Annotated in this window: 51 protein-coding genes (1 of these 51 only partly in view); 37 read left to right on the forward strand and 14 right to left on the reverse strand. The window is 73.9% G+C overall.

Annotated features, from left to right (window positions below; genetic code table 11):
* The first annotated feature begins 129 nt into the window (after positions 1–129).
* The 8 genes from AC0VX6_RS12370 to AC0VX6_RS12405 all read left to right on the forward strand — a co-directional run bounded on the left by AC0VX6_RS12370 (position 130) and on the right by AC0VX6_RS12405 (position 7,129).
* Positions 130–363 (forward strand): hypothetical protein, encoded by a 234-nt coding sequence (locus AC0VX6_RS12370; RefSeq protein ID WP_475468721.1) that lies wholly within the window; start codon positions 130–132, stop codon positions 361–363.
* Between the two features lie 330 nt (positions 364–693).
* Positions 694–3,534 carry a DUF4040 family protein gene (locus AC0VX6_RS12375; RefSeq protein ID WP_475468723.1) on the forward strand — a complete coding sequence of 947 codons (2,841 nt, stop codon included), beginning with the start codon at positions 694–696 and terminating at the stop codon, positions 3,532–3,534.
* Positions 3,531–3,839 carry a sodium:proton antiporter gene (locus AC0VX6_RS12380; RefSeq protein ID WP_274977667.1) on the forward strand — a complete coding sequence of 103 codons (309 nt, stop codon included), beginning with the start codon at positions 3,531–3,533 and terminating at the stop codon, positions 3,837–3,839. The genes AC0VX6_RS12375 and AC0VX6_RS12380 overlap by 4 nt, the downstream gene beginning before the upstream one ends.
* The gene (locus tag AC0VX6_RS12385; protein WP_475468725.1) at positions 3,836–5,353 is read left to right on the forward strand and encodes a monovalent cation/H+ antiporter subunit D family protein; all 1,518 of its coding nucleotides are present in this window, start codon (positions 3,836–3,838) and stop codon (positions 5,351–5,353) included. Before AC0VX6_RS12380 ends, AC0VX6_RS12385 begins: the two co-directional genes overlap by 4 nt.
* On the forward strand, positions 5,350–5,727 hold the full coding sequence (locus AC0VX6_RS12390; RefSeq protein WP_475468726.1) for a Na+/H+ antiporter subunit E: 378 nt from the start codon (positions 5,350–5,352) through the stop codon (positions 5,725–5,727). The genes AC0VX6_RS12385 and AC0VX6_RS12390 overlap by 4 nt, the downstream gene beginning before the upstream one ends.
* Complete coding sequence (locus AC0VX6_RS12395; RefSeq protein WP_248770173.1) at positions 5,724–5,981, forward strand: MrpF/PhaF family protein; 258 nt, start codon at positions 5,724–5,726, stop codon at positions 5,979–5,981. Before AC0VX6_RS12390 ends, AC0VX6_RS12395 begins: the two co-directional genes overlap by 4 nt.
* Positions 5,978–6,328 (forward strand): cation:proton antiporter, encoded by a 351-nt coding sequence (locus tag AC0VX6_RS12400; RefSeq protein ID WP_475468729.1) that lies wholly within the window; start codon positions 5,978–5,980, stop codon positions 6,326–6,328. The genes AC0VX6_RS12395 and AC0VX6_RS12400 overlap by 4 nt, the downstream gene beginning before the upstream one ends.
* A gap of 57 nt (positions 6,329–6,385) precedes the next feature.
* On the forward strand, positions 6,386–7,129 hold the full coding sequence (locus AC0VX6_RS12405) for a GIDE domain-containing protein (RefSeq protein ID WP_475468731.1): 744 nt from the start codon (positions 6,386–6,388) through the stop codon (positions 7,127–7,129).
* Between the two features lie 208 nt (positions 7,130–7,337).
* Here AC0VX6_RS12405 and AC0VX6_RS12410 read toward each other — a convergent pair whose 3' ends face one another.
* Positions 7,338–7,721 carry a winged helix-turn-helix transcriptional regulator gene (locus AC0VX6_RS12410; protein WP_013152803.1) on the reverse strand — a complete coding sequence of 128 codons (384 nt, stop codon included), beginning with the start codon at positions 7,719–7,721 and terminating at the stop codon, positions 7,338–7,340.
* An 83-nt stretch (positions 7,722–7,804) separates the two neighbouring features.
* On the opposite strand from AC0VX6_RS12410, the gene AC0VX6_RS12415 reads away from it, so the two are divergent.
* Positions 7,805–8,215 carry a RidA family protein gene (locus AC0VX6_RS12415; RefSeq protein ID WP_475468733.1) on the forward strand — a complete coding sequence of 137 codons (411 nt, stop codon included), beginning with the start codon at positions 7,805–7,807 and terminating at the stop codon, positions 8,213–8,215.
* 352 nt (positions 8,216–8,567) lie between these two features.
* A complete protein-coding gene (locus tag AC0VX6_RS12420) occupies positions 8,568–9,431 on the forward strand; it encodes a SigB/SigF/SigG family RNA polymerase sigma factor (RefSeq protein WP_475468735.1) in 864 nt (287 codons plus the stop codon).
* A 232-nt stretch (positions 9,432–9,663) separates the two neighbouring features.
* Here the strand turns inward: AC0VX6_RS12420 and AC0VX6_RS12425 are convergent, their stop codons facing one another.
* Positions 9,664–10,806 (reverse strand): serine hydrolase domain-containing protein, encoded by a 1,143-nt coding sequence (locus AC0VX6_RS12425; protein WP_475468737.1) that lies wholly within the window; start codon positions 10,804–10,806, stop codon positions 9,664–9,666.
* A gap of 475 nt (positions 10,807–11,281) precedes the next feature.
* Positions 11,282–12,460, reverse strand: coding sequence for a phosphatidylserine decarboxylase (locus AC0VX6_RS12430; RefSeq protein WP_475468738.1), 1,179 nt, complete (start codon positions 12,458–12,460; stop codon positions 11,282–11,284).
* A gap of 697 nt (positions 12,461–13,157) precedes the next feature.
* Between AC0VX6_RS12430 and hemC the strand changes: the two genes are divergently transcribed.
* Entirely contained in the window at positions 13,158–14,090 is a 933-nt protein-coding gene (hemC, locus tag AC0VX6_RS12435) for a hydroxymethylbilane synthase (RefSeq protein WP_274977676.1), read from the forward strand.
* A 67-nt stretch (positions 14,091–14,157) separates the two neighbouring features.
* On the opposite strand, the gene AC0VX6_RS12440 is transcribed toward hemC, so the two are convergent.
* Entirely contained in the window at positions 14,158–16,014 is a 1,857-nt protein-coding gene (locus tag AC0VX6_RS12440) for an alkyl/aryl-sulfatase (RefSeq protein ID WP_475468741.1), read from the reverse strand.
* 434 nt (positions 16,015–16,448) lie between these two features.
* On the opposite strand from AC0VX6_RS12440, the gene AC0VX6_RS12445 reads away from it, so the two are divergent.
* The 5 genes from AC0VX6_RS12445 to AC0VX6_RS12465 all read left to right on the forward strand — a co-directional run bounded on the left by AC0VX6_RS12445 (position 16,449) and on the right by AC0VX6_RS12465 (position 20,511).
* A complete protein-coding gene (locus AC0VX6_RS12445; RefSeq protein ID WP_274977678.1) occupies positions 16,449–16,799 on the forward strand; it encodes a ribosomal protein L7/L12 in 351 nt (116 codons plus the stop codon).
* Between the two features lie 97 nt (positions 16,800–16,896).
* Positions 16,897–17,490: a hypothetical protein gene (locus AC0VX6_RS12450; RefSeq protein WP_274977679.1), complete on the forward strand. Its 594-nt coding sequence runs from the start codon at positions 16,897–16,899 to the stop codon at positions 17,488–17,490.
* Positions 17,491–17,954: 464 nt separating this feature from the next.
* Positions 17,955–18,584, forward strand: coding sequence for an SCO family protein (locus tag AC0VX6_RS12455; protein WP_274977680.1), 630 nt, complete (start codon positions 17,955–17,957; stop codon positions 18,582–18,584).
* Entirely contained in the window at positions 18,581–19,840 is a 1,260-nt protein-coding gene (locus AC0VX6_RS12460; protein WP_475468743.1) for a Dyp-type peroxidase, read from the forward strand. The genes AC0VX6_RS12455 and AC0VX6_RS12460 overlap by 4 nt, the downstream gene beginning before the upstream one ends.
* Before the next feature lie 104 nt (positions 19,841–19,944).
* Positions 19,945–20,511: a copper chaperone PCu(A)C gene (locus AC0VX6_RS12465; protein WP_475468745.1), complete on the forward strand. Its 567-nt coding sequence runs from the start codon at positions 19,945–19,947 to the stop codon at positions 20,509–20,511.
* A gap of 103 nt (positions 20,512–20,614) precedes the next feature.
* On the opposite strand, the gene AC0VX6_RS12470 is transcribed toward AC0VX6_RS12465, so the two are convergent.
* Both AC0VX6_RS12470 and AC0VX6_RS12475 read right to left on the reverse strand, forming a co-directional pair.
* Entirely contained in the window at positions 20,615–22,081 is a 1,467-nt protein-coding gene (locus tag AC0VX6_RS12470) for a PepSY-associated TM helix domain-containing protein (RefSeq protein ID WP_475468746.1), read from the reverse strand.
* Positions 22,082–22,371: 290 nt separating this feature from the next.
* Positions 22,372–23,583, reverse strand: coding sequence for an MFS transporter (locus AC0VX6_RS12475; protein WP_475468748.1), 1,212 nt, complete (start codon positions 23,581–23,583; stop codon positions 22,372–22,374).
* Positions 23,584–23,671: 88 nt separating this feature from the next.
* On the opposite strand from AC0VX6_RS12475, the gene AC0VX6_RS12480 reads away from it, so the two are divergent.
* Positions 23,672–24,268: a helix-turn-helix domain-containing protein gene (locus AC0VX6_RS12480; RefSeq protein WP_274977685.1), complete on the forward strand. Its 597-nt coding sequence runs from the start codon at positions 23,672–23,674 to the stop codon at positions 24,266–24,268.
* 85 nt (positions 24,269–24,353) lie between these two features.
* On the opposite strand, the gene AC0VX6_RS12485 is transcribed toward AC0VX6_RS12480, so the two are convergent.
* Both AC0VX6_RS12485 and AC0VX6_RS12490 read right to left on the reverse strand, forming a co-directional pair.
* Complete coding sequence (locus tag AC0VX6_RS12485; protein ID WP_475468749.1) at positions 24,354–25,430, reverse strand: class I mannose-6-phosphate isomerase; 1,077 nt, start codon at positions 25,428–25,430, stop codon at positions 24,354–24,356.
* A complete protein-coding gene (locus AC0VX6_RS12490) occupies positions 25,427–26,266 on the reverse strand; it encodes an SDR family oxidoreductase (RefSeq protein WP_274977687.1) in 840 nt (279 codons plus the stop codon). Before AC0VX6_RS12490 ends, AC0VX6_RS12485 begins: the two co-directional genes overlap by 4 nt.
* A gap of 411 nt (positions 26,267–26,677) precedes the next feature.
* On the opposite strand from AC0VX6_RS12490, the gene AC0VX6_RS12495 reads away from it, so the two are divergent.
* The 5 genes from AC0VX6_RS12495 (at position 26,678) to AC0VX6_RS12515 (ending at position 30,049) form a co-directional block, all read left to right on the forward strand.
* Positions 26,678–26,983 carry a hypothetical protein gene (locus AC0VX6_RS12495; RefSeq protein WP_274977688.1) on the forward strand — a complete coding sequence of 102 codons (306 nt, stop codon included), beginning with the start codon at positions 26,678–26,680 and terminating at the stop codon, positions 26,981–26,983.
* A 169-nt stretch (positions 26,984–27,152) separates the two neighbouring features.
* Entirely contained in the window at positions 27,153–27,704 is a 552-nt protein-coding gene (locus tag AC0VX6_RS12500) for a PadR family transcriptional regulator (RefSeq protein WP_475468751.1), read from the forward strand.
* A complete protein-coding gene (locus tag AC0VX6_RS12505; RefSeq protein ID WP_475468752.1) occupies positions 27,670–28,326 on the forward strand; it encodes a GyrI-like domain-containing protein in 657 nt (218 codons plus the stop codon). The genes AC0VX6_RS12500 and AC0VX6_RS12505 overlap by 35 nt, the downstream gene beginning before the upstream one ends.
* A 120-nt stretch (positions 28,327–28,446) precedes the next feature.
* Positions 28,447–29,046, forward strand: coding sequence for a DUF7691 family protein (locus AC0VX6_RS12510; protein WP_475468754.1), 600 nt, complete (start codon positions 28,447–28,449; stop codon positions 29,044–29,046).
* An 85-nt stretch (positions 29,047–29,131) separates the two neighbouring features.
* On the forward strand, positions 29,132–30,049 hold the full coding sequence (locus tag AC0VX6_RS12515; RefSeq protein ID WP_475468756.1) for a helix-turn-helix transcriptional regulator: 918 nt from the start codon (positions 29,132–29,134) through the stop codon (positions 30,047–30,049).
* A 145-nt stretch (positions 30,050–30,194) separates the two neighbouring features.
* Here AC0VX6_RS12515 and AC0VX6_RS12520 read toward each other — a convergent pair whose 3' ends face one another.
* Positions 30,195–31,217: a zinc-dependent alcohol dehydrogenase family protein gene (locus AC0VX6_RS12520; protein WP_274977693.1), complete on the reverse strand. Its 1,023-nt coding sequence runs from the start codon at positions 31,215–31,217 to the stop codon at positions 30,195–30,197.
* A gap of 492 nt (positions 31,218–31,709) precedes the next feature.
* Between AC0VX6_RS12520 and AC0VX6_RS12525 the strand changes: the two genes are divergently transcribed.
* The 8 genes from AC0VX6_RS12525 to AC0VX6_RS12560 all read left to right on the forward strand — a co-directional run bounded on the left by AC0VX6_RS12525 (position 31,710) and on the right by AC0VX6_RS12560 (position 40,179).
* Positions 31,710–32,075, forward strand: coding sequence for an ArsR/SmtB family transcription factor (locus AC0VX6_RS12525; protein ID WP_212640156.1), 366 nt, complete (start codon positions 31,710–31,712; stop codon positions 32,073–32,075).
* A 3-nt stretch (positions 32,076–32,078) separates the two neighbouring features.
* On the forward strand, positions 32,079–34,244 hold the full coding sequence (locus tag AC0VX6_RS12530) for a heavy metal translocating P-type ATPase (protein ID WP_475468757.1): 2,166 nt from the start codon (positions 32,079–32,081) through the stop codon (positions 34,242–34,244).
* A gap of 78 nt (positions 34,245–34,322) precedes the next feature.
* The gene (locus AC0VX6_RS12535) at positions 34,323–35,087 is read left to right on the forward strand and encodes a GntR family transcriptional regulator (RefSeq protein ID WP_475468759.1); all 765 of its coding nucleotides are present in this window, start codon (positions 34,323–34,325) and stop codon (positions 35,085–35,087) included.
* A complete protein-coding gene (locus AC0VX6_RS12540; RefSeq protein WP_475468761.1) occupies positions 35,084–36,337 on the forward strand; it encodes an MFS transporter in 1,254 nt (417 codons plus the stop codon). The genes AC0VX6_RS12535 and AC0VX6_RS12540 overlap by 4 nt, the downstream gene beginning before the upstream one ends.
* Positions 36,338–36,683: 346 nt before the next feature.
* Positions 36,684–37,520 (forward strand): S1 family peptidase, encoded by an 837-nt coding sequence (locus AC0VX6_RS12545; RefSeq protein WP_475468763.1) that lies wholly within the window; start codon positions 36,684–36,686, stop codon positions 37,518–37,520.
* 189 nt (positions 37,521–37,709) lie between these two features.
* Positions 37,710–37,880, forward strand: coding sequence for a hypothetical protein (locus AC0VX6_RS12550; RefSeq protein ID WP_475468765.1), 171 nt, complete (start codon positions 37,710–37,712; stop codon positions 37,878–37,880).
* A gap of 245 nt (positions 37,881–38,125) precedes the next feature.
* Positions 38,126–39,502 carry a UDP-N-acetylmuramoyl-tripeptide--D-alanyl-D-alanine ligase gene (locus AC0VX6_RS12555; RefSeq protein ID WP_475468766.1) on the forward strand — a complete coding sequence of 459 codons (1,377 nt, stop codon included), beginning with the start codon at positions 38,126–38,128 and terminating at the stop codon, positions 39,500–39,502.
* A 98-nt stretch (positions 39,503–39,600) separates the two neighbouring features.
* Positions 39,601–40,179: a DapH/DapD/GlmU-related protein gene (locus AC0VX6_RS12560; protein ID WP_475468768.1), complete on the forward strand. Its 579-nt coding sequence runs from the start codon at positions 39,601–39,603 to the stop codon at positions 40,177–40,179.
* Positions 40,180–40,190: 11 nt separating this feature from the next.
* On the opposite strand, the gene AC0VX6_RS12565 is transcribed toward AC0VX6_RS12560, so the two are convergent.
* Positions 40,191–40,577: a pyridoxamine 5'-phosphate oxidase family protein gene (locus AC0VX6_RS12565; protein WP_019607553.1), complete on the reverse strand. Its 387-nt coding sequence runs from the start codon at positions 40,575–40,577 to the stop codon at positions 40,191–40,193.
* Positions 40,578–40,856: 279 nt separating this feature from the next.
* Here AC0VX6_RS12565 and AC0VX6_RS12570 point away from each other — a divergent pair, with 279 nt between their 5' ends.
* On the forward strand, positions 40,857–43,400 hold the full coding sequence (locus tag AC0VX6_RS12570; RefSeq protein ID WP_475468770.1) for a tetratricopeptide repeat protein: 2,544 nt from the start codon (positions 40,857–40,859) through the stop codon (positions 43,398–43,400).
* A gap of 46 nt (positions 43,401–43,446) precedes the next feature.
* On the opposite strand, the gene AC0VX6_RS12575 is transcribed toward AC0VX6_RS12570, so the two are convergent.
* The gene (locus AC0VX6_RS12575) at positions 43,447–44,529 is read right to left on the reverse strand and encodes a tartrate dehydrogenase (RefSeq protein ID WP_274977701.1); all 1,083 of its coding nucleotides are present in this window, start codon (positions 44,527–44,529) and stop codon (positions 43,447–43,449) included.
* A 91-nt stretch (positions 44,530–44,620) separates the two neighbouring features.
* The gene (locus AC0VX6_RS12580) at positions 44,621–45,628 is read right to left on the reverse strand and encodes a LysR family transcriptional regulator (RefSeq protein WP_475468772.1); all 1,008 of its coding nucleotides are present in this window, start codon (positions 45,626–45,628) and stop codon (positions 44,621–44,623) included.
* A gap of 115 nt (positions 45,629–45,743) precedes the next feature.
* Here AC0VX6_RS12580 and AC0VX6_RS12585 point away from each other — a divergent pair, with 115 nt between their 5' ends.
* A complete protein-coding gene (locus AC0VX6_RS12585; protein ID WP_274977703.1) occupies positions 45,744–47,384 on the forward strand; it encodes an SLC13 family permease in 1,641 nt (546 codons plus the stop codon).
* Positions 47,385–47,576: 192 nt separating this feature from the next.
* Here the strand turns inward: AC0VX6_RS12585 and AC0VX6_RS12590 are convergent, their stop codons facing one another.
* Positions 47,577–48,170: a mycothiol-dependent nitroreductase Rv2466c family protein gene (locus tag AC0VX6_RS12590; RefSeq protein WP_475468774.1), complete on the reverse strand. Its 594-nt coding sequence runs from the start codon at positions 48,168–48,170 to the stop codon at positions 47,577–47,579.
* Positions 48,171–48,193: 23 nt separating this feature from the next.
* Complete coding sequence (locus tag AC0VX6_RS12595; protein ID WP_475468776.1) at positions 48,194–49,213, reverse strand: LacI family DNA-binding transcriptional regulator; 1,020 nt, start codon at positions 49,211–49,213, stop codon at positions 48,194–48,196.
* Between the two features lie 322 nt (positions 49,214–49,535).
* On the opposite strand from AC0VX6_RS12595, the gene AC0VX6_RS12600 reads away from it, so the two are divergent.
* The 5 genes from AC0VX6_RS12600 to AC0VX6_RS12620 form a co-directional block, all read left to right on the forward strand.
* Entirely contained in the window at positions 49,536–51,899 is a 2,364-nt protein-coding gene (locus AC0VX6_RS12600) for an AbfB domain-containing protein (protein WP_475468778.1), read from the forward strand.
* A 304-nt stretch (positions 51,900–52,203) separates the two neighbouring features.
* Positions 52,204–53,316, forward strand: a complete 1,113-nt coding sequence (locus AC0VX6_RS12605; RefSeq protein ID WP_274977707.1) for an ABC transporter substrate-binding protein — start codon at positions 52,204–52,206, stop codon at positions 53,314–53,316.
* Positions 53,306–55,045 carry a sugar ABC transporter ATP-binding protein gene (locus AC0VX6_RS12610; protein ID WP_274977708.1) on the forward strand — a complete coding sequence of 580 codons (1,740 nt, stop codon included), beginning with the start codon at positions 53,306–53,308 and terminating at the stop codon, positions 55,043–55,045. The genes AC0VX6_RS12605 and AC0VX6_RS12610 overlap by 11 nt, the downstream gene beginning before the upstream one ends.
* On the forward strand, positions 55,042–56,004 hold the full coding sequence (locus tag AC0VX6_RS12615) for an ABC transporter permease (protein WP_475468781.1): 963 nt from the start codon (positions 55,042–55,044) through the stop codon (positions 56,002–56,004). Before AC0VX6_RS12610 ends, AC0VX6_RS12615 begins: the two co-directional genes overlap by 4 nt.
* Positions 56,001–56,614, forward strand: partial view of an ABC transporter permease gene (locus AC0VX6_RS12620; RefSeq protein WP_475468783.1) — the 5' portion only. It continues 520 nt past the right edge of the window; only the first 614 of its 1,134 coding nucleotides appear in the window; its start codon is at positions 56,001–56,003; the stop codon falls past the right edge of the window. Before AC0VX6_RS12615 ends, AC0VX6_RS12620 begins: the two co-directional genes overlap by 4 nt.

Raw genomic sequence — 56,614 nt, forward strand, 5'->3', positions numbered from 1 at the left:
GTCGAAACCAGAACATACTGAGATCCTGTTCACATCCAGTGCGCGGCGTCCTCGTCTGGCCCGCCTGAAGCAGCAGCTGGTACGGTGGCAGCCGCTGTGACCAGACAAGGCGTGAGGGGAGGTGCTGTGATGTCCCGGACAGCGGCCACGGCGCCCCCGCCGCGTCGTCACACGCCCGTCCTCCTCGAAGGCGCCCACTTCCGCGCCCTGGACGTCCACGCCCGCGTCGGCCGTTCGCGCTTCGCCGAACGACACAAGCTGCCCGTGCGTAACCCCCGCCCCCTGGGCACCAACGGCTACTCCACCTCGTGGGGTACCAACGCCCACGGCGAACTCAGCTCCTGCCCGCCCGGACGCAGCTGACCCTCCCGCCTCGGTCGAGGCGTCTTCTCTTCTCCGCATGACGGTCGCCCCGTGTCCGCGCGCCGTCGGTCACCGGCCTGCCCAAAGCGCCGGTGTCTGACGTCATCGCCCGCGGTCCTCTTCGGCTACCGGTCCGCCCAAGGCACCGGTAACCGACGTCAGTGCCCGCGGTCCTCTTCGGGTTCCGTCCTGCGCGAGGCACCTTTCGCGTGCCCTCTTCCACCTTTTTTCGCTGAACGCCGACCGTGCCGCGCCCCCGTGCGCCACGGCCGTCCCCGGCGTGTGCCCGCATGCCCGGGGACCGGCGCGCAACCGTGAAAGGACAGCGGCGTGCTGCTGCTCCTCCTTGCCGTACTCACCGTCACCACACTGCTCGTCCCGCTGCTGGAACGCCCGCTGGGCCGCGCCGCGGGGTGGCCCATCGCCCTGGTACTGGCCCTGGCGGCCCTGTGGGTCGGCGCCCAGGGGCCCGCCCTGTGGAACCACGACCGGGTCCCGGAGGCGTCCCTGCCCTGGATGCCCGCCCTCGGCGTGGGGCTGCACCTGCGCATGGACGGCCTGGCCTGGCTGTTCTGCGTGCTCGTACTCGGCGTGGGCGCCCTGGTCACGGCCTACTCCACCCGCTACTTCCCGCCCGGGCGCAGGACCGGCTTCTACGTCCTGATGAGCGCCTTCGCCCTGTCGATGACCGGTCTGGTCCTGGCCGACGACGTGGTCCTGCTCTTCGTCTTCTGGGAGCTGACCACGATCTGCTCCTTCTACCTGATCGGCCTGTCCGGCCCGGGTGCCTCACGGCCGGCGGTGCGCACGTTCCTGCTCACCGCCATGGGTGGTCTGGCACTGCTGACCGCGGTGGTGCTGCTGTGGGTGCGCACCGGAACCACCCGCCTCAGCGCGATCCTGGGCGACCCGTCCTGGACCCAGGACACCGCCTTCACCGGCACCGTGGCGGTGCTCGTCATCGTCGCGGTGTTCACCAAGTCGGCCCAGTTCCCCTTCCACTACTGGCTGCCCGACGCCATGGCCGCGAGCACCCCGGTGAGCGCCTACCTGCACGCGGCGGCGATGGTCAAGGCGGGCGTCTACCTGGCGATGCGCTTCTCCCCGGCCTTCACCGACACACCGCTGTGGGGCGCCACCCTGATCGTCACCGGTCTGGCCACCGCCGTGATCGGCGCCGTGCTGGCCCTGCGACGGCACGACCTGAAGGAACTCACCGCCTACTCCACGGTCAGCCAACTCGGCTTCCTCATCGCCGTCATCGGTGTGGGGACCCCGCAGGCGCTCGTCGCCGCCGCCGTGCACACCGCGGCCCACGCCCTGTTCAAGTCGGCGCTGTTCATGTCGGTGGGCGTGATCGACCACCAGACCGGAACCCGGGACCTGCGCGAACTCGGCGGTCTGCGCCGGACGATGCCCGTCACCGCGTCGGTGAGCGCGCTCGCCGCCCTGTCCATGGCCGGGGTCCCCCCTCTCCTGGGATTCGTCAGCAAGGAGAACCTCTTCGAGGCGCTTCTGCAGGCGCCCGGGCCCGCCTGGGCCGGTCCGGCCGCCGGGGCCGTCGCGGTCGCCGCGGCTTCGTTGACCTTCGCCTACGCCTTCCGGTTCGTGTACCTGGCCTTCGGCGGGAGCGGCAGGGGCCGTCCCGACCGGGAGCCGCCCCGGGAGGCGGGCGCGCTCCTGCTGGCCGCCCCCGTGGTCACCGCGGCGGCGGGCCTGGTCCTGGGACTGGGGGTGGCAGCGCTCAACCCGGCCGTCTCCCGGGCGGCCGGCGACGCGGTCCTCGCCCCCGCGGACTCCCACCTGGCGCTGTGGCACGGACTCAACCCCGCCCTGGGGATGTCGGCCGCCGCCCTGCTCCTGGGCGCCCTCCTGACCCGGGCCTCCCGCTCCGGGGAGAGGCTCGCCGGGCTCCGCCTCCTCCCCGTCCGGGGCACAGGCGTCTTCGAGCGCGTGCACGCGGCGGTCATCACCCTGGGAAAGCGGGTGGGCGACCCGACCCGCACCGACGCGCCCACCCGCCACCTGGCCGTGCCGTTCGTCATGCTCATCGTGCTCGCCGCCGTGGTCTCCTCCCTCGGGCTGGACTACGGGCTCGCGCCCGCTCCCACCTCGCGCGCGCTGGACTGGCTCCTGGTGGCGCTGGTGGCGGTCGCGGTGCTCGCCTCGGTGGTGACCCGCTCGCGGATGGCCGCCCTGGCCCTGGTCGGGGTCGCCGGGTTCGCCACCGCGCTGTGGTTCGTCTTCCTGGGCGCCGTCGACGTGGCGCTGACCCAGTTGCTGGTGGAGACCCTGACGGTGGTCGTGGCGGTCCTGGTGCTGCGCCGACTTCCCCGCGAGTTCCACCGGGTCCGCCGTTCACGCACCGCCCTCACCGCGGTGGTCGCCCTGGCCGCGGGAACCGCGGCGGGGCTGGGCGCCTACCTGCTCACCGGCCGCAGGGAGCCCTCCGGGGTCAGCGACTACCTGCTCTCCAACGCGCCCGGGGACACCGGAGGCACCAACGTGGTCAACACGATCCTGGTCGACTACCGGGCCCTGGACACACTGGGCGAACTCACCGTCCTGGGGGTGGCCGGCCTGATCATCATCGCCGTCCTGCGGTCCTCCGGTCTCATCGCGAACGGCGAGGCCTCCTCCCGCGTGGCCGGGACCAACCCGGTCTGGAACGCCGACGACAACACCGTCATCATGCGCACCGTGGCGCGCTGGCTGATCCCGCTGCTGGTGCTGTGGTCGCTCTACCTCCTGCTGCGTGGCCACAACGCCCCGGGCGGCGGCTTCATCGCCGGACTGGTCGGCGGTTCGGCCTTCGCCCTGGCCTACCTGACCGCGCCCAGCGCCTCGGCGGCCCGCATCCGCCTGGCCTACCCGGCCTTCATCGCCGCGGGCGTCCTCACCGCCGCGGCCACCGGGCTGCTCGGCTACGCCGACGGGTCCTTCCTGCGGCCCCTGCACGCCGAGATCCCCCTGCCCTGGGGCGGTTACTACCACTTCACCAGCGCGCTCGTCTTCGACGTGGGGGTCTACCTGGTCGTGGTCGGCGTGCTGCTGACCGCGCTCAACCAGCTGGGGCTGCCCCGGAGCGGCCGTGAGAGCCCCCCGGAGCCCGACGCGCACCGCACACCCGACCCCGTCCAGCACGGTCCGGCCACCGGAGGTACCCGATGACCCTGGCCATCACGATCGGCGTCCTGACCGCCGGAGCCGTCTACCTGATCCTGCAACGCGGCATGGTCCGCGTCGTCCTGGGCTTCGTCCTGCTCAGCCACGGGGCCAACCTCCTGCTGCTGTCGGCGGGCGGAGCCTCCCGCCGGGGCGAACCCCTGCTGGGACGGGACACCGGCGCCGCCATGGCCGACCCCCTGCCCCAGGCGTTCGTGCTCACGGCGATCGTCATCGCCTTCTCCATCACCATCTACATGCTCGCCCTCGCCGCGACCGGTGGGAGCGACGACACCGAGGACGCCTCATGAACCCCGTTCTCCTGCCCGTGCTGGTCGCGGTCCCCCTCCTGGGCGCCGCGCTGCTCGTCCTGCCCCTCGCGCGTGCGGCGGCCCGCGCCCTGTTCCTGGGGACCAGCGCCTTCGCCCTCGCCGCCGGTGCCGTCCTGCTCTGGGCCACCCGGGAGGGACAGGTGCACGCCCACCAGGTGGGCCTGTGGCCCGCCGGGGTGGCCGTCCCCTTCGCCGCCGACACCTTCAGCGCGCTGATGGTCACCACGACCGCCCTGTTGGTGCTGGTGTGCTCGGCCTTCGCCGTGGCCACCGGCGAGGCCGACCGGCGCTTCTTCCCGTCCCTGGTCCTGGTGCTGTCCGCCGGGGTGTACGGGGCCCTCCTCACGGGGGACCTGTTCAACCTCTTCGTGTTCGTCGAGGTGATGCTGCTGCCCTCCTACGGGCTGATGGCCATCGCCGGGACCCTGCGCGGCCTGCGGGGCGGACGGACCTACGTCGCGGTCAACCTGTTGACCTCGACCGTGTTCCTGGCCGGTGTCGCCCTGGTCTACGGCGCGGCCGGAACCGTGCAGCTCGGCGAACTCGCGGGCGCCGCCCAGGAGTCACCCGTGGTCGCGGTCGCCATGGGCGTGGTGCTGCTGGCCATGTCGGTCAAGGCCGCCGTCGTGCCGGTGCACGGATGGCTGGCACGCACCTACACCGCGCCCTCCCCGGCGGTGACCGCCCTGTTCTCCGGCCTGCACACCAAGGTCGCCGTCTACGCGATCTACCGCCTCTACGCGGTGGTCTTCGGCGGAGAGTCCTCGCTGCTGTGGGTGGGCCTGGTGCTGTTCGGCGCGACCATGCTGGTCGGGGTCCTGGGCGCGGTGGGGGAGAACACCACCCGCTCGATCCTGGTCTTCCACATGGTCAGCCAGATCGGCTACATCCTCCTCGGCGTGGCCCTGTTCACCGAACTGGGACTGATGGCGGGCATCTTCTACCTCGTTCACCACATGGTGGTGAAGGCGTCCCTGTTCCTGTCCACCGGCGCGATCGAGCACGTCCACGGCACCGGCGCACTCGACCGGCTGGGAGGCCTGGCCCGCCGGGAACCGCTGCTGGCCCTGGCCTTCCTGGGTGCGGCCCTGTCCCTGGCCGGGCTGCCCCCCTTCTCCGGGTTCGTCGCCAAACTCACCCTGGTCGCCGCCGCCTTCGCCGACGGCCAGTGGGCGGTCGCCGCCCTCGCCGTCGCCGTCAGCCTCATCACCCTGATGTCGATGCTCAAGATCTGGGGCTCGGTGTTCTGGGGCCCCGTCCCGGACTCCGGCCCCGAGCCCGGGGGCGGACGGCCGGTCGAGGGGGCCGCGACGGCCACCGCGGCCCCGGCCGCCACGAGGATGCGCGCGGGCCTGGTGCTGCCCGCGGTGGCGCTGACCGGCGTCACCCTGTGCGTCGGCCTGGGCGCCCAGTTCCTGCTCGACCTGAGCGCCCTGGCCGCGGCCCACCTGCTGGACACCTCCACCTACGTCGAGGCGGTGACGAACCGATGACCCCTCTCCTGCGCCGGGCCCTGCGGATCGCGTGGTTCCCGTTCTTCTACGGCTCCCGGGTGGTGACCTCCACGCTCCGGGTCGCCTGGGACATCGTCACCCCCGGCAGCGCCTCCGTGCCCGCCCTGATCGAGGTCCCGTTGCGCTGCCGTACCGACCTGGAGATCACGGCCGTCGCCAACATGGTCTCCCTGACCCCCGGAACGGTGACCGTGGCCACCCGCACCGACCCGCCCACCCTGTGGGTGCACGGCATGTACACCGCTGACGAGTCGGCCTTCCTCGACGACATCCACCAGATGGAGGACTACCTGTTGGGCCTGACACGTACCGGACGGACGAAGGCCGCGCCCCGGGGGGAGGAGACCCGATGAACCCCGTCGACATCGCGCTGCTGCTGCTCGGCGCGTCCATGGCGGTCGCCGCCTACCGGATCCTCAAGGGCCCCGACACGGGGGACAGGGCGGCCGGGGCCGACGTGGTCCTCTTCGGTTTCGTCGGCCTCGTGGTCGTCCTCGGCCTTCGCGTCGACTCCGACCTGGTGGTCGACATCGTGCTCGTGTGCGCCCTCGTGGGGTTCCTCTCCGCCCTGTCCCTGGCCCGACTGATCTCCGGAGGCAAACGATGACCCCGTTCGAGACGCTCGCCGTGGCCTGTGTGATCGCCGGCGCGTCCGTCTTCGCGGTGGGAGCCCTCGGCCTCGTGCGCCTGCGCGACTTCTACGCCCGCCTGCACGGGGTGTCGGTCTCGGCCGGTCTGGGGACGGCCCTGCTCCTGCTCGGCCTGCTGCTGTGGTTCCCCTCGGTGGAGAACGCGCTCAAGATCGGCCTGGCGCTGCTCGTGCAGTTGGCCACCGCGGCGGTGGGCGGCAACGCCCTGGCCCGGTCGGGATACCTGGCGGGAACACCCCTTTCCGCCGCCACCCGGCACGACGCCCTCGCCGACGCGGACACGGACCGTTCGGAGGAGGGCTGAGCCCGCGTCGTGCCGGTGGCCCGCCGCCACGGCCACCGGCACGAGGAGGTGGCGACCATGGATGACATGTTCGTCGGCGGATCGCGGACCGCGTTCCAGTTCCTGGCCCTGCTGGCCACCGTGCTCAGCGCCCTCCTGCTCTCCCGGGAGCTGCGCACGCGCGCACGGTCCCACAGGATGCGCGGTTCCCGGACGCCTCCGCTGCGGGACCTGCCCCGCTCCGGCACCCCGGTCCTGGTCGACGGGAACGCCGTGCCGGGGCCCTCGGGACCGCTGGTCGCCCCCTACTCCGGGACCAGGTGCGTGTGGTACCGGACCGAGGTGTGGGACCACCGCCCCGCCGAGGACTCCCACCACGAACGCCTGCGCGTGACCCTGGTCCACACGGAGCAGAGCGAGGCGCCCTTCCGGCTCCGGGACAGGACGGGGAGCGCGTGGTGCCACCCCCGCGGGGCCGTCACGGACAAGGTCGACCTCACCCACGACTCCTTCGTGGTGGACCCCCTGGCGGAGGGCGCTTTCGGCAGGACGGAGGCGAGGCGGGAGCTGCGGCCCGAGCACGCGCATTCGAGCGCCGGCCGCTCCTACCGGGAGTGGGCCGTCGCGCCCGGGACCCGCCTCCTGGTCAACGGAACCGCCTACGAGTGGAACGGGGAGACCCTCGTCGCGAGCTCCTGCGACGGGTACCTGCTGCTCTCGACGCGCACCGCCCCGCAGTTGTACGACGCCCACCTGACGAGGCAGGTCCTCGCCGGAGCCGCCTTCCTCGGATCGCTCGCGCTCACCCTGTGGCTCTCGTGACGGTTCACGCCGGGTTCTCGGAGGCGGTCGGCCAGCCCACGGGCGAAGGCGCTGCCGACCGCCGTCCGGACCCGCGCGGCGGCGCCCTGCGCCGTCGAGCCGCCGGAACCCGCGCTCCGGAACCGGACACTTCTGGAGCAGGCACTTTCGAGGCGGACACTTCCGGGCCCGGCACAGGACCCGACCGGGGCTCCGGCCGCCCCGGGCGTCAACCGCCGTCCTGTTCGAGGTCGAAGCGCTCGCGTGCCCGCTCGATCTCGGGCGTGTGCGCCGAGATCCAGTCGAGCAGCACGTCCACCGGGTGCCGGAGGGTCTTGCCCAGCGGGGTGATCCGGTACTCGACGGCGACCGGCCGCGAGCCGACCACCGCGCGGTGCACGATGCCGTTGCGTTCGAGGCGGCGCAGGGTCGCGGTGAGCGACTTCTGGGTCACCGAGGGGATCGCGCGGCGCAGTTCGTTGAAGCGCGAGGGGCGCTCGCAGAGCACGTTGAGCACCTCCATGGACCACTTGTCCAGGATCTGGTTGAGGAGCTCGCGGTGCGGCGCGGTGATCCCGATGTCGTCGTGGGCTGCCTGCCCGGTATCCGTCATGACACCTGGTTTCGTTGCAGTTTCTTTCTGATACCAGGTATCAACATTAGACCAAGTCGGCACCAGTAGCGAGGACACAGGCAATGGCCGTTCAGCGTTTCACCCCCGAGGGCATGATGCAGCCCACCCCGTACCACCACGTCGCGGTCGGCACCGGTACGCGCCACGTGCACGTCAGCGGACAGGTCGCCCGCCGCGCCGACGCGACCCCGGTGGCCCCGGGCGACCTCGCCGGGCAGGTGGCCCAGGTGCTGCGCAACACCGCGGTCGGCTTGGCCGGGGCGGGAGCGACGTTCGACGACGTCCTGCGGCTGACCTTCTACGTCACGGCGTGGGAGCCCGGCAAGATCGACGCCTTCATGGCGGGGGTCGCCGAGGTCGCCGAGGAGGTCGGCCTCCCGACGCCGCTGCCGCCCTCGTCGCTCATCGGCGTGGACTACCTCTTCGAACCCGACGTGCTCGTCGAGGTCGAGGCGACGGCCGTCCTCGACTGACGGCGGTTCACCGGCCGCGGCGGGCGGAGGACGTGACGCCCTCCCCGTGCGTCGGGTAGGAAGGGGGCGGCCGCCGGTTCGTGGACGCGGGGGCGCGGCCCACGGGCGCGGCGGCCTCGCGCCCGCCTTGTTCGGGCTGGTGGAGGCGCTCTGACGTAGATATTTGTCGTGCGACAACAAAAAATCCGCTCTGCGGCTTTTGAAGTTGTTTCTGAGGGAACGGTAGTGGTCGCACCGGCGCCGCCCGCCGGGCCGCGGCACCCGAACCGCGGTCGCCGGCGGGGCAGCGCACCGGTGTCTGCCGAGGCAGACAGACAGGAGCACACAGGACCAGAGCACCGGGGGTTTCCTCTTGTCCACCACGTTGAACAAGAACACCGTGTCGCAGACCGACACCGACCACACGACCCTCATCCCCAGGACGCGCACGTCCTCCCCGGGGAAGGAGATCCCGGTCGAGGAACTCCTCGCCGAACTCCACGGCCTGGACGGCGACGACCCGCGCGCGGTCAGACTGCGCGAGCAGGTCGTGGTCCGCTACCAGCCGCTGGTCAACAAGCTCGCCCGCCGCTACAACGGCCGGGGGGAACCGCTGGAGGACCTCAAGCAGACCGCCATGGTCGGCTTGGTCAAGGCCATCCACGGCTACCAGCCCGATCGCGGCAAGCCCTTCATCTCCTACCTCATGCCCACGGTCACCGGTGAGATCAAGCGGCACTTCCGCGACCACACCTGGGCGATCCGCGTCCCCAGGCGCCACCAGGAGAACCGGATCAAGCTGCGCCAGGTGCTCAACACCTTCCAGCAGACCCACGCGCGCGTCCCCACCAACGCCGAGATCGCCAAGGAGATGGGGCTGGACGAGGAGGAGGTCGTCGAGCTCGTCCAGGCCTCGGAGTCCTACCGCTCCCTCTCGCTGGACGCCCCCGACTCCTCCGACTCCGACGGCCAGGAGGGCTCCCGGCTGGAGGACCACCTGGGCAGCGAGGACGAGGGCCTGGAGCGGGTCGTGCAGCGCGAGTCGCTCAAGCCCGCCCTGGCCCGCCTGCCCGAGCGCGAGCGCGAGATCCTCAAGCTGCGCTTCTTCGGCGACCACACCCAGACCGAGATCGCCGACCGCATGGGCTACTCCCAGATGCACGTCTCCCGGCTGCTGAAGAACACCCTGGAGCAGCTGCGCGAGGACGTGGGCGAGCGCGGACCCGCCCGGGGCTGAGGACCCCGAACGCTTTCCGGAGGGCGCCACGGGGGCCGCCCTCCGGAAAGCGGGCCGTCCCGCTCCGGTCGGCCCTGCGGCGGGTGCGGCGGGACCAGGAAACCCGTGAGGCATTCGAGCGGCCCGCGCGGGCGCGGCTCCGGAGGCAGGTCCGTCGATCGCCGCCGCCCGGGCGACGTGGCCGTCCGGACGGAGCGGGAGTCCGTCCTCAGCGGTCGCGGCTCCGAGGTGCTCAGCCCGTCGGCTGCGCCGCCCCGGCGTCCTGCTCGGCCGCCTCGTCCTCCGCCTCGGTCCGCCCGCCGCCGAACACCTCCCCGACGAGCCGCCGCGTCGTCTCCTGGAACGTCTGCGCCAGGGACAGCCCGGCGTCGTCCACGTAGGTCAGTGAGGCGGTCAGGGTGCTGCCGCCGTCGGCCGTGGCGTACATCAGCGCCGCCGAGCCCGCGATGCCGCCGTTGTGGTGGAAGAGGGTCCGGCCGTCGGTCTCCTGGACGAACACCCCCAGGCCGTAGCCGACCTTCTCCTCCGGAGTGCGCATCTGCGCCAGCAGCTCGGGCGGCAGGAGCCTGCCGCCCATCAGCGCGGAGAAGTACGTGTGCAGGTCCCGGGTGGTCGAGACCATGTCACCGCCGCTGGAGATCCAGGAGGGGTTCTGCCGGGTGACGTCGACCGTCCTCTCCCGGCCCTCCTCCTCGTACCGGTAGTAGGCGTGGGCGTGCGGCTCGGGGACCTCCGTCTGGGTGGTCGGCACCACGGTGCCCGTCAGCCCGAGCGGGCCCAGGATCAGCCGCCGCGTCTCCTCGGCGAGCGAGCGGCCGGTGACCCGCTCGACCAGCAGCCGGGCCAGCACGTAGTTGGTGTTGGCGTAGCTCCAGCCCGTCCCCGGCTCGAACCGGGACGGCTCGGACAGGGCCAGCCGCACCAGCTCCTCCGGCGGGTAGGTCCGGAACCGGTCCTCCACCCACTCCCGGCCCGACCAGGTGATCCCCGGCGCGAAGGTTCCGTCCTCGTGGACCTCGCCGGTGTGGTTGAACACCCCGCTGGTGTGCTGGAGCAGCATCCGCACCGTGATCCGCCGGTCCAGCCCGAACTCGGGCAGGTGGTCGGCCACCCGGTCCTCCAGTCCGATCCCGCCCTCGGCCACCAGCATGAGCACCGTGGTCGCGACGAAGTTCTTGGTGGCGCTGCCGATCCGGAAGTGCCCCTCGGTCGGCGGCAGCTCCGGCTCGCCCAACCTGCGCGCCCCGGCGCTGCCGACCCATTCGCCGCGCTCGTCGTGTACGCGCAGTTGCATTCCGACGAAGCCGGAGTCGACGGTCTCCTGCATGATCTTGTGCAGTTCCGGACGGTCCTGCTCGGTGGGGGCGAGGGACATGGTGGTGTGCTCCTTCGAAGCGGTGACGCGGTGGGAGTGGGGGAGGGGCCTCAGCGTGGGGGCGTGGATACCGGGTTCGGTGGTGCCGTTGTCCTTGAGGGCGTTCGGCGCTGGCGCGGCGCGATGTTTCTGACGGTGGAAAAGCTACGTTGCGTTCATTTTTGCGGCAATGGAAATTCCATGCGGAATCCCCGCATGCGCAGGTAAACGCCGGGAAATTATTGCAATGGTTTGGAATCTAATGCGATGAACTCCATGCGGTGCATTGCAATGGCTGGAAATCGAACGCTACGGTCGCCCGTCCCCGGCGATCACGCGCGAGGCGGTGCGCGACGGGGGGCGATGCGCCGCGCCCGGACCGCCCTTCGGCCTGCGCGGGCGCCGTCCGTGTGCCGACGCGGCCCGGCCGAACCTCCCGGCTCAGCCGCGGCCGTCCCGTGCGGGGCACAGGACGGCCGGGCCCGGCCGGGGGCGCTCAGAACCCGAGGCGCCGGGAGGGCGTGCGCCAGGAGCCGGCGAAGACCGCCGCCGACGTCTCCGGGTTTTCGAAGTTCCCGATGCGCTGCCCCTGGAGGAGTTGGAGCGCGGGGAACCTACCCTTCTCGAACAGGAGGATGTTCAGCGAACCGCCGTACTTGAAACATCCGATCTCCTCCCCCTTGGCCACGTCGACGGGTTCCTCGGGGGTCACCTTGGCGAATTTCGACCTGAACTCGACGGAGGCGATCGAGTTCAGCCCCACGGGGACCATTCCGACCAGACCGTTGTCGTCCTCGCCCGTGGCGATGACGAGATAACCCCGGCGGAAGTACTCGAACATGCTGTAGTCGTACCCGTATCCGACGTTGCCCTTGTTGAGCAGTTCGGGGAAGTTGCGCATTCCGTAGTAGACGCCGCCGACGTCGTCACGCGATTCCAGCACGCGCCCCCTGACGGGGGAGTGGTAGCGGTGGTACGACTTGGGCAGCAGGATGCAGGACACCGCCGTGCCGCCGACGAACCTGCTGGCGTAGTCGGAGCCGTCGAGCAGCTGTCCGACGTTCATGGTGACCGTCTTGACCGGGATCCGCGTCTCCTCGGTCAGTTCGTCGACGATCATGTTGATGACGCAGTCGGCCGGCGCGACCACCACGGATTCGTCGTCGGGGGCGTCGATCGGTCGCTTTCCCTGTTTGACCTCACGGACGAAGAACTCGTTGAAGTTCTTGTAGCCGCCGGCCGGGACGACGTAGTCGTCCATCCTGCGCCCGAGCTCCCTCATCCACTCCTCCGCCAGGCCGAGGGAGGCCTCGGAGTCCATGTAACGCCCCTGCAACTCCGTGAAGAGGGCGGTCATCCGGCATCCGGGGCCGGAGGTGACGAAGACCATGCCGTAGTCGTTCTCGTAGTTGATCCAGCTGAACTTCTCGATGTAGTTCAGCCCGCTGGAGACACCCGGCCGCCACTGGTCCCATTCGCGGAAGAAGTCGCACAGGTCGTTGATCGTCCTTTCGCGCCAGTCGTAGCGGACCTCCTCCGGCGCGTTCTCGGGGATCGGTTTCACGTGCCTGATCGCGGCGTCGTACATGGTGGCGAAGCCCTCGAAATCCTCCCTGTACCAACTCTCGACCAGTTCGACGAATTCTTCGATGTCCTGGATCTGGTCCTGTGTCAATGCTCCCCCTCTGTCGTTTCTGCCGGGCTTGCACGACTTCGGCGCGGTGGTCGGCGGTCAGCAGTCGGACGCGTTTTCCGCCGGATGTGGAGAGCGGTCGAACTGGCGCGGTCCCCGTTCGAAGCGCCGACCTTCGCCCGCGACGCGAAGCGTATGCGCGCCATCGGGGGTTCCCGGGGCGCGCGAGGCCGTAACCACGGAGTGGCTTTCTGCTTTTCCCACGGCAGGATTGGTGATCGCTATTCCTTTTTGGGGCGGCGATGCGAGGGGTTTGTCCGTGTGCTTTCGGCTGGGTTCCGTCCGGATTTACCGCCTGTCCGCGCCGGGGGGTTCCGCGCCGGTCGGCGCGGTACGCGCCGGTACGACCCGCCGCGGGTGGGGCGCCCGCCGCCCCGGTGCCGACCGGCCGCGGGAGCGTCCCCTTGCGTCGGCCAGCCCCATCCCGCCTCTGCCGACCAGTCCCGCCGGAACGGGAATCGCGAAACGGCCCCGGGCCCGCCGGTGTCCGTGGTTGCATGGCGTGCGTACCCGCCTCAACCGTCCCCGGACACGGAAGGGCCCGCGTGAACACACCGCCGACCATCCCGCGGCAGGAGCGGGACCGCGGCACCGCGGACGTGCGCGCCCTCGCGCGCCGAGGCGGCGGCTGCGGCCTGCCCCCGGAGCACACGGCGCCTCCCGGAGCGGGGCGGGGCCGATGACGCGGACGGTGCGGGTGGGCTCGCGCGGCAGCCGCCTGGCCAGGGCCATGGTCGCCGAACTCCTGGACCGGCTGCGCGCCGCCCACCCCGAGGTGGTGTGGACGCAGCACACCGTCATGACCGCGGGCGACCTGGACCGCACCACCGCCCTGGGCGAGCTGTCCGCTTCGGGTGCCGGGGTGTTCGCCTCCCGGGTGGAGGCCGCCCTGCTGGCAGGGGAGGTCGACGTGGCGGTCCACTCCCTCAAGGACCTGCCCACCCAGACCACACCCGGCACGGTGCTCGCGGTGGTACCCCGGCGCCACGACGTGCGCGACGCCCTGTGCGGAGCCACCCTGGACACCCTGCCCGAGGGCGCGCGTGTGGGCACCAGCGCGCCGCGCCGCGTCGGCCAGCTGCTGCGCGCCCGTCCCGACGTGTGCCCGGTACCGGTCCGCGGCAACGTCCCCCCGCGGCTGCGGCACATGCGCCGGAAGGGGTGGGGCGGTCTGCTCCTGGCCGCCGCGGGCCTGCGCAGGTTGGGGATGTCCGACCAGATCACCCAGGTCCTCGACCCCTGGGTCTGGCCGCCCTCGCCCGCCCAGGGCGCGCTGGGGGTGCAGATCCGCACCGCAGCCGGGGACGCCTGGCTCCGGGGGCTGCTGTCGGTCGTGCACGACGCGGCCACCGAGACCGCGGTGCGCGCCGAACGCGCCCTGCTCGCCGCGCTGGACGGCGGCTGCCACGTGCCTGTCGGCGCGACGGCGGTGGTCCAGGGCGCGTCGCTGCGATTGCTGGGCCAGGTCACCTCGGTCGACGGCCGCCGGTCGGTACGGGTCGAGCGGACCGGCTCCCCTGAGGACCCCGAAGCCCTCGGGGCCGGGGTCGCCGGGGAGCTGCGCGAGCGCGGTGCCGCCGACCTGCTCGCCGGGCCGCCGACCCCGGCGTGAGCCGGTTCGGTGTGCGCAGCCTGACCAGCAGCACCCAGGACATGCGCCGACCCCGGCGTGAGCGGGTTCAGCCCCCGCCCGCGGCCTCCCGGCGGGGGCGCGGAGCGCCGGCCCGGTTCTCCCGGGGCGTGACGATGTTGAACTCCGGGTCCGGCTCCTCCAGCAGGCCGAACAGCGTGGTGAGCAGTGACGCGTCGCCCGAGGTGTCCAGGTCCTCAGAGCCCCCGCCCGCGACCAGGCCCAGGAACCCGGGCTTGGTGAGCGTGACGGTCAGGTCGGCGCCACCGCCGCCGGGGGACTCCCAGCAGATGAGCGCCCCGTTGGACAGTTCGGTGCGGTGGCTCGTGTCCAGGTCGGTGAACACCCAGTCCACGGTAAAGCGGTGGTCCCAGGCCCGGGGGCCGTCGATCCGGACGGCCAGGGAGTCGAAGAGCTGTTCCACGGTGAGCGCCGAGGCCATACCCCCGCCGATGGCGAGCGGTTGGGCGCGCGGCGCTCCCCGCAGCTCCCGCGCGCCCTGGAGGTAGAAGTTGCGCCAGGTGCCGCACTCGGCCCCGTGGCCCAGTCGCTCGTACACCCCGGCCAGCGCCTCCCTGGCCCCGGTGTGGTCGGGGCGGGCGTATACCGCGTGGTCGAGCAGGGTGGCGGCGAAGCGCAGGTCCCCCTCGTCGCGGTACCTCCCGGCCTTGGCCACCACCTCCTCCACACCGCCCATACAGTCGACGTAGCGCCTGGCCTCCTCCACCGGCGGGTGCTCCCACAGGTGGGCGGGGTTGCCGTCGAACCAGCCCATGTAGCGCTGGTAGATCGCCTTGACGTTGTGGCTGACCGAACCGTAGTAGCCGTGGGTGTGCCACTCCCGCTCCAGCCCGGGCGGCATCCGGATCTCCTCGGCGATCTCCGACCCCACCATGCCGCGGTTGACCATGCGCAGCGTCTGGTCGTGGAGGTAGGCGTACAGGTCGCGCTGCTGGGACAGGAAGCGGACGACCTCCCCGCCGCCCCAGGTCGGCCAGTGGTGCGAGGCGAACACCACGTCGGAGTCGCGCCCGAACAGCTCGACCGCCTCGTTGAGGTAGCGCGACCAGACCCGGGCGTCGCGCACCAGCGCGCCGCGCAGGGTGAGCAGGTTGTGCAGGTTGCGGGTGGCGTTCTCGGCCATGCACAGGGCCCGGTACCCGGGGAAGTGGAAGTTCATCTCCGAGGGCGCCTCGGTGCCGGGCGTCATCTGGAAGACCATCCGCACCCCGTCCACGACCTCCTCCTGGCCGGTGCGGGTGATGTCCCGGTTGGGTTCCAGGAGCGTCACCGTGCCGCTGGAGGTGCTCTGGCCGAGGCCGTCGCCGATCTGCCCGTCGGGGCCCTTGGGCAGGAGGACACCGGTGTGGAAGACGCCCCGCCGTCCCATCGCGGTACCGGCGTAGACGTTCTCCGACACCGCGTGCTCCATGAACCCGGCCGGTGCCAGGATCGGCACGTTCCCGTCGGTGACCCCGCCGACGCCGCCGAAGTGGTCGATGTGGGAGTGGGTGTAGACCACCCCGGTGACCGGGCGGTCGCCCCGGTGCCTGCGGTACAGCTCCAGCCCGGCCGCGGCGGGCTCCGCCGACACCAGGGGGTCGATGACGATGACGCCGGTGTCGCCCTCCACGAGGGTCATGTTGGACAGGTCGAACCCGCGGATCTGGTAGACGCCCTCGGTGACCTCGTACAGCCCCTGGCGCGAGCACAGCCGGGACTGCCGCCACAGGCTGGGGTTGGCGGTGTCGGGGCAGGGCCCGTCGAGGAAGGCGTAGGCGTCGGCGTCCCACACCACGCGGCCCTCGGCGTCGGTGATCTGCCCGGGTTCGAGCCGGGCGATCAGCCCCCGGTCGGCGTTGGCGAAGTCGGCGGTGTCGGTGCGCTCGGGTCCGGTCGTGGTCAACTCTTCCTCCTGGCTCCTGGGCACGGAACGGTCGGTCGGGGTCAGGAGCGCGGGGCCTGGACGCACTGGGCCGTGGCCGCGCGCGCTCCCGTCGTCGCCGGGCCGCCCGGTCGGGCTGTGGACAGGCCCGACCGGGGCGAGCCTTCCCGTAGGCGTCTTTGGCTAGAACCAGCGACCGGCAAAGGGGGTATCCGCCCCGCCCCGCCTCGGCGCCGCCGGAGGCCTCGTCGTGATCGCCCTGGACGAGGAGGAACTCGTGCCGTGCACGCCCACCGCCCCCGAGGTCCGCCGACACCTCCCCCGGCTGGCCGCCGCTGACGGCTGACACCGGAACGGACAGGCCGCGCCCGGGGCGTGGGCGTCCAAGCCCGGCCGTACACTACGGGGCCGGGGCGGACGCCCCGTTCCCCACTCCTGGGAAGGCAGCACCGACCATGGCCGGTTTCTTCGAACGTCTCCTCGGCCCCGAGCCCATGAGAAGGCCGATCGGCCAGGGCACGGTCGACGAGGCGCAGGCCCTCGTGCGGGCGGACCGCAAGATCGAGGCGATCAAGCTCGTGCGCGAGCGCACCGGCGCGGGACTGGCCGAGGCCAAGCACGTCGTCGACGCCGTCGAGCAGGGCCACTGGATCCCGGTCGAGCCCGCGCCCGGTCAGAGCCTCGCCGACCGGGCCCGGGAACTGCTCGCCCAGGACCGTGCGGCCGACGCCGTCACGACGGTCTCCCGCGAGACCGGGATGACCGAGGCCGAGGCCACCCGCTTCGTCGACGCCCTCGACCGCTGAACCCGGCGGCGCCGCCGCGCCGTGCCCGCAGCGCGCGCCGTCCTCCGCGAGGCCGGGGCCATCCCGCTCCGGCGGTGCGTGAGGGGGGTGAGACGATATGCGGGAGATGTCAGAGAGCCAGCCGTGCCGTCCGTTGCGCGCCGGGGTGTTCACCCTGGTGTGCGCGAGCGTGTCCGCGCACGGCCACGCCCTCGGCTCCGGCCACGACGTCCCCCTCGTAGGCCTCCTGCTGGGCTGCGCGGCCGTCCTCGGTGTCTCCTGGGCCGCCGCCCGACGCCGCTACGGCCCGGCGATGCTCGTCGGCTGGATGCTGTGGGGGCAGCTCGCCCTCCACGTGGCCTTCAGCTACACCCAGAACACCGGGCGGGGCCGGACCCCGCACGGCGCCCACTCCGCCGACGCGGTCGCCCACTCCGCCCTGTCGGGGTGGCAGATGATCGCCGTCCACGTGCTGGCCGCGCTGGTCAGCGCGTGGTGGCTGCACCGGGGGGAGAACGCGCTCTTCGCGTTCCTGCGCTTCATGGCGCTCACCCTCCTCCCGCTCCTGCTGGTCCTGGGCTGGGGCTCCGTGCCGCCCGTCCGGGCGGGCGGCCCCGGGCGGTGGAGTGAAGAGCGCCCGCCGTCGCTCCTTCCCTACCTGCGCCACACCCGGGTCCTGCGGGGCCCGCCCGCCCCGCTCGGCGCCGCCTGAGCCTTCGGCGTAATTCCGTCCGTCGCACCGTCCGCGCCGTGCCCGCTCCCGGCGCGCGGAGCCGTCGTGCGCGCCGTGACCCTCCGTCCGCGCCACCGGCCGCGGTCCTCTCCCGTGCTCCGGCCGCTTCGCGCCGCCCGCCGAGGGCGTCTGCCGACCGGCACACCCGGGCCCCGGTGACGCGACCGCGCTGATCCGCTTTCCGCGGTGCGCCCGGGCGGACCCCGCGCCGCCTTCCGCGCGCTCCGGGGTCCCACGCGCCCGCGGCGCGGGGTTCCCGCGTTCCGCGTGCCGTGCGCCGCGACCCGGCGCCTGTGCCCGGCGAGACCGCCCGGTCCGCCACGCCGGGAAGCCGCGGAGGTGCCGGACGGCCGCTCCTCCGACGCCGCCCACGCAGGACCACACCAGCCACACCAGCCACATCCGGCCCCTCCGGGCCGTTCAACGACTTACGGAGACACACGATGACCCGATCACCCCTCTCCCGCACGGCGCGCGGTGCGCTGGCCGCGGCGGCCTCCCTGGCCCTGGTCACCTCCTGCGCCGCGGACCCGGCCGACACCCTGGCCGAGACGGGGTACTTCCTGGACCTGTCCGACGAGCCGATGGCCGCCTCCACCGTCGGGTTGGCCACGGTCGAGGGCGAGCCCTGGACCTTCGCCGACGTCGCGGACGACCGCCTCACCCTGCTCTTCTTCGGCTACACCAGCTGTCCGGACGTGTGCCCGATGACCATGGCCGAGATCAACCTGGCCCTTGACCAGGCGGGGGAGGAGGCCGGGGACTACGACGTCGTCATGGTCAGCACCGACCCCGAGCGCGACACCGACGAACAGCTGCGCTCGTGGCTGGACCGCTTCGACCCCGCATTCCAGGGGGTGCGCGGGGACATCGACGCCACGGTCGACGCCGCCGCGGACTACGGCATCCCGGTCGAGGCGCCCCGGGAGACCGAGGGCGAGTACCTGGTCTCCCACGGGGGCCGGATCGTCGTCCTGCTCCCCGACGGCAGAGCGGCGGGCATGTTCGACGAGGGCACCGAGGCGGACCAGATCGCCGAACTACTGCCCGAGCTCAGGGATGCGCTGCTGTGACGGGGGACGCGCACCGGCCGCCCCGCTTCTCCCGGCGCGGCCTGCTCACCGCCGTGGGGGCGGCGGGGACCGCCGGAATCGGCGCCGGAGGGCTGACCGGGTACGCCTCCGCCGCCGCGGTCGCGGAGGAACGGGACGCCCTCGCCCTGAACCCCGCCCGCTCCAGGGGCGGTCCGCGGGAGGGACGCCCTCCCGCGCTGCTGACGCCCGCGCCCGCGCACGTGCGGGTGGTGGCCGTGGACGTGGACGCCCGGGAGGCGGCGGACGTGCGCGGGGCCGCCCGCGAGGTCCTCGGGACCTGGAGCCGTGAGGCCCGCTCCCTACACGAGCGGGGACCGGCCGCCCTCGGGGAGGGCGCGCCCTCCCAGGGCCTGCACCCCGCCTCGCTCGGGGTCACCCTCGGAATCGGCCCCTCCCTGCTGGAACGCGCGGGCCTGGCCGACCGTCGCCCGCCGCACATGGAGGACCTGCCCGCCTTCGACTCCGACCGCCTGGTCCCCGCCTGGTGCGGCGGCGATCTCATGCTGCACGTGGGAGCCGAGGACCCCCTGGTCCTCAGCTCCGCGGTCGACCACCTGCTGCGCGCGGCCCGGGGCCGCGCCAAGGTCCGCTGGTCCCTGTCCGCCTTCCAGCGGTCGGCCGCGGCCGCCGCCGACCCCGCCGCCACACCGCGCAACCTCATGGGCCAGATCGACGGAACGGTCAACCCGCGCCCCGACGAGGCCCTGTTCGACGCCCAGGTCCTGGCCTCCCACACCGAACCGTCCCTGGCGTGGATGGACGGGGGGTCCTACCTGGTCGTGCGGCGCATCCGCATGCTGCTGGACGACTGGTTCGCCCTGCAGACCCGACGGCGCGAGGCCGTCATCGGACGCCGCCTGTCCGACGGCGCGCCCCTGGGCGGGGACCGCGAGCACGACCGGCCCGACCTGTCGGCCCGGGACGGCGCGGGGGAGCCGGTCATCGCCCGTGACGCCCACATCAGGCTCGCCAGTCCCGAGAGCACGCTGGGGGCGCGGATGCTGCGCCGGGGCTTCAGCTACGACCTGGGCTGGGACGCCGACGGCCGCAGGCAGGCGGGCCTGCTCTTCACCGCCTGGCAGGCCGATCCGCGCACCGGGTTCACGGCCGTGCAGCGCAACCTCGACGAGGGCGGGGACGCGCTCGGCGCCTACGTCAGGCACGAGGGCAGCGCCCTGTTCGCGGTGCCGCCGCTGCGGGAGGGGGAGCCGCATGCGGCGCACACCCTGCTGTGAGAACGGGGGGTTCGGGAACCGGAGCGGTTCCCGCGACGACATCACGGTCGGGCCCGGCAGCGGAGCCCGACCCGACGCAGGGGAGGAAGAGGCAAGTGAGGACCATGCCGCGTACACGGGCTGACAGGCGACGTCTCGCACGCCGCGCCGCACCGGCGGCCCTGGGGGTGCTGCTGTGCGTCACCGCGTGCGGGGGCGGGCAGGGCGGCTCCGGGGAACCGGCCTCCGCCGCACCCGCGAGCGAACGGGGCCGCACCGAGGCCGGGCACCTGCTGGTGTCGGACGCCTGGATGCCCGAACCGGCCAACCCGGAGGTGGGGGTGGTCTACCTGCGCGTGTCCAACTCGGGGAAGTCCGACGACGCCGTCACGGGGGTGTCCACCGACGCCTCCGAGGACGCCGACCTGTGCAGCACCGAGACCGCCGACTCCGGGTCCGCGCGCATGCGGGTCGTGGAGGAGATCCCGGTTCCGGCCGGGGGAGCTACCACCCTGGTCGAGGGCGGCTACCACGTCATGGTCAACGACCTGCCCGAGGCCCCGGTCGTCGGGGACGAGGTCACCGTCACCCTCTCCTTCGCCAGCGAGGAGGAGGTGGCGGTCACCGTTCCGGTGGAGCCGATGACCGCGCGGAGCGGGGAGAGCGGCTCCGGGCACGAACACCACCACTGAGCCCACCGCTCCGTGCCGGTCCGGGGGGCGGCCGCCCGGCGCGGCGACCGCCCCCCCGGCCCCGGGCCCCGGCCAACGGGTCAGGCGGACCCGTGGCCGCCCGTCACAGGTTCCGCGCCCCGGACGCGGGCGCGCCCGCGGACCCGGGCCCGGCCTGCCCGCCGGTGCCCGGAGCCCGACCGCCCGGCGCGGAGCCCCCCGAGGCACGTGACCAGGCCCGCCACCCGAGGACGGCGTCCACGGCCAGGAACACCAGCAGCGAGGCCCCCAGCAGCGGCACCGCCCAGCCGACCAGGGCCAGGGCGGCCACCGCCGCGACCTTGGACAGCGGGGGAAGGGCCGCGAAGGAGCCGCGCGGGTAGGGACGCCCCACGCCCAGGGCGCGGGACCGGGTGGGGCGCCGCTGCCACCACATGCGGTAGCCCAGCACGATGACGGCGATCAGCCCCGCGGCCAGGGCGGACAGCACCAGCTGGTTCGGAACGCCGAACAGCACACCCATGTGGGCGTCGATCCCCCACCGGCTCAGCTTGGCCATGACCGGGTAGTCGGCGAAGCGGACCACGTCGGTGACCTCGGCGGTGTCCGGGGCGACGGCGGCCGAGTCCACCCGCGTCGGCCAGCTCCGGTCGATCTGGCTCACCACGTAGGGGGAGGTGTGGTCCTCGGGCAGGGCCACCTCGACGGGGCCGTCCAGGCCCGCCTCGCGCGCACTGGCCAGGACGGCGTCCACGCCCGCGTCCACCCCGGGCGAGGCCACCGGCGCCTCCGTGGACACCGCGGGGGTGCTCCAGTCCAGCCGCTCGCGCAGGTCGCTGATGTTGGCTCCGGCGTACTGCGACCACGTCATCCCCGTCGCCGACAGGAACAGCAGGCCCACCAGCAGCCACAGGCCGGTGGCCCCGTGCACGGAGACCGACCTGGACCGCCCCCCGGAGGTGCCCGCGCCGGGCAGCAGCAGGCGCCGCAGGCCCGCGCGCGGGCGCCGGTTGCGCGCCGCCCACAGGACGACACCGCCCAGGGCGACCACCCACATCCAGCTCGCCGCCAGCTCGCTGTACAGGCGTCCGACGTCGCCCAGGTGCAGGCTGCGGTGCAGGGTGTCGACCCACGTGCGGGCCGGGAGGGCGCCGCTGGTGCCGTAGGTCTCCATCACCCCGAGCACCTCGCCGCCGTAGGGGTCCACGAACACCGTCATCCTGTGGCTGGCCTCCAGCCCCGGCACGTCGAACAGCACCCGGGTGGAGTCCTCCGCGCCGGTGGCCGGTCGCACCGCGTCGAGTTCGGCGTCCGGCAGCTCCTCCCGGGCGACGCGCACCTGTGCGTGGAGCGGGATCGGTTCGCCGGAGGGCTCCACCCGCAGCTGTTCGGCGTAGACCGCCTGTTCGATCTGGGGCGTCCACACGTACAGCAGTCCCGACACGGCGGCGACCAGTACGAAGGGGGCGACGAGGACCCCCGCGTAGAAGTGCAGGCGCAGCACCAGGGGCCGCAGCGCCGCCCAGGTGCCGCGCCGTCCGGGCTCCGCGCGCGTCCCGTCCTGCGGGGGCGCGTTGTCTTCCTGTCCCATGGGGCTGCTCTCCTCGTGGCTGGCGCGACCGCTCCGACGGCACCGCGGTGCTCCCCGGCCGGTGCGGGGCGCGCCGATCGTGATGGTTTCCTCCTGTTCGGGTCGTCCCGGAGGGCGGGGGAGTTCCCGGCGGGGGCGATTTCCCCGGCAGCCGCGCACGGGCCGCCGCGCCCCCGGCGGCCGGGGGCGGACGTGCTGCCGGTCCGCGCGGCGCGGGGCGTACGGCCGCCCCGCGCCGTCAGGGGGTCAGAAGGAGTAAGCCGGTCGCCCCGTCTCCGGCGGCGGTGGCCTCACACTCCGTCGCGCGCGGTCGGCGGGGCCGGGGCGCGGCGGGAGTGCGCGCGGTGCGCCACCGCGAGGGAGGACGCCACCAGCAGGAGCGCGAAGCTGCCGACGAGGGCGGCCCGCAGGCCGAGGAGGGCGAGCAGGCCGCTCACGGCGATGATGCCGAGCGAACTCGCGGTGCGCAGGAGCGCGAACATCTCCGCGCGGCGGTCCGGCGGTGCGAGCCCGTCCAGGGCGAGCGAGTAGAACGTGCCCAGCATCGGCAGGAAGAGCCCGATGACGGCCGCGCCGGTGAGCGTCAGGGAGAGGTGGCCGCCGACCAGGACCAGCACGGAGCCCGCGGTGGTCGCCGCGAGGAAGGCGACGACCTGCCAGGGGGCGGGCGTGCGGTTGCGCACGCTCACCCAGACCCCGCCCGCGACCGAGCCCGCGCACAGCACGAGGGCGAACAGGAAGGCCCAGCCCGGTTCGAGTCCGAAGGACAGCGCGAAGGAGACCGCTCCGACCTCGACGGCCGCGACCGCCCCCGCGCTCGCGGTCGCGCAGAACAGCCACAGGAACACCGAGCGGGGGATCGGCATCCGTACGCGGGGCGCCTCACCGCCCTGCGGCCCGCGGGCCCCGGGCACGCGCGGCATCAGGAGCAGCGGGCCCACGCCCAGCGCGGTGACCGCCGCCATGGCCCAGACGGGCGAGACGGCGCCGAGCACCGAGGCGAGCGCGGGGGACAGCGCGAAGCCGACCTCGTTCAGCGTCGCGGCCACGCCCAGCGCGCGGGGGAGCCCGGACGGTTCCACGAGGTGGTTGAGCAGGAGCCGCTGGTAGCCGTACGCGGCGCCGTTGACGGCCCCCGCCGCGGTGACCGCTACCAGGAGCAACCCGAAGGGGGCCTGTACCGCCGCCAGCACGGTGACGGCGGCGAGCGCGAGCGTTCGGACGGCGATGAGCGCGCGCAGGTAGTGGACGCCGTTGAACCGGCGGCCCATACGGGACACGGGGACGGCGCCGAGCACCTGCGCGGCCGTCATGGCGAAGACCAGCGCCGCGCCGGACTCGGCCGTGCCGGTGATGGGGAGGGCGAGCAGGGCGAAGGCGATGGGGGCGGCGGCCTGGGGCACGCCGAACATCCCGTACCCGACCTGCCAGCGCACGACGTCGAGCCGGGAGCGCGACGCGCCGGTGTCCCGCCCGGGCGGCCTCGCCTGGGTCCGTGCCATCAGGGCCTCGCATCCTCGCGTTCGCACGCGGTGGGGGTCGGCCCGGGGCCGAACAGGGCAGACGGTGGGCAGTATAGTGCTCACTGGTGTGACCGTCGACGGAACTGCTGAGCGAGGACGCGTGGCCGAGCGGATACGACCCGAGGTGGCCGTCCTCGTGGGCAGGCGCATCCGCTCACTGCGGTCGGAGGCGGGGCTGAGCGTCACGGGGCTCGCCGAGCTCAGCGGGGTCAGCCGACGCATGCTCACCCAGGTCGAACTCGGCCAGGCCAACCCCAGCCTCGCGACCGTCGACCGGCTCGCCGCCGCGCTCGGGACGACGTTTCCGGCGCTCGTCGGACTCCTCCCGGATCCCTCGCCCGACGGGATCGAGGTCTGGTCGACCCCGAACGGGAGCTGGGCCTACCTCCTCAAGGCGACCGAGACGCCCCAGGTGTCGGTCGAGCTGTGGAAGTGGCACATCGCCGGGGACGACGGCTACCGGGCGGCTCCGGCGGCGGGCGCCCCCGACTCCATGGCGCACGTGGTGCGCGGTCGCCTCCGTGTCCGGTCGGCTTCGGGCGACCTGTCGGTGGGCGAGGCCGAGTCGACGCGGATCGGGAGCGGCTCCGGGCACACGTTCGAGGCCGCCTCGGACGCGGTCGACTTCCTCTGGGTGGTGACGGTTCCCCGCACCGGCGGCTGACGGGCGGCGCCTCGGGAGCGGTCCGCTGCCCGACCGGCAGGCCCGACCCCCACCGAGGCGGCGGAGACCGGGCCCGTACGTCGGCTCACAGGCCCTCGCCCAGAGCGGCGACGACCTCGGGAGGGTAACCGGCGGCGGCCAGGGGGGCGACCACGTCCCGGTCCAGGTCGGGCAGGTAGCCGAACAGCACGTCGGCCGGGCCCTCGATCTCCACCCCGCCCACCGCGGCGGGCAGCAGCAGCGTCCGGGCCCGGCCCAGCTCCCCGCGCCAGTCGCCGCAGCGCACCCGCACGGGCGCCCCGACGTTGGTGAGGACCTGCGCGGTGGCGAACGTGTGGCGCAGGGGCTCGGCGGTGCCCGCGTGCCAGCGTTCGAGCGCGAAGTGCGGCCCGGCGCAGCAGAACACCCGCTCCACGCCGTCGCCGACCCCGATCCTCAGCCCCGGATGGAAGTCGGGCCTGTGCTCCGGCCGTACCTGGGCCATCAGCGCCTCCAGGTTCGCGCGCCACCGCTCGTCCGGGACCGGCGAGCCGTCCTCCATGTCCCAGCGCATCGCGTGCTGCTGAACGTCGGAGGTCTGCTCGATCTCGTAGACCAGGGTCCGGGGGCCGAAACTGTGCACCGTGCCGCCCGGAACGTAGACCGTCTCTCCGGGCCGCACCGGCAGGCGGCGCAGCACGGCGTCGAAGTCCTGGTCGAGCAGCGCCCGGCGGAGCTCCTCCCCGGTCACCCCGCTCCTGACCCCGCACAGCGCGGTGGCGCCGGGAGGCGCGTCGAGGATGTGCCAGGCCTCGGTCTTGCCGTTGGGCTGCCCCTCCAACCGCCGGGCGGTGGCGTCGTCGGCGTGCAGGTGCACCGGCAGCGTCCCGGAGGCGTCGATGAACTTGGTCAGCACCGGGAAGACCTCCCCGGACCAGCCCTCGCCCACCAACCCCTCCGGCCACTGCGCGACGAGCTCGCGCAGGGACAGCCCCGCGAGGGGCCCGTCGAGCACCGTGCTGCCGTTCCCGTCGACGTCGCTGACCTCCCAGGTCTCCGCGATCGCCCAGTCGGGCAGCCCCTCCCGGCCCAGGTGGCGGGCGATGGCGTGGCCGCCGAACACCAGCTGCCGGGCCGGAGCGCTCACACGCAGCGGGTACCAGTCCACGGCCGTCCCCGTCACAGGACCGGCTTGCCGCCGGTGACCGCGATGCGGGCGCCGGAGACGTAGCTGGACTCGTCCGACGCCAGCATCACGTACACCGGAGCCAGTTCGGACGGCTGCCCGGCGCGGCCCAGCGGTACCTGGGAGCCGAAGCCCTCCACCTGCTCGGGCGGCATGGTCGAGGGGATCAGCGGGGTCCAGATCGGTCCCGGCGCCACGGAGTTGGCCCGGATGCCCTCGGGCGCCAGCATCTGGGCCAGGGTGGCGGCCATGTTGGCGATGCCCGCCTTGGTGGCGTTGTAGGGCAGCAGGGTGGGCGGCGGGGCGTCGGAGTTGACCGACGTGCTCGCGATGATTGAGGAGCCCGGCCGCATGTGCGGCACGGCGGCCTTGGCGAGGTGGAAGAACGCGCTGAGGTTGACGGCCAGGGTGTGGTCCCACTCCTCGTCGGGGATCTCCTCCAGCGTCTCGTGGGTCATCTGGAAGGCGGCGTTGCTGACCAGGACGTCCACCCGGCCGAACTCCTCCACCGCCTTCCCGACGAGGGCGCGGCACCGGCCCGGGTCCGCCAGGTCCCCGGGGAACAGGACGGCCCTGCGGCCCGCCTCGCGCACCCAGCGCTCGGTCTCCCGCGCGTCGTCGTGCTCGTCCAGGTAGCCGATGAGCACGTCTGCGCCCTCGCGGGCGAAGGCGATGGCCACCGCCCGCCCGATGCCGCTGTCGGCGCCGGTGATGACGGCGGCCTTCCCGTCGAGCCGCCCCGACCCCCGGTAGGACTCCTCGCCGTGGTCGGGTCTGGGGTCCATGGCGTCGGTGCGGCCGGGCGGGGTCTGCTGCTGTGACGGCTGGGGCACGAGGTCCTCCCGTAGACGAAGTGACCACAAGGCTACGTTCCGTGCGCGCCGGTGGCGGGGAGGGGCGCGGCGTTCCCGGTGAAAGCCGGGCCCCGCGCCGGGTGCCTCCCCGGGGACCGGGTCCGGGGCCGCGGCGGCGCCGGTTCCGACGCCACCGCGCGGATCGCCGCGGAACTCCCCGCGGCCCGCTCCGGCGGTGCGCCCACGGACGTGACCGCCGGTCAGCGCATTTCCTGGGACCGGTCTCCGGGACCGGCCTCCGGGACCGGCCTGTCGCCGCGGGTCCGGATGTCCTAGGGTGTGTGGTCCGTTCCGTGAACGCCGTACGAGGAGGTGGTCGTGATGGGGCTGTTGACCTAGCCGCCCGCCCGGAGGGTCCGGGAGAGGGCGGCGGGTTCCGGAAGGAACGAGATGTCCCGTACGGACAAGACCAAACCGCTGTGGGTGCGCCAGCGCGAACACGGAGCGGTGGCGCTGCACGACCACAGCCACGGACCCTGCGACCTGCCGCCGGAGCCGACGCGTGCGACGCCCGACACGCGGTGCCAGTGGGCGCACCCTGATTCGGTGCCGATGGGCCACGAATGCTGTTCCGGGTGCCAGAAGCGCGGATGCACCGCGGACTGGCAGCAGTACGTCAAAGCCGGCAACCGCAGGCGCCGCCACGCTGACCGCCTCCTGACGCACCGCTGGGTGCGCGAGGCGAACAGCCGCTGAGGGGGCTCTTCCGCGTCCCTCCGCGCGGGTGCGTCCGTTGCGCGGAGGGCGCGGTCCCCTCCCCACCCGGCGGGCCCCGGCGGCCGGAGGGCCGCCACGCGCCCCGCGTAGGGGAGAACCCTTCGGAGGGGGCTTCTCCGGCGTTATATTCCAGTACTAGAATGCGTGCGTGGAGCTGACACCCGCCGAACTCACCGTCCTGGGCCTGGTCATCGAGCGCCCCCGACACGGCTACGACCTGGGACAGGCCATCGAGCTGCGCGGTGTCCGCCAGTGGACCGACATCGGCTTCTCCTCGATCTACTACCTGCTCGCCAAACTGGAGAAGCGGGGCCTGGTCCACGTCCCGCAGGCCCCCGCCGCCGCGAAGTCGCGCCGGGTGTTCCACGCCACCGACACCGGAAGGCGGGCGGCGCGGGACGGCGCGCTCGACCTCATCCGGCGGCCCCGGCCGGTGGCCCACCCGCTGCTGGCGGGCGTCGCCAACCTGCCCCTGCTCTCCGGACGCGAGTACGCCGACGCGCTGCGCGCCCGGCTGGCCGGGGTGGAGGAGCGCATCGCCGCGGTCCGGGAGGCCGAGCGGGCGCAGGCGCCCTCCGCGCTCGCGGCGCGCGAGGTGTTCTCGTACTCACTGAGCCTCCTGGAGGCGGAAAGGTCGTGGCTCGCCAGCCGAGTCCAGGTGCCCGATGACGGACAAGACCGACTTCAAGAAAAGCCTTGACGCCTACCGGGCGCGGCGGGACCGGTTCCGGATCACGCACGTGCCGGACCTGAGCTACCTCATGGTCGACGGCCACGGCGACCCCAACACCTCACCGGCCTTCACCGAGGCGGTCGAGGCGCTCTACCCGGTGGCCTACAAACTCAAGTTCGCCAGCAAGCGCGACCTCGGGCGCGACTACGTGGTCATGCCCCTGGAGGGCCTGTGGTGGGCCGAGGACATGGACGCCTTCACGGCGGCGCGCGACAAGTCGCGGTGGGACTGGACGATGATGATCATGGTCCCGGACTGGACCGACCAGGACATGTTCACCGCCGCCGTGGAGCAGGTCGCCGCGAAGAACAGCCCCGCGCGCCTCGGCGACGTCCGCATGGAGACGCTGTCCGAGGGCCGCTGCGTGCAGACGCTGCACGTGGGCTCCTTCGACGACGAGGCGGACGTGCTCCGGCGGATGCACCACGAGTTCGTCCCCGGCAACGGGCTGCGCATGGTCGGCAGGCACCACGAGATCTACCTGAGCGACTTCCGCCGGGCCGCGCCGGACAGGCTGCGCACCATCCTGCGGCAGCCGGTCGCCGCCGTCTCCGGGAGCGGGGCCGGGCCCGCCGCCTCGGACGGGTGAGCGGCGCAGCCCGCCCCCGGTGCCCGGGGCGGCCCGCCACCGCGTTCCGGGGCCCCTCCTCCCAGTCGGGGCGGGTCCCGTGCACGTCCCGTTGTCCCCGGCCGCCGATAGTGTCCCGCCATGAGTCACGCGCTGACGACCTACGTGGTCGACCTCGACGTCCTGCACGGCTCCGTCGGGTCGGGGGACGACAAGCTGCGCCGCATGATCGGCGGCCGGTTCAAGCAGCACCTGGCCCACTTCGACGCCCAGTTCGACCACGTCGCCGACGCGGGCGGCCCCGGCATCCGCGACGCGATCCGCGCGGTCATCGAGGGAGGCCCCTTCGACGACCGGCACGGCACCGTGTACGGCTACGCCTACAAGTGGATCTGCGAGTTCCACGGCCGCGCCCTGTTCAACAACGACTTCTCCCCGATGAGGTTCGGGTGGCTGGAGACGGTCGACGCGGGCCTGAACGCACTGGGCGTGACCGCGGTCGGCGTCGAGGAGTTCAGCTTCGGCGGCGCCCCCTCGCCGATCCCGGCGCCCGAAGACCTGCCGGGCTACGGCGAATGGAGCCTCACCGAGTGCCGCAAGGCCCTCGAACAGTGGGAGGCCGCCACCGGCGAGGGCAGGGCCGCGCTCGACCCCTCCGTGCTGAGCGCCGCCGAGTCCTGCGTGGACTGGTACAGGACCGCGGTCGCGGCGGGCCGGGGCGTGGCCGGTTTCTTCCACTGACCGGCGGCCGGACCCGCCGGACCTCCGTCTGAGGGGTTCCGGCAGGGCCTGCCGCTTTCCGGCGGGTCCTGCCTAGCCTGGTGTTATGGACAAGAAGACCGTGCGCGAGTTCCTGGTCACCAGACGAGCGCGTGTGACACCTGAGCAGGCGGGGATTCCGGCCTACGGGGACGACCGCCGGGTGCCCGGGCTGCGCCGCGAGGAGGTCGCGATGCTCGCCGGGGTGAGCATCGACTACTACACCCGCCTGGAGCGCGGCAACATCGGCGGCGCCTCCGACAGCGTGCTGGAGGCGGTCTCCCGGGCCCTGATGCTGGACGAGGTCGAGCGCGCCCACCTGTTCGACCTCGCGCGCGCCGCCTCCGGTGCCCGGGCCCGCCCCGCCGAGCCGCCGGTCCCGGCCGAGCCGCCGGTCCCGGCCGTGCGGCCCTCGGTGCAGCGGATGCTGGACGCGATGGACACACCCGCCGTCGTGCACAACGCCCGCCAGGACCTGGTGGCCGCCAACCGCCTGGGCCGGGCCCTGTACGCGCCGCACTTCGACACCGAACGGCGCCCGCCCAACATGGCGCGGTTCATCTTCCTGGACCCCCGCGCCCGCGACTACTACGTCGACTGGCCCCTGGCCAGGCGCACCACCGCCGCGAGGATGCGCCTGGAGGCTGGGCGCAACCCGCTGGACGGGGAGCTCACCGCGCTGATCGGGGAGCTGTCGGCGCGCAGCGGCGTCTTCGCCCGGGACTGGGCCCGCCACAACGTCCACAGCCACCGCACCGGCACCAAGGCCTTCCGCCACCCCGACGTCGGCCTGGTCGAGGTCACCTTCGACGTGTTCGAACCGGCCGGTGAGGAGCGGTTGTGGATCGTCACCTACACCGTCGAACCCGGCACTCCCTCGGCGGACGCCTTCGCCCTGCTGGGCACCCTCGCCGCCACCCGCGCGGAGGCCGACGGCGGGCGCGGCGGGACCGAGACCGGCGTGGACCAGCCCGACCGGCCCTGAAAGGGCGCTGAGGCTGCTCCGGCCGGTCGGCCGCCCCGGCGGCGGGGGAGCGGCCGACCGGCGCGCCGTGTTCCTCGACCGGTCGGGGTCCGGCCGGATTCGTCCGCCCGGACCCCGACCGGCGCGCCGGGCCCTCCGGGCGGGGTCACACCGTCAGGAGGGTCTTGACCGCGCGCCGCTCGTCCATCGCCCGGTAGCCCTCGGCGGCCTCCTCCAGGGGCAGGGTCAGGTCGAAGACCCTGCCCGGGTCGATCTCGCGGTCCCAGATCCGCCGGATCAGGTCGGGCAGGAACCGGCGCACCGGGGCGGGGCCGCCGTGCAGGTGCACGGCGCTGAAGAAGAGCTCGTCGCCGGGGAGCTGTACGTCGTGCGAGACGCCGACGTAGCCCACATGGCCCCCGGGGCGGGTCGAGCGGATGGCCTGCATCATCGACTCCTGCGTGCCGACCGCCTCGATCACCGCGTGCGCGCCGAGCCCGCCCGTGAGCTCCCGGACCCTCTCCACGCCCTCGTCGCCGCGCTCGGCGACGATGTCCGTGGCCCCGTAGAAGCGGGCGAGTTCCTGCCGGTCCGCGTGGCGCGACATCGCGATGACGCGCTCCGCGCCGAGCTGGCGGGCGGCCAGCACCCCCATGAGGCCCACCGCCCCGTCCCCGACGACCACCACGGTCCGGCCCGGGCCCGCCTGGGCGGCGTCGGCGGCGAACCAGCCGGTGCCCAGGACGTCGGACGCGGCCAGCAGCGAGGGGATCAGCTCCGGGTCCGGCCGCCCCGGCGTGGCGACCAGGGTGCCGTCCGCGTACGGGATGCGGGCCCGCTCCGCCTGGGTGCCGATCGCCCGGGCCACGAAGGAGGCGTGCACGCACCTGGACTGGTAGCCCGCCCGGCAGATCTCGCAGGTGTTGTCGGAGATGACGAACGAGCCGACGACGAAGTCGCCGACCCCGATCTCGCGCACGTCCGCGCCGGTCTCCTCGACCACGCCGACGTACTCGTGCCCCATGACCTGGTGGTCGGCCGGTTCCACGCCCCGGTAGGGCCACAGGTCCGACCCGCAGACGCAGGTCGCGGAGATCCGGATGACCGCGTCGGTGGGCTCGATGATCCTCGGATCCTCGCGTTCCTCGACCCGCACGTCCCCTGGCTGGTACATCACTACACCGCGCACGGTTCCCCCTCGTGTTCGTGTGCCGTGCGGTGGGCCCCGCCGCTCCCTCGGGCTTCGCTGTTCCCTCCGGCCCCAGCGCTCCCTCGGGCTTCGCTGTCCCCTCTGGCTCCGGCGTCCCCTCGGACCCCGGCGCCCGCTCCGGCCCCGGTGCTCCCCGGGTACCCACCGTCCGACCACGGTAGACGTCCGGACCCGGCTCCTGGGAGGGCCTGTCACATCCCCCCCGACGACTGTTTGCCACCCATGGGGGAACCGGTGCCCAACGCGAGTCCCCGCGTGCCCGGCTCCGGGGCGGCGGCCGGGGACGCTCCGGGGTCCGGCCGCGCCCGGCCCCGCCGCCCTACGAGGGGGCCTCGCCGGGGACGGGGAGGGGCTCGGGGCGCTCCGGCGGCTCGGCCGCCGCCCCGTGCCCGGCGCCGCCGGGAGGGGCGCTCCGGGTCGGATCGGGACTCCCTGTTGCTCCAACATATCAACGAGCGTTAGTTTGTTGGTATGTCCTCCGACTCCTGTGAACTCCTCTGCCTCGACCTGCCCCAGGCCGAGGCCGTCCGCGCCCGCGTGCCCGCCGACGGGGACGTCCGGTCCGCCGCCGACCGGGCCCGGGCCCTGGCCGACCCCACCCGGCTGCGCGTCGCCCGCGCGCTGGCGGTCGGCGACGAACTGTGCGTGTGCGACCTGGCCTGGGTCTGCTCCGCCTCGCAGAACCTCGTCTCCCACCACGTGCGCCAGCTCCGCACCGCCGGTCTGGCCTCCTCCCGGCGCGAGGGCAAGCTCGTCATGTACCGCCTCACCGACGCGGGGCGCGCTCTGCTGGCACTGCTGCTGCCCGACCCCGAACCCGCCGTGAGGGAGGGCTGACCCGTGTCCGACCTGTGCTGCGGCGACGACGGGGCGCCCGAGTCCCGCCGGGGCCGCCCGACGCCGAACCCGGCACCCGCGCCCGTGCCCCGGGCCCCCGCCTCGGTCACCTGCTCCTGCTGCTCGGGCGGTGACGCCCGCGGGCGCCCCCGGGCGGTCACCGCCGACGGTGCTTCCGACGACGGCCACGCCGGTGCGGGGACGGCGGCCGACGACGGCTGCGGCGACCCGACCTGCGGCGCGGACGCCCCGGAACCGGAGGAGAAGCCGGGCGCCTGGTGGGACTCGGCCACCGTCCGGTGGGCGGGCCTGGCGGGTGCCCTGTGGCTGTCCGGGCTGATCGCGCAGTGGCTCACCCCGGTCCCTGCCGTGCCGACCGTGCTGTTCGCGGGGGCCATCGCGGCGGGAGGACGGACCTTCGTCCCCGGCACCCTGCGCGCCCTCGTCCGCGGAAAGTTGGGCGTGGGCACGCTGATGACCGTGGCCATGGCCGGAGCCGTCCTGCTCGGCGAGGTGGGCGAGGCCGCGATGCTCGCCTTCCTGTTCTCCCTGGCCGAGGCGCTGGAGGACCACGCCGTGGCCCGCACCCGCCACGGCCTGCGCGCCCTGCTCGACCTGGTCCCGCCCCGGGCCACCGTGCTGCGCGAGGGCCGCGAGGCCGCCGTGGAGCCCGCCGAACTCGTCGTCGGGGACCTGCTCCTGGTCCGGCCCGGCGAGCGCGTCGCCACCGACGGCACCGTACGCGCGGGCCGCTCCACCGTGGACACCTCCACCGTCACCGGTGAGTCCGTCCCCGTCGAGGCCGTCGAGGGGACCGTGGTGTTCGCCGGTACCGTCAACGGCGGCGGCGCCCTGGAGGTCGAGGTCGGCGCCCGGGTGGCCGACAACTCCCTGTCCCGCGTCGTGCACATCGTCGAACGCGAGCAGGCGCGCAAGGGCGCCGCCCAGCGCCTGGCCGCCCGGATCGCCCGCCCCCTGGTGCCGGGCATCCTCGTCGCCGCGGCCCTGATCGCCGTCGCCGGTTCGCTCTTCGGCGACCCGGAAGTGTGGGTCGAGCGCGCCCTGGTGGTGCTGGTGGCCGCCTCCCCGTGCGCCTTCGCCATCGCCGTCCCGGTCACCGTGGTCGCCGCGATCGGCGCGGCGAGCCGGTCGGGCGTGCTGGTCAAGGGCGGGGCCGCCCTGGAGGCGTTCGCGACGGTGCGGGTGGTCGCCCTGGACAAGACCGGCACCCTGACCCGCAACGCGCCCGCCGTGGTGGCCGTGGTGCCCGCGCGCGGGCGCACCCGCGAGGAGGTCCTGGCCCCGGCCGCCGCGCTGGAGGCGCGCAGCGAACACCCGCTGGCCGCCGCGATCCTGGCCGCCCACCCCGACCCCGTGCCCGCCCGGGACGTGGAGGCGGTGACCGGGAGCGGTCTGACCGGCACCTCGGCCGACGGCACGCCCCTGCGGCTCGGCCGTCCCGGCTACGTCGACCCCGGGCCGCTGGCACCGGAGGTGGCCCGACTCCAGGAGTGGGGCGCCACCACCGTCCTGGTCGAGGCGGACGGCCGTCTGGTCGGCGCCGTCGCGATCCGCGACGAACCGCGCGAGGAGGCCGCCGAGGCGGTCGCCGCCCTGCACCGCATGGGCGTGCGCACCGTGATGCTCACCGGCGACAACGAGCGCACCGCCCGCGCCCTGGCGGCGCGGATCGGCGTCGACGAGGTCCACGCCGACCTGCGTCCCGAGGGCAAGTCGGCCCTGGTCGGCGCCCTGCGCCGCCACGGGCCGGTGGCGATGGTCGGCGACGGCGTCAACGACGCCCCCGCCCTGGCCACCGCCGACACCGGGGTGGCCATGGGCGCCATGGGCACCGACGTCGCGATCGAGACCGCCGACGTCGCCCTCATGGGCGAGGACCTGCGGGTGCTGCCCCGGGCCCTGGCCCACGCCCGTCGGGCCCGGAGGGTCATGCTCCAGAGCCTGCTGTTGTCGGGGGCGATCCTGCTGCTCCTCATCCCGCTGTCGGCGTTCGGGGTGCTGGGCCTGGCGGCGGTCATCCTCATCCACGAGCTGGCTGAGGTCCTGGTCATCGCCAACGGGGTGCGCGCCGGGCGCCGTGCTCCGGCCGCCGCTCCCCCTCCCGTTTCCTCCGGCCTGGAAGCCGCGCGGACGCCGGAGCGCAGGTGAGAGCCGCCGCGTTCCGGCTGCACCCGGCCCGAGCCCTCTAATGCATACATCAATGCATGCATCACTTACCCTGGGTCCATGTCCTCCCTGCCCGTGCTCCCCTGGGAGCGCCCCGACGACCGATCGCCGCTGAGCTACCGCCTGGCCGCCGACACCGCGCGCGCCGTCATCGAACGCCGGCATCCCGCCGGAACCCTGCTCACCGAGACCGACCTGGCGGCCGCCCACGGCGCCAGCCGCACCCCCGCCCGGGAGGCCATGCTCAGCCTCCACTCCTGGGGGCTGGTGCGCCTGCTGCCCAAGAAGGGCGCGATCGTCTCCGAGGCCACCCCGCGGGAGCGCCGCGACCTGCTCGCGCTGCGCGCGGTGCTGGAGGTCGAGGCCGTGCGCACCCTGGCCGCGGACCCGGGGCGGGGGAGCGGACCGGCGACCGGCCAGGAGGGCGGGCTGACGACCGGCCAGGAGGGCGGACCGGCTGCCGGAACGGAGACCGGACCGGTTGCCGGACTGGCGGCCGACCTGGAGGTGATCCTGGCCCGCCAGCGCGCCGCACTGGAGTCCCACGACGTCCTGGACTTCGCCGGGGCCGACTACGCCTTCCACGCCCGCGTCATCCAGAGCGGGGGCAACCACGTCGTGGCCGAGCTGCTCGACACCCTCGGGCCGCGCTGGGCCCGGCTGACCTACCTCGCCGTCACCGAGAACCCGCCCCGGCTGGAGACCTTCCTGCGCGAGCACGAGGGGCTGACCGCGCGCGCCCTGGCCGGGGACGCGGAGGGGTTCTCCGCGCTGGTGCGCTCCCACATCGAGTACGGCCACTTCACCGACGGGGGCCGCCCGTGAGCACCCGTACGCGCGCGGGGGCGCCCTGGCTCAGGACCGTCCCGGCGGTGTTCCTCATGGCCTGGGGCGGCAACCACTTCACCCCGCTGCTGCACCTGTACGAGCATCTGGGCGGCTACGCCGTGTGGCAGGCCAACCTGCTGCTGGGCATGTACGTCGCCGGTCTCGTCCCCGGCCTGCTGCTCGCCTCGGCCCTCTCGGACAGGCACGGCCGCAGGCCGGTGCTCCTGGCCGGGATGGTCCTGGCCCTGCTCGGCAGCGCCCTGCTGGCCGCCGGGCTGCCCTTCTTCGGACTGCTGTGCGCGGGCCGGGCCCTGGCCGGAGCCGGGGTGGGTGTGGCCATGTCCGTGGGCACGAGCTGGATGAAGGAGCTGTCCGCGCCGCCCTTCGACCACCGGGCGGGTGCCACCGCGGGGGCGCGCCGACCCTCCCTGACCCTCACCCTGGGCTTCGGCGTCGGCGCCGCGGTGACCGGCCTGCTCGCCCAGTGGGGACCGGCCCCGGCCCTGACCCCCTACCTGGTGCACGCGGCGCTCGGCACCGCGGCCCTGGTCGTGGCGGCCACGGCACCGGAGTCGCTGCCCCGGGAGCGGCGCACCGCCCAGGCGTGGTGGCGCGACCTGCGCGTCCCGTCCGCCGGGCACCGCCGGTTCACCCGCCTGGTGCTCCCGGCCGCCCCCTGGGTGTTCGCCGCCTCCGGTGTGGCCTACGCGATCATGCCCGCGATCTCCCAGGACCGGCTGGGGGACTGGACCACGCTGTACGCCACCGCCCTGACGGTGCTCACCCTGGGCGCGGGCGCGGCGGTGCAGAACCTCGTGCCCTGGATCGACCGGCGCACCGGCGGGCGCGCCCTGGTGGTGGGCCTGTCCCTGATGTCGGCGGGGATGGTCCTGGCCGTGGTCGCGGCCCTGCTGGCCCACCCAGTCCCGGCGCTGCTGGTGGCCGTGGTCCTGGGCGCGGCCTACGGCGTCTGCGTCGTGGCGGGGCTGCTCCACGTCCAGGCCGTGGCCACGCCCCGGGACCTGGCCGGTCTGACCGGGGTCTACTACTCCCTGGCCTACACCGGTTTCCTGCTGCCCACCCTCCTGGCCGTGCTGCTGCCCGTCGCGCCCTACACGGTGTCGCTGTCGGCGGTGGCCATGGTGTGCCTGGCCTGCCTGGTGGCGGTCGCCTTCGGGGTGCGCGCCGTGGGCCGCGACGCCGCCTCCACCGGCTCGCCGGTCCGGGAACAGGCGGGCCGGTCCTAAGCGCGGGCCGCCGCACCCGCCTCCCCGGTCGGGCGGGGCGTCGGGGCCGGTGCACCCGACGGCGCGGACGTGACCGAGGTCGGGGCCGGTCGGCGGGAGGTCCGAGGGCTGGCCGCTTGTGGCCCGTCCGGAAGCGGACAGCCGATCCGCTGGCCGTCCGCGCGGCGGCGAAAGGCCCCCGTGCGACGGGCGACTTTCGTAGGGGGTCGGCTCCCGCGATCGACGTTTCGTCGGGGGGCGGGTTGGTCCCCGCGGTCGATGCCCCGGCGGGGACGGCCCCCCTAGGTTCGTGTGTGACGGCACACAGAGGCGTGGTCACACGCACGACCGAAGGGATGGAACGGACATGGCCGGCATCAGCGGGAACCGGAACGGACGGAGTCGGGGGCGGACGGTGGCGGTCGCGGGGGCGGTGGGAGCCGCGTCGCTGCTCGGTCCGCTGGCGCTGGCGGCTCCCGCGTCCGCCGTCATCGGCGGGGACGACGCCACCGAGGAGTACCCGTTCGCGACCGCCCTGTTCAACGACCAGGGGCAGCACTTCTGCGGGGGTTCGCTGATCGACGAGCAGTGGGTGCTCACCGCCGCCCACTGCTCCGACTTCGACCTGCTCGGGGGGTCGGAGAGCATCTCCGTGCGGGTGGGCAGCAACAACATCGGGGAGGGCGGCAGCGAACGCGAGGTCGTCGAGGTGGTCCAGCACCCGGACTACGTCGCGGAGGATGTCAGCGACGACCCCGACTACCCCAACTCGTTCCTCCTGGTGCGCAAGGACATCTCACTGCTCAAGCTGGACTCCCCGGTCGAGCAGACCCCCGTCCGCCTCGCCGAGGAGTCGCCGGAACCGGGCGATGCGGTGCGCGCCCTGGGCTGGGGCGTGGTCGACGAACTCGGCCAGGAGCCCAAGCCGGAGATCCTGCAGCAGCTCGACACCGAGATCGTGCCCGACGACCGCTGCGCGGAGATCGACGGCGAGCTGTGCTCCGAGCACCCCACCGAGGAGGCGCAGGTCTGCTCGACCGATTCCGGCAGCCCCATGGTCCGCGGTGGGAAGGGCGACTGGGAGCTGGTCGGCCTCACCAGCCGCGACGGTGACTACGACGAGAGCGTGGCCTGCGTGGGTCCGTGGGTCTTCACCGAAACGGCGAACTACGCCGACTGGATCGCCGACACGGTCGGGAAGTAACCCGGCCTTCGGACACCGGCGGCGCCCCGGCGCGCGGGGGCGGCGGCAACGCCCCCTCCCGGGCGGACCGGGGTGCGCGCCGTGGCCGCTTGTGGTCCGTCCGGAAGCGGACAGCCGATCCGCTGGCCGTCCGCGCGGCGGCGTCCCTAGTGTGACCGGTGGATCCCGCCCCGACGCAGAAGGAGACCGATGATCCGCCGACTGCTCGCAGCCGCAGCCCTCGCCGCCGTCGCCGCACTCGCCCTCGGAGCCCCCGCTTACGCCGACTACCACGCCACCGACCACCCCGGCGGCGGTGGCATCGGTGACCCGGTCGGCGGGATCACGGTCCCCGGAGGCGGCATGGGCGACCCCGTGTAGGTATCGCCACGACGCCCCGTTCCCGTTCACCCGGCGGGAGCGGGGCGTTCGCGTGCGCGGGGCGCTCCCGCGAGCGGAGGCGGACCGGCGCGCACGGGACCGACCGGCGCCCCGCTCCCCGCGCCCCGCTCCCCGCGCCGCGGGTCCGTGCCGACCGGCGGCCGCGTTCTGCCCCGAAATCACGGTCTCGCCCGGCCTTCCTCGGTACGGTCGAACCCTCAGGCCGAGCGCATCCCGGAGGTCACGTGCAGCCCTTGTCCCTCGCCCAGATCGCCGCCGCCACCGGCGGCCGGGTCACCGACGCCGATCCCGAGACCCAGGTGACCGGGGTCGCCTTCGACTCCCGCGAGGCGATCCCCGGGGACCTGTTCGTCGCACTGCCCGGACAGGGCCGCGACGGACACGACTTCGCCCCGTCCGCCGTCGAGGACGGGGCGGTCGCGGTGCTCGCCGCCCGCCCGCTCGGCCTGCCCGCCGTGGTGGTCGAGGACCCCCTCGCCGCGCTGGGCGCCTGGGCCCGCGCCCACGTCGAGGCGCTGGCGGAACTGGACGTGATCGCGGTGACCGGCTCCTCCGGCAAGACCTCCACCAAGGACCTCATCGCCCAGGTCCTCGACCGCGCCGGAGCCACCGTCTTCACGCAGGGGTCGTTCAACAACGAGATCGGCCTCCCGCTCACCGCCCTGGAGGCCACCGCCGACACCCGCCACCTGGTGGTGGAGATGGGCGCTCGCGGCCAGGGGCACATCGCCTACCTCACCGGCATCACCCCGCCCCGGATCGGGGCCGTGCTCAACGTCGGCACCGCGCACGCCGGGGAGTTCGGCGGCCCGGACATGACCGCGAGGGCCAAGGGCGAACTGGTCGAGGCGCTGCCCTCCGCGGCCGAGGGCGGCGTGGCCGTGCTCAACGCCGACGATGCGCGGGTGGCCGCGATGTCCGCGCGCACCAAGGCCGAGGTGGTCACCTTCGGGGTGGAGCGCGTCGCCGACGTGTACGCCACCGACGTCGCCCTCGACGGGCAGGGCAGGGCCTCGTTCACCCTGCACACCCCGGCCGGGCAGGCCCCGGTCCGCCTTCAGGTGGTGGGGGAGCACCAGGTGCCCAACGCGCTCGCCGCCGCCGCGGTGGCCGGGGCGGCGGGGATGGACGTCGACCAGATCGGCAGGGCGCTCACCGCGGCGGTGCCGGTGTCGGAGGGGCGGATGCGCGTCACCGAACGCTCCGACGGGGTGACGGTGGTCAACGACGCCTACAACGCCAACACCGACTCCACGAGCGCGGCGCTGCGCGCGCTGGCGCACCTGGGCCGGGGGAGCGGCGGACGCACGATCGCCCTGCTCGGGGAGATGCGCGAACTCGGTGACAGTTCGGAGCGGGAGCACCGCAGGGTGGGCGCGCTCGCCGCGTCGCTGGGCATCGACGTGCTGGTCGCGGTGGGCCGGGCGGAGGCGCACGCACTCGCGGGCGAGTACGGGCCCGGCGGTCAGGTGGTCGCGGACAGGGCCGAGGCCGGGGAGTGGCTGGAGCGGTACGACCTCCGGGCGGGGGACGTGGTGCTCGTCAAGGGCGCCAACTCCCTGAAGCTGGGGGAGCTCGCGGAAGCCCTCGCGGCCCGGTAGGCGACCGGGGCCGGGCGGGGCCGCCGCGGGCGCCCCGACCGGCGGGGCACCCGCGGCCGCCGTCGCCGACCCGTCGGCGGATGCGCCACAATCACCCGATGACCGACGACCGCTTCATGCTGATCCACGACCCGGAACTCCAGGCCAGGGGTGAACGCGTCCTGGGCGCGGAGTTCCGGGCGATGAGCGAGAGGGTGCTGCGGGCCACGGAGCTGACCTCCCGCCTCAACGTCCTGCCGTTCGACGACGAGGAGGGGAGGGCGGCGCTGTTCGAACAGATCCTGGGCCGCCCCCTCCCGGCGCGGGTGACGATCTATCCACCTCTTTACACCGACCACGGCCTGCGCCTGGAGTTGGCCGAGCGCGTCTTCGTCAACCAGGGCTGCACGTTCCTCGACTACGCGGGCATCCGGCTGGGCGAGGGCGTGATGGTCGGCCCGAAGGCCACGTTCATCACGGTGGGCCACCCGGTGGACCCCGGCGAGCGGCGCCGGTTCCTCAGCGGCGCGCCCATCGACGTGGCGGAGAACGTGTGGATCGGCGCCGGTGCGACGATCCTGCCCGGCGTCAGCATCGGCCGCGACGCCGTCGTGGCGGCCGGGACGGTCGTGGCCGACGACGTTCCGGCCGCGAGCCTGGTGGCCGGACCCAAGGGCACGGTGCGCCGACGCTGGTAGCGCCGGACCCCTCAGCCCGGACGCACGTTGCCCAGGAACCGCTCCACGGCGATCTCGATGACCACCCGGCCCGGGTTCTCCCTCGGGGTCTTGTAGCGCTCGCCGTAGCGGCGCACCGCCTCCGCCACCCGCTCGGGGTCGTCGGAGACCGTCGCGGAGCCCTCCACCGTGCACCACGCGCGCCCCTCCACCTGCGACACCGACACCCTGGCGCCGGGGTGGGCCGCGAGGTTGCGCGCCTTGTAGCTGCTGCCCGAGGAGATCACCCGCACCAGGCGCGCTTCGGCGTCGTAGGTCGCCCCCACCGGGACCTGGTGGATGGACCCGTCCGGGCGCGGTGACGCCAGCATGCACAGCCGCCGCTGCGCCCAGAACCGCGTGAACTCGTCCTCGTCCATCCTGTCCCCCCTGGTCCGACCGCCCCCAGCATCCCACCGCCATGCCCCGCCCCTCCACCGGGGCCGGACCACCGGTGGACCCGCGGCATCGGTGCCGGTTCCCGCTGGCTTAACCCCGGAGGGAGGGGGCACCGAGGCCGCCCCCGCCGGACATCCGGGGCCCGTCCGCACCCCCCCCGCGGCGGTGGCCGACGAGTCCGCACGCCACGGCCCGGGCGCCACCTGGGCGGGGACCGGCAAGCTTGGCGGCGCGGGTGTTTTCGCGCCACAATCGGCGCCATGACACGTACGCGGTGGGTCCGGGCGGGTGCCGCGGCGACCCTGCTCCTGGGTGCGGCGGCCGTCCTCCTGTGGCTCGTCGGAGGCTCCGACCCGCTCCGGGCGCGGGCCGCCGCCGGTGTCGGCGCCGCCGCCGTGCTGGCACTCGCCGCGACCGCGCTCGCCCGGACGGGGCGGTCCGCGCCGCGCCCCACGGCACCGGAGAGCGACGACGGGGCGGCCAACACCCTCACCGGGGGCGTGAGCGGCGGCACCGTGGTCCAGGGGCGCGTCCTGACCGTGCACCAGCCGAGGCACCACACGGTCATCGACACGCAGATCGTGCACGCGCCGACCGCCGCGCCCGACTGGCCGATCGTCGTCGGGGTCCTGCCCAACGAGGCCGACCACTTCCAGGAGCGGGACCTGACCGACCGGATGGACCGCGCGGCCCGGGGCCGCCCCGGAACCGTGCCGGGCCTGGTCCTGACGGGGATGGGCGGGGCGGGCAAGACCCAGCTCGCCGCCCACCACGCCCGCGCCCTCCTGGCGAAGGAGCTGCTCGACCTGGTGGTGTGGTCCCCCGCGGCCGAGCGGTCCGCCATCACGCAGACCTACGCCGACGCCGCCCGCCAGGTCGCCTCCGGCCACGTGGACGAGGACCCCGAACGGGCGGCCCAGCAGTTCCTCGCCTGGCTCCAGACCACCGACCGGCGCTGGCTGGTCGTGCTGGACAACCTCGACGTCCCCCGGCACGCGAGCGGTCTGTGGCCGCCCAGCACCACCCCCGCCGCCGATGCCCCGGGACCCCAGGGCCGCCTCGTGGTCACCACCCGCCGCACCGACACCGCGCTGGCCGGTCGGGGCCGCACCTTCGTCGGCGTCGGCACCTACGCGCCGCCGGAGTCCCTCGCCTACCTGGCCACCGCGCTCCACGACCTGCCCCGGACCCCCGGCGAAGCGGAGCTGAGGGCCCTGGCCGACGAACTGGGCCACCTGCCGCTCGCCCTGTCCCACGCCGCCGCCTACGTCCGCGACCGCAGGGACGGCATGACCTGCGACTCCTACCGCGCCCTGCTCCGGGACCGGCGCCGCAGCCTGGCCGGGGTGTTCCCGGAGAGGGAGAGCCTGCCCGACGACGGGGCCCGGACGGTGGCCACCACCTGGGCGGTCTCCGTCGAGCACGCCGACACCCTGGCCCCCGAAGGGCTGGCGCGGCCGATGATGCGGCTGGTCAGCGTGCTGGACCCCACCGGCGTCCCCGCCGCGGTCCTGACCTCGGAACCCGTTCTGGACCACCTCCACCGCGCGCGCCCCGACGGCCCGCGGCCCACCGCCCAGGACGCCGACGACGCCCTGTCCGCGCTGGCCAGACTGCACCTGGTCACCCGCACGGGGTTCGGAAACGACGCCGTGGTGGGCGCGCACCGCCTCGTACAGCGCGCCACCCGGGACCACCCCGCGACCGCCGCCGACCGCGACACCGTGCACACGGCCGCCGAGGCGCTCCTGTCGGTCTGGCCCGTGCACGTGCACGCCAGCCCCCTGGGACAGCGGCTGCGCGCCAACGCCGCCGCGCTGGACGAACACGGCGGCGAGTGGCTGTGGGACGACGGAGCGCACCGGGTGCTGTTCGCGCTCGGCAGCAGCTTCGGCCGCTCCGGCGCGCTCTCCCAGGCCACGGCCCGGTCCGAGTCGCTGGTGGATGCCGCCGACCTCCGGCTGGGCCCCCGGCACCCGGACTCGCTGGCGGCCCGCCACGAACTCGTCCTGTGGCGCGGCATGGCGGGCGAGGCCACCGACGCCGCCCGGGGCTTCCGGGACCTGGCCGACGACATGACGCGGGCCCTGGGCGCCGACCACTCCCAGACCCTGGTCACCCGGGTCCAGGCGGCGCGGTGGCGCGGACGGGCGGGCGACCCCCGCGGTGCGTGCGAGGCGCTGGAAGACCTTCTGCCGGGCCTGCTGCGCCGCCTGGGCCCCGACCATCCCGAGGCGCTGGCCGCGCGCGGCCATCTGGCCTCCTCGAAGGGTCGGGCGGGGGACGCCCGGGCCGCCTTCGAGACCTACCGGTCGCTGATCGGGGACCACCGGCGCGTGCTGGGCCCCGACCACCCGAGCACCATGGTCATCCGCAGCCAGACCGCCCGGTGGCGGGCAAGGGCGGGTGACGTCGGCGGCGCCATCGCGGGCTTCGAGGCCCTGCTCCCCGACCAACTGCGCCTCCTGGGGCCCGGCCACCCCGACACCCTCAGCACCCGTGGTCAGATCGCCGCCTGGCGGGGCGTCCGGGGAGACCACGCGGGCGCGCTGGACGGGCTCGGCGCACTCCTGACCGACCAGGTCCGGTATCTGGGCGCCGACCACCCCCACGTCCTCACCACCCGCCACAGCCTGGCCCGTTTCCGCGGTGAGGCGGGCGATCCCGTGCGGGCGGCCGAGGCGTTGGAGGCCCTTCTGCCCGACCAACTGCGCGTCCTGGGGCCCGACCACCCCAGGACCCGGGAGATCGGGGCCGACCTGGAGCTGTGGCGGCGGAGGGCGCGGGTCGGCGGGGCAGGGTGACGCGGTGGCCCCGGCCGCGGGGCCACCTCGCTCCCGGGCGCCGCGCTCAGTCGGCGAGGTTGTCGATCAGCGCCGAGGTGACGTCCTTGGTGGAGGCGCTGCCGCCCACGTCCGCGGTCAGCACGCCCTGGGCGCACGTCGCCCGGACGGCCCGCTGCACCCGCGCGGCCTCCTCGTCCAGGCCGAAGTGCTCCAGCATGAGGGCGGCGCTGCCGATGGCGCCGATCGGGTTGCACACGCCCCTTCCGGCGATGTCGGGGGCCGACCCGTGCACCGGTTCGAACATGCTGGGGTAGCGGCGCTCGGGGTTGAGGTTGGCGCTGGCGGCCAGGCCCAGGCTCCCGGCCAGGGCGCTGCCGAGGTCGGAGAGGATGTCGGCGTTGAGGTTGGAGGCCACCACCACCGACAGCTCCTCCGGGCGCAGGACGAACTTGGCGGACATGGCGTCCACCAGCACGCTCTCGGTCTCCACGTCGGGGTAGTCGGCGGCCACGCGCGAGAACACCTCGTCCCACAGCACCATGCCGTACTGCTGGGCGTTGCTCTTGGTCACCGACGACACCTTGCGCCTGCTGCGGGTGCGGGCCAGGTCGAAGGCGAAGCGGATGATGCGCTCGCAGCCGGTCTCGGTGAAGACCGCCGACTGCACGGCCACCTCGCCGCCCCGGCCGCGCGCGGAGAAGTTGCGGCCGCCGAACCCGCCGTACTCGCCCTCGGAGTTCTCGCGGACCACGACCCAGTCCAGTTCGGTGGTGTCGGCCTTGCGCAGGGGGCTGGTGACGCCGGGCAGGAAGTGGACGGGCCGGACGTTGGCCCACTGGTCGAAGCCCTGGCACAGGCGTAGCCGCAGGCCCCACAGGCTGACGTGGTCGGGGACGGTGGGCCAGCCCACGGCGCCGAAGTAGAGCGCGTCGAACTCCCTGAGCCGCTCGGGGCCGTCGTCGTCGATCATCTTGCCGGTGCGGGCGTAGAAGTCCGAGCCCCACGGGAACTCCTGCCAGGTGAAGCCGAGGGTGCCGTGCGAGGCCGAGGCCAGGGCGTCGAGCACCTGGCGGCCCGCGTCGACCACCTCGCTCCCGACGCCGTCACCGGGGATGGCGGCGATGCGGAAGTGGCGGGTCTGGGTCATGTCTCCTCCGTCGGTCGGGTTCCCCGGAAGTCAAGCGCGCCGCACCCGGCCGCGTCCAAGACGCATCGGCGATGTGACCCATAGGCGGCGCCTATGCCTGCGCGGAACCCTCCGGGCCCGCTTCCGGGCGGGTCCCGGCGTAGTGCTCGGCGACGCCGAGGAAGGCCTGCGCGGCGGGCGTCATCCGTGAGGCGCGGCTGACGATGACGACGCGCAGGTGGGAGACCGGTTCGATGAGGCGGACCCGGGCGCCCATGCGCGTGGCGATGGGCTTCCAGGAGGAGGGCATGACGGCGTGGCCGAGCCCGGACAGCACCAGGGGCAGGATCGAGGTGCGGTGGTCGACCTCGGCGGCCAGGTGCGCGTCGGTGCCGCCCGCCAGGATGTCGTCCACGATCTGGCGCATGAGGCTGCCGCGCTGGGAGGCGATCAGCCGCAGACCGTCCAGGTCCGCGCGGTCGATCCGGTCCGGGCCAGGCCCGCCGCCATCGGACGCGGTCCCCTTCCGGTCGGACGCGTTCCGGTCGGCGCCGCTCCGCCCTGACCCGGCCCGCTCCGGCGGGGCGCCCTCCTCCTGGGGCGGGGACAGCAGCACCAGGGGCTGCTCCTCCACCGGCAGCACCCGCAGGTCCGCGGTGCGCGGATGGCCCGCCGAGCCCAGCAGCCCGATCTCGGCCGCCCCCGAGCGCACGTGCTGGACCACCTCCTCGGGGGTGAAGGCCCCCGCCACGTTGACCGTCATCAGCGGGTACTCCCGCGCGAAGGAGGCCATCAGCGTCGTGAGCGGCTCGATCCCCGGCGAGGGCGTCGAGACCAGGTCCACCCGCCCCCGCCGCAGCCCGCGGGCCGAGCGCGCGGTGTCGCGCACCGCCTCCAGGTCCCGGACCACCTGGCGAGCCGGTTCGATCAGGCGGGTGCCGGTGTCGGTCAGCACCACGCCCCGGCCCACCCGGTGGAACAGGTCCACGCCCAGCTCCCGCTCCAGACCCGCGATGGCCTGGGACAACGAGGGCTGGGCGATGTGCAGGTGCTCGGCGGCCCTGCCGAATCCGCCGTGGTCGACGATGGCCAGGAAGTAGGACAGCTGTCGCGCGTCCATGTCAGCTCACCCACCGATTCATAGGTGCAGTCTATGGGTCCGAGAGAAACTACGTCTTGGACGTGATGGCGGTCACACGTTGAGAGTGGTCTGCGCACCGACCGAAGGAGAGCGCATGTCATCGGAGACCACACCCGCACCACCCCCCGCCTCCCCGCCGCCCGGCCCGGCCGGGCGCACCGACGTGGAGGCCGCCCTCCTGGGCGGACGGTCCCAGGAGGACCTGGCACGGCAGAGGCTCTCGCCCGCCGAGGAGCGGTTCGAACGGGGCCGGGCCACGCTGGGATGGGTCCTGGCACCCGCGCTCGCGATCGTCTTCGCCCTGCTCCCGCTGGGGATGGACCGGCAGCAGCAACTGCTCGCCGCGGTCCTGCTCGGGGTGATCGCCCTGTGGATCTGCGAGAGCGTGCCCATCCCCATCGGCGGCCTGATCGGGGTCGCCGCGATCGTCCTGCTGGGCGTGGCGCCCCCCGACGACGTGCTGGCGCCCTTCGGGTCCACGACCGTGTTCACCTTCATCGGCGTGTTCGTCCTCGCGCAGGCCATGCTCAAACACGGGGTGGCGCGGCGCCTGGCCTTCTTCGTGCTCGCCCTGCCCGGCGTGGGCTCCTCGACCACCCGGATCATCCTGGCCTTCGGCGCCATCACCTGCGTGGTCTCCAGCTTCATCTCCAACACCGCCACGGTGGCCATGCTCATGCCCACGGCACTGGGCATCCTGGCGGTCATCGCCCGCCTGATGCAGGACCGCGGGGTCGTGCGCCCCGGCTTCGACCCCAGACGGCTGCGGGTGGGCGCCGCCCTGATGCTGATGCTCGCCTACGGGGCGAGCGTGGGCGGCCTGCTCACCCCGGTCGGGGCCCCGCCCAACCTCATCGGCCGCGCCCTCATCGAGGAGGCCACCGGCGAGCGCATCCCGTTCACGCAGTGGGTCCTGACGGCCCTGCCCCTGGTCGCGGGCATGTTCGCCGTGCTGGCCGTGGTGCTGCTGCTGATCAACCGCCCCGAGATCCGCCGCATCGAGGGCGTGACCGAGTACATCCGCGAGCAGCGCGCCGCCCAGGGTCCCATGAGCCGGGCCGAGAGGAACACGGTGCTCGCCTTCGGCACCACCGTCGTCCTGTGGCTCACCCCGGCCCTGGTCGGACTGTTCACCGGCACCGACGCCGCCCTGTACGCGCTGGTCGACGACCGCCTCAACGACGGCATCGTCGCGGTCCTGGGCGCCTGCCTGCTCTTCGTGCTGCCCGTCAGCTGGAAGCGGCGCGAGATGACCCTGAGCTGGAGCGACGCCGCGCGGATCGACTGGGGCACCATCCTGCTCTTCGGCACCGGCATCATCTTCGGCGCCCTGCTCTCCTCCACCGGGCTCGCGGCCACGATCGGCCAGGCGGCCTCCTCGGGGCTGGGGATCACCAGCGCCCTGGCCATCACCGCGTTCGGCGTGGTCCTGGCCGTCGTCATCTCCGAGACCACCAGCAACACCTCCTCGGCGGCCGTGGTCGTGCCGATCGTCATCCCCCTGGCGGTGGCGGCGGGGGTCGACCCGTTCGTGCCCGCGCTCGCGGCGACGTTCGCGGCCTCCTTCGGGTTCATGCTGCCCGTCTCCACACCGCAGAACGCCATCGTCTACGGCTCGGGCTGCGTGCCGATCACCCGGATGATCCGCTCCGGGATCTGCTTCGACGTCATCGGCGCCGCCCTGATCATCGCGCTCGTGCCGGTCATGGTCGCGCTCACCGGCATCGGGACCTGACCCGCCCCCGCGCACCGGCGGGCCGCCCGGGCCGGTGGTCCGAGCGGACCACCGCGCCACGTGGACGCCGCGCTCGCGGAATCCGCTCCCGCCGGAGCGGGGCCGTGCGGGGCGCGGCGGACGCGGCCGAGTCTCCCGAACGCCTCGCGCGCAAGGCCCGCCGCGCCGCGTCGGCGCGGGCGTCCGCGCGCCTCAGGCCTTGATCTCGCGGAACCCGGGGACGCCGGTGAGGAGCACGACCGCCTCCCACAGGCGCAGCGACTCCTCCCGGCCCGGCGGCTCGGCGACGACGGGGCCGAAGACCGCCCGCGACGCGCCGTCGGCGCCGGTCAGGGCCAGGATGGGCGTTCCGACCCCGCCGTGCACACGGCGCACGGCGTCGTGGTGGGAGGCGCGCAGGAAGGGGTCGTGCTCCCCGGAGAGGCCGGCCCCGGCCAGGTCCTCGGGCAGCCCCGCCCGGCGCAGGGCGTCGGCGAGGCCGCTGATCCACCCGCCCTCGGCGGCGTCCTCCCCGGTCCACAGCGCCTCGTGGAACCGGCCGAGCGCCTCGTGCCCGTGGCCGCTCTGCACCGCCGCGCACACGCGGGCGGGGATCCACAGGTAGCCCTCCGTGTCGCCCTCGGGGTCCTCCTCCCGGCCCTCGTTGAGCACCGACAGGCTCATCACCCGCCACCGGACCGTGATCGGGCGCTCCCGGGCGACCCCGCGCAGCCAGCGCGCGGTGACCCAGCTCAGCGGGCAGGACGGGTCGAACCAGAAGTCGACCGTCCAGGGCTCAGGGGTCATGGCGGGGCCTCCTCGTAGCGGCGTCACGGTCGCCCGAGCGTACTCTCCCTGGGCACCAGCGCGAACCCCGGGCGCACGCGCCGCGACTCGGCCGGGCCCTGCGCGCCGCCCTCCAGCCGGGCCAGCAGCGCGTCCACCGCGGCCCGCGCGATGGCCTGCTTGCGCGGCGCGATGGTGGTGAGGGTGGCCGTGCAGTAGCGGCCGTCCTCTATGTCGTCGAAGCCCACGACCGCGACGTCCTCGGGCACCCGCAGGCCGCGCTCGGTGAGCGTGCGCATGGCGCCGATCGCGATGAGGTCGTTGTAGCAGAAGACGGCGTCGGGCGCGGTCCCCGAGTCCAGGAGGCGGGCCATCGCCTGGGCGCCGTCCCGGCGGGTGTAGCCGTCGGTGGTGGCCACCAGCGCGTCGTCCGCCGCCGCACCCGCCGCGGTCACGGTCTCGCGCCATCCGCGCAGGCGCAGGTGGGCGGGCTGGCGCGAGCGGCCGTGGCGGGCGCCGATGAAGGCGATGCGGCGGCGGCCCAGGTCGAGCAGGTGCCGGGTCGCGGTGCGGGCGGCGGCCACGTTGTCGATGGCGACGTGGTCGTAGGGAGCTTCGTACTCGCGCTCGCCCAGCAGCACCAGGGGGGCGTCGTGCTCGCGTGCGAGCAGGTCCTCGTTCTCCAGCTCGATCGGGCTCAGGATCAGCCCGTCGATCAGCCGGGCGCGGAAGCCCTGGGCGAACAGCACCTCCTGGTCCCTGCGGCCGTAGGTGTGGTCGAGCAGCACGATGCGGTCGAGCCCGGCGGCGTAGTTGATCACGGCGTCGGCGAGTTCGGCGAAGTAGGGGTTGCCCAGTTCGGGCAGGGCCAGCGCGATGATGCCGGTGCGGCCCTTGCGCAGGTGGCGCGCGGTCAGGTTGGGCCGGTAGCCGAGTTCGTCGATGACCTGCTGCACGCGCTGACGGGTGGCGGGTGTGACGTGGCGGTAGCCGTTGACCACGTTGGACACCGTCTTGACCGAGACGCCCGCGCGCTCCGCGACGTCCTTCAGGCTGATGGCCACAGCGCCTCCTCCGCACATGGTGCACACGTGAACCCGTGCGTTTTCCGGCGATTTTTCCATCGTTATACAGCACGGGACGGCTCCCCGTGCAACGCTCCTGCCCAGGAGATCTCCCGTTCGTGCGCTCCAGAGCCTTTCTGGACAGGGTTTTTCCAGATGGCTTTCCGGGTCTGGACAGGCCGATGTGACTGTGCTCTCATCATGGGGAAACCGGTTTTCTCACGTTGTAAAAGACGCGATAACGCCGCACACGGCCTCTTTCCCCGGGCCGCCACGTCCCGTGGCCGCGTGCGGATCGGATCTCCCCCCTCCGGAGGCCCCCATGAGACGCCGCTCCTCCGAACCCCCCGCCGGACCGACTCCCCCCACCCCCTCCGCCGACCGCCCCGCCGCACACGGCCGCCCCGGTCGCCCCCGCGCCGCCGCGCTCCTCCGGGCGGCCCTGGCCTCGCTCCTGTTCCTGCCCTTCACCGCCGTGGGTCCCGCGGCGGCCGACGACTGGGCGCCCGTCGAGCCGCCGATGACCACTCCCTGGACCGACGAGGTCTCCCCGGACAACGCCCTGCCCGAGTACCCGCGCCCGCAGATGGTGCGCGAGGACTGGCTCAACCTCAACGGACTGTGGGAGTGGGCCCCCGCCCGGGAGGGCGAGGCCCCGCCCTTCGGCCGGACGCTGGACCGCCGGATCCTCGTCCCCTACCCCGTGGAGTCCGCGCTCTCGGGCATCGCCGAGGACCACGACCACATGTGGTACCGCCGCACCTTCACCGTCCCCGACTCCTGGGACGGGCGCCGGGTCGTCCTCAACTTCGACGCCGTCGACTGGCGGGCCCGGGTCTGGGTCAACGGCACCGAGGTCGGGGACCACTCCGGCGGCTACGACCGCTTCTCCCTCGACGTCACCGACGCCCTGCGCGAGGGCGGCAACGAGGTCGTCGTGGGCGTGCACGACCCCACCGACGGCGGCGGCCAGCCCGTCGGCAAGCAGCGCGACGAGCCCGGCGGCATCTTCTACACCTCCTACACCGGCATCTGGCAGACCGTCTGGCTGGAACCGGTCGCGCCCGCGCACACCACCCGGGTCGACCTCACCCCGGACCTGCCCGGCGAGACGCTCGACGCCGTCGTGCACGCCGAACGCGCCCGGGGGGCCACCGCCAGGGTCACCGTCCTGGACGGCGACACCGTGGTCGGCACCGCCACCGGCGCGCCCGGGACCGGGATCGCCGTCCCCGTCCCCGACCCCCGGCCGTGGTCACCCGACGACCCCTTCCTCTACGACGTGGAGGTCACCCTGGAGCGCGGCGGGCGGGTGCACGACCGCGTGGAGAGCTACACGGGCATGCGCTCCATCGGCACCGAGGAGGTCGACGGGGTGCTGCGCCCCGTGCTCAACGGCGAGTACGTCTTCCAGGTGGGCACCCTCGACCAGGGCTACTGGCCCGACGGCGTCTCCACCGCCCCCACCGACGAGGCGCTGAGGTTCGACATCCAGGCGCACCTGGACCTCGGGTACAACACCATCCGCAAGCACGTCAAGGTCGAACCCGACCGCTGGTACCACTGGGCCGACCGCATGGGCCTGATCGTCTGGCAGGACATGCCCTCCATGGCGCACGCCCCGGACCAGGCCGCGCAGGAGCAGTTCGAGACCGAACTGCGCGAGATGGTCGACCAGCACCGCAGCTTCCCCTCCATCACCCAGTGGATCCCCTTCAACGAGGGCTGGGGCCAGTACGACGGGGCCCGCATCGCCGACGAGGTCGCCGCCATGGACCCCTCGCGGCTGGTCACCGGCGCATCGGGCTGGTACGACACCGGCAACGGCGACGTCATCGACTCCCACATCTACGTGGGGCCCGGCGATCCGACCCCGGCCACCGACGAGCGGATCTCGGTGCTCGGCGAGTTCGGCGGTCTGGGCCTGCGGGTCCAGGGCCACGAGTGGAGCCCCGGCGACGGCTTCGGCTACGCGATGGTCTCCGACAGGGAGGCACTGACCCACCGCTACGTCGGCCTGATGGCGGGCGTGCAGCGGTTGGAGCGCACCAACGGGCTCTCGGCCTCCATCTACACCGAGATCACCGACGTCGAGAACGAGCTGAACGGCCTGTGGACCTACGACCGCCAGGAGCTGAAGGTCGACGCGGACCAGGTCAGGGCCGCGCACGAGGACCTGATCGCGGGCCGCCCGATCGGCGGCACGGCCGACCTGCCCGAGGACGAGTACCGGTCGCTGCGGGTCACCACCCCCGGCCACACCGACCGCTACGTCCGCCACCGGGACGCGCTGGGCTTCACCGAGCCCGTCGACGGAGACAGCTCCGACCTGCTCAAACAGGACGCCACCTGGCGGATCGTCGCGGGTCTGGCCGACGACGCCTGCTACTCGCTGGAGTCGCGCAACCATCCCGGCGAGTACCTGCGCCACCGCGAGTCCCGCGTGTACCGCGAGGCCCCCGACGGCTCGGAGCTGTTCCGTCGGGACGCCACCTGGTGCGCCGTTCCCGGGCTGTCCGGCACCGGGGTGTCGCTGCGCTCCTACAACTTCCCCGACCAGTACCTGCGCCACCACGACTCCGAGCTGTGGCTGGCCGGAATGGGCGGACCCGAGCCCTACGAGACCTCCCACCTGTTCTTCGAGGACGCCAGCTGGGCGGTGGAGGACCCCTGGGCGGCGCCGTGAGCGCGCCCCCGCCGCTGACCGGCGGCTGACAGAGCGCCCACACGGCGCCCCGCGGCACGCACACCCGGCTCGCACAGCGCTCACACCGGGCGCGCACAGCGCTTGCCGACCACTGACGGACCACCGACCACGACCGGGAGCCGGTGTCGGCGCCGCCCCGCGCACCGCCGACACCGGGCCACCCGGCGGGGCCGCGCTCCCACGGCCCCGTCGCCCCCCTCCGTGCGCGACCCCGCGTGACCACACGACCGACACCGCTCGACGGCGACCCGCGCGAGCGCTCCTTCCCAGGTGGAGACTGCACATGACGGCACAACCCTTCGACCGGGCCGCGAACCCCCCGCGCCGACCGGTACTGGTCCTCAGCGCGCTCACCTGCGCCGCGCTGACCCTGGCGGCCACCTCCTGCGCGCGCGGCGAGGACGAGGCGGCCGGGTCCGCGCAGTCCTCCGGCGACCCCTCCGCCCAGGCACAGGTGCTCGACGACGCGGCCGGGAGCGAGGAGACCTGCACCGTCGGCCAGTACGGCGGCGAGGAGTTCGACCTCGCCGACACGACGGTGGGCTTCTCCCAGTCCGAGGCCGAGTCCAACCCGTTCCGCATCACCGAGACGGCCTCCATCGAGGCCGAGGCCGAGGAACGCGGCGTCGAACTGCTCACCGCCAACGCCCAGTCCGACTTCGCCCAGCAGATCAGCGACGTGCAGGGCCTGATCTCCCAGGGCGCGGAGCTGCTCGTCATCGCCCCGCTCAACTCCGACGGGTGGGAGCCGGTGCTCGCCGAGGCCCAGCGCGAACAGATCCCCATCATCACCATCGACCGCCAGATCAACGGCGATCCCTGCCGGGACTACGTCACCTTCATCGGCTCGGACTTCGTCGAGCAGGGCCGCCGCGCCGCCGACCAGATGATCGAGGCCCTGGGCGGCGAGGGCAAGGTCGCCATCCTGCTCGGCACCGCCGGGAACAACGTCACGACCGAGCGGACCCAGGGCTTCACCGAGCGCATCGCAGCGGAGGCGCCCGGCATCGAGATCGTCTTCGAGCAGACCGGCGAGTTCACCCGCGAGGGCGGCCAGTCGGTCACCGAGCAGCTCATCCAGTCCGAGCCCGACATCGACGGGATCTACGCCGAGAACGACGAGATGGGCATCGGAGCCGTCACCGCGCTGCGCGGCGCGGGCCGCGAGCCCGGCGAGGTCGCGATCGTGACGGTCGACGGCACCCGGGAGGCGGTGCAGAACATCGTCGACGGCTGGATCCACGCCGTGATCGAGTCCAACCCTCGCTTCGGACCGCTGGCCTTCGACGCCGCCCAGGCCTTCGGCTCGGGCCAGGAGGTCGCGGTCGAGCTGGTCATCGCCGACCGGGAGTACGACGAGTCCAACGCCGAGTCGGAGCTGTCCAATGCCTACTAGCGCCCCGGACGCGGGCGGGGGCGGCGCGGCGCGCGGCCCCTCCGCCCCGGAGGGGCAGCCGGTCCTGCGCACGCGCGGGCTGACCAAGCGCTTCCCCGGAGTCCTGGCCCTGGACGGGGTCGACTTCGACCTGTGGCCCGGCGAGGTGCACGCCCTGGTCGGGGAGAACGGCGCGGGCAAGTCCACGCTGATCAAGGTGCTCACCGGCGTGCACGCCCCCGACGGAGGGGAGGTGCGCCACCGGGGCCGCCCGGTGCGCTTCGAGACCCCGCTGCGCGCGCAGCGGGCCGGGATCTCGACCATTTACCAGGAGGTCAACCTCATCCCGCTGCTGAGCGTGGCGCGCAACCTGTTCCTGGGCCGCGAACCGCGCCGCCTCGGGCTGATCGACTTCACCCGCATGCACGGCGAGGCGGAGCGGATCCTGCGCGGCTACGGGGTGGAGGTCGACGTCGGACGCCCTCTGCGGGAGCTGTCCATGGGCGCCCGCCAGATGGTGGCGCTGGCGCGCGCCGTCGTGGCCGACGCGCGGGTGGTGATCATGGACGAGCCCACGTCCTCGCTGGAGCCACGCGAGGTCGAGACGCTGTTCTCGGTCATCGACCGCCTGCGCGAACGCGGCATCACCCTCGTCTACGTCAGCCACCGGCTCGACGAGCTGTACCGCGTCTGCGACCGGGTGACCGTGCTGCGCGACGGCCGCGTGGTGCACACCGGCCCCATGGCCGGTCTGGAACGGCTGCGGCTGGTCTCGTTGATGCTGGGTCGCGAGATGGAGCAGGGCCAGCGCAGGCAGGGCGCCACCACCTCCGCGGGCGGGCGCGGGGAACGGGCCCGGGAACCGGTGCTGGTCGCCGAGGGCCTCGGCGACCGGAGGCACCTGCACGACGTGTCGCTCAGCATCCACCCCGGCGAGGTGCTGGGGCTGGGCGGGCTGCTCGGCTCGGGTCGCACCGAGACCGCGCGCGCCATCGCCGGGACGCTGCCGCTGCACACCGGGCGCGTCACCGTGGCCGGGGTGCCGCTGCGACGGCGCTCGGCGGCCGCGGCGGTCCGGGCCGGTGTCAGCATGCTGCCCGAGGACCGCAAGGGCGAGGGCATCATTCCCGAACTGTCGGTGCGCGAGAACATCGCGTTGGCCGTGATGCCGCGCCTGACCCGGTTCGGTCTGGTGTCGGAGCGGCGCGTCGACCGCGTCGTGGACGTCTTCGTCGAGCGGCTGCGCATCAGGTCGGCCGGAACCCGGCAGAAGGTGGCCGAGCTCTCGGGCGGCAACCAGCAGAAGGTGCTGCTGGCGCGCTGGCTCGCGCTCAACCCCAGGGTGCTGCTGCTGGACGAGCCCACGCGCGGCATCGACGTCGGCGCCAAGGCCGAGGTGCAGCGGCTCGTGGACGAACTGGCCGCCGAGGGCCTGGGCGTCATGCTCATCTCCTCGGACCTGGAGGAGCTGATCGAGGGGGCCGACCGCGTGGTGGTGCTCAGGGACGGCGCCGTGGTCGGCGAGCTGACCGGCGACCAGGTCAGCGAGGGCGCCCTCATGGCCGCCATCGCGGAGGCCGGGGAGACGGGAGGGCAACAGGAGGCCCACGGAACCGGACAGCCGGAGCCCGGCGCACGGGACCCGTCGGGTGGGCGGGCCCCGGACCCGGTGGACGGAGGAGCCCCGGGCGCGCCCGGGGACGCCGCCGCGGCGGAACAGGGCGGCCCGGTCGGGAGGGAGGGGCCATGACCACCCTCGACGCGCGTTCCGCGCTCCCCGACCGCACCCGCGTCATCGCGTGGCTCCAGGAGTACGGCGTCTACGCGGGTGTGGCCGCCGTCGTGCTGTTCAACATCGCCTTCACCCCGCACTTCCTGTCGGTGGAGAACTTCCGCACCCAGGCCGTGCAGGTCACGCCGGTGCTGATCATCGCGCTGGGGATGGCGCTGGTCATCGCCACCGGCGGCATCGACCTTTCGGTGGGCTCGGTGATGGCCGTAGCGGCGGCGGTGATCTCGCTGTACCTGGGCTACGGCCCGGTGGCGGCCGTCCTCGCGGCACTGGTGGCGGGCGCGGCCGTCGGCGCGGTCAACGGCGCGCTGGTCGCCTTGGCCGGGGTGCAGGCCATCGTCGCGACACTGGCGCTGATGATCGGCGCTCGGGGGTTGTCGCTGGTGCTGCTGCCGCAGCTGGACGGTATCCGCAACCCCGGCATCCGCGCGCTGGGCTCCGGCGACCTCCTGGGCGTGCCCTACCTGGTGTGGGTCGCGGCCGTGCTGGTGGCGGCGGTCGCCTTCACGGTGCGGCGCACCGCGTTCGGCCGCCGCATCGTGGCCGTCGGCGGCAACCGGCGGGCGAGCGAGCTGTCGGGTCTGCCGGTGCGCGGCACGCTGCTGGCGGTCTACGTGCTGTGCGGCCTGTTCGCGGCCGTGGCCGGGGTGCTGGCCACGGCGCGGTTGCAGGCGAGCGACCCCAACTCCATCGGCCAGCTCATCGAGCTGTCCGCCATCACGGCGGTGGTCGTGGGCGGCACGCCGCTGTCGGGCGGCCGGGTGCGCGTGGCCGGGACCGTCGCGGGCGCGGTGCTGATGCAGTTGCTCGTCTCGACGCTGATCAAGCACGACCTGCCGCCCTCGTGGACGCAGATCGCGCAGACGGCGGTGATCATCGCGGCCGTGTACGTGGCCCGGGAGAGGGGGAGGAAGTGACGACCGCGAACGGCATGGGTGCGCACGGCACCGACGCGGACCCGAGGTCCGCGGGCGACGGCACGGGTGCGGGCCTGGGCGGGGGAGCGGTGCGCCCGGCCGCGCGGCGTACGCGGCGCCCCGGGCCCACGGGCGGTCGGACCGGGGCCGGTGGCCGGGGCGGTGCCGTCGGTCGGGGCGGGGGAGCGGCGGCGGAGTTCGCCCAGCGCCACGGCGCGCTCGTGGTGCTGCTGGTGGTGCTCGCGGGAGCCGCCCTGGCCCTGGACGGCTTCCTGGCCGTGGGCAACCTCAACCACATCGCGGTCGGCGCGGCCTTCCCGGCGATCATCGCCCTGGGCATGACCTTCGTGATCATCACCGGCGGCATCGACCTGTCGGTGGGCACGGTGTTCGCGCTGGCCGGTGTGCTGGCGGCCTGGGCCGCGCAGTTCGGCACCCCGGCGGCCCTGGCCCTGCCCCTGGCGGTGTGCGGGCTGATCGGCCTGCTCAACGGGGTGCTGGTCGCGCGGGCGCGGCTGGCGCCGTTCATCGTCACACTGGCGACGATGCTGGGCGCGTGGGGGCTGATGCTCGCGGTCTCGGCCGAGGGCACGCGGACCTACCTGGTGCC

Source organism: Nocardiopsis sp. iso_25, assembly GCF_056173305.1.

Coding starts and splice junctions, on each gene's coding strand:
- AC0VX6_RS12445 (WP_274977678.1), top strand. CDS start 16,449: ATGGCCGGTTTCTTCGAACGTCTCCTCGGCCCCGAGCCCATGAGAAGG.
- AC0VX6_RS12570 (WP_475468770.1), top strand. CDS start 40,857: ATGACACGTACGCGGTGGGTCCGGGCGGGTGCCGCGGCGACCCTGCTC.
- AC0VX6_RS12600 (WP_475468778.1), top strand. CDS start 49,536: ATGAGACGCCGCTCCTCCGAACCCCCCGCCGGACCGACTCCCCCCACC.
- AC0VX6_RS12425 (WP_475468737.1), bottom strand. CDS start 10,806: ATGTCCCTCGCCCCCACCGAGCAGGACCGTCCGGAACTGCACAAGATC.
- AC0VX6_RS12610 (WP_274977708.1), top strand. CDS start 53,306: ATGCCTACTAGCGCCCCGGACGCGGGCGGGGGCGGCGCGGCGCGCGGC.
- AC0VX6_RS12400 (WP_475468729.1), top strand. CDS start 5,978: ATGACCCCGTTCGAGACGCTCGCCGTGGCCTGTGTGATCGCCGGCGCG.
- AC0VX6_RS12455 (WP_274977680.1), top strand. CDS start 17,955: ATGACCCGATCACCCCTCTCCCGCACGGCGCGCGGTGCGCTGGCCGCG.
- AC0VX6_RS12585 (WP_274977703.1), top strand. CDS start 45,744: ATGTCATCGGAGACCACACCCGCACCACCCCCCGCCTCCCCGCCGCCC.
- AC0VX6_RS12415 (WP_475468733.1), top strand. CDS start 7,805: ATGGCCGTTCAGCGTTTCACCCCCGAGGGCATGATGCAGCCCACCCCG.
- AC0VX6_RS12495 (WP_274977688.1), top strand. CDS start 26,678: ATGTCCCGTACGGACAAGACCAAACCGCTGTGGGTGCGCCAGCGCGAA.
- AC0VX6_RS12450 (WP_274977679.1), top strand. CDS start 16,897: ATGCGGGAGATGTCAGAGAGCCAGCCGTGCCGTCCGTTGCGCGCCGGG.
- AC0VX6_RS12605 (WP_274977707.1), top strand. CDS start 52,204: ATGACGGCACAACCCTTCGACCGGGCCGCGAACCCCCCGCGCCGACCG.
- AC0VX6_RS12380 (WP_274977667.1), top strand. CDS start 3,531: ATGACCCTGGCCATCACGATCGGCGTCCTGACCGCCGGAGCCGTCTAC.
- AC0VX6_RS12390 (WP_475468726.1), top strand. CDS start 5,350: ATGACCCCTCTCCTGCGCCGGGCCCTGCGGATCGCGTGGTTCCCGTTC.
- AC0VX6_RS12395 (WP_248770173.1), top strand. CDS start 5,724: ATGAACCCCGTCGACATCGCGCTGCTGCTGCTCGGCGCGTCCATGGCG.
- AC0VX6_RS12535 (WP_475468759.1), top strand. CDS start 34,323: ATGTCCTCCCTGCCCGTGCTCCCCTGGGAGCGCCCCGACGACCGATCG.
- AC0VX6_RS12550 (WP_475468765.1), top strand. CDS start 37,710: ATGATCCGCCGACTGCTCGCAGCCGCAGCCCTCGCCGCCGTCGCCGCA.
- AC0VX6_RS12590 (WP_475468774.1), bottom strand. CDS start 48,170: ATGACCCCTGAGCCCTGGACGGTCGACTTCTGGTTCGACCCGTCCTGC.
- AC0VX6_RS12465 (WP_475468745.1), top strand. CDS start 19,945: ATGCCGCGTACACGGGCTGACAGGCGACGTCTCGCACGCCGCGCCGCA.
- AC0VX6_RS12575 (WP_274977701.1), bottom strand. CDS start 44,529: ATGACCCAGACCCGCCACTTCCGCATCGCCGCCATCCCCGGTGACGGC.
- AC0VX6_RS12580 (WP_475468772.1), bottom strand. CDS start 45,628: ATGGACGCGCGACAGCTGTCCTACTTCCTGGCCATCGTCGACCACGGC.
- AC0VX6_RS12410 (WP_013152803.1), bottom strand. CDS start 7,721: ATGACGGATACCGGGCAGGCAGCCCACGACGACATCGGGATCACCGCG.
- AC0VX6_RS12565 (WP_019607553.1), bottom strand. CDS start 40,577: ATGGACGAGGACGAGTTCACGCGGTTCTGGGCGCAGCGGCGGCTGTGC.
- AC0VX6_RS12525 (WP_212640156.1), top strand. CDS start 31,710: ATGTCCTCCGACTCCTGTGAACTCCTCTGCCTCGACCTGCCCCAGGCC.
- AC0VX6_RS12615 (WP_475468781.1), top strand. CDS start 55,042: ATGACCACCCTCGACGCGCGTTCCGCGCTCCCCGACCGCACCCGCGTC.
- AC0VX6_RS12470 (WP_475468746.1), bottom strand. CDS start 22,081: ATGGGACAGGAAGACAACGCGCCCCCGCAGGACGGGACGCGCGCGGAG.
- AC0VX6_RS12405 (WP_475468731.1), top strand. CDS start 6,386: ATGGATGACATGTTCGTCGGCGGATCGCGGACCGCGTTCCAGTTCCTG.
- AC0VX6_RS12370 (WP_475468721.1), top strand. CDS start 130: ATGTCCCGGACAGCGGCCACGGCGCCCCCGCCGCGTCGTCACACGCCC.
- AC0VX6_RS12545 (WP_475468763.1), top strand. CDS start 36,684: ATGGCCGGCATCAGCGGGAACCGGAACGGACGGAGTCGGGGGCGGACG.
- AC0VX6_RS12510 (WP_475468754.1), top strand. CDS start 28,447: ATGAGTCACGCGCTGACGACCTACGTGGTCGACCTCGACGTCCTGCAC.
- AC0VX6_RS12515 (WP_475468756.1), top strand. CDS start 29,132: ATGGACAAGAAGACCGTGCGCGAGTTCCTGGTCACCAGACGAGCGCGT.
- AC0VX6_RS12385 (WP_475468725.1), top strand. CDS start 3,836: ATGAACCCCGTTCTCCTGCCCGTGCTGGTCGCGGTCCCCCTCCTGGGC.
- AC0VX6_RS12505 (WP_475468752.1), top strand. CDS start 27,670: ATGACGGACAAGACCGACTTCAAGAAAAGCCTTGACGCCTACCGGGCG.
- AC0VX6_RS12475 (WP_475468748.1), bottom strand. CDS start 23,583: ATGGCACGGACCCAGGCGAGGCCGCCCGGGCGGGACACCGGCGCGTCG.
- hemC (WP_274977676.1), top strand. CDS start 13,158: ATGACGCGGACGGTGCGGGTGGGCTCGCGCGGCAGCCGCCTGGCCAGG.
- AC0VX6_RS12560 (WP_475468768.1), top strand. CDS start 39,601: ATGACCGACGACCGCTTCATGCTGATCCACGACCCGGAACTCCAGGCC.